General features: G+C 60.2%; 51 protein-coding genes and 1 pseudogene. 21 read left to right on the top strand and 31 right to left on the bottom strand.

Features of this window, described 5'->3' with window-relative positions; translation table 11 throughout:
* Positions 1–326 (bottom strand): carbon starvation CstA family protein (locus FBX99_RS26100; RefSeq protein ID WP_306085256.1); only part of this gene is annotated, 326 nt, incomplete at its 3' end.
* Between the two features lie 159 nt (positions 327–485).
* Here FBX99_RS26100 and FBX99_RS26095 point away from each other — a divergent pair.
* A complete protein-coding gene (locus tag FBX99_RS26095) occupies positions 486–842 on the top strand; it encodes a PilZ domain-containing protein (protein WP_144930686.1) in 357 nt (118 codons plus the stop codon).
* Between the two features lie 96 nt (positions 843–938).
* Here the strand turns inward: FBX99_RS26095 and radA are convergent, their stop codons facing one another.
* The 3 genes from radA to FBX99_RS26080 all read right to left on the bottom strand — a co-directional run bounded on the left by radA (position 939) and on the right by FBX99_RS26080 (position 4,513).
* The gene (gene radA, locus FBX99_RS26090) at positions 939–2,306 is read right to left on the bottom strand and encodes a DNA repair protein RadA (RefSeq protein ID WP_144930684.1); all 1,368 of its coding nucleotides are present in this window, start codon (positions 2,304–2,306) and stop codon (positions 939–941) included.
* A 43-nt stretch (positions 2,307–2,349) separates the two neighbouring features.
* Positions 2,350–2,898, bottom strand: a complete 549-nt coding sequence (locus FBX99_RS26085) for an ankyrin repeat domain-containing protein (RefSeq protein ID WP_145133360.1) — start codon at positions 2,896–2,898, stop codon at positions 2,350–2,352.
* A 73-nt stretch (positions 2,899–2,971) separates the two neighbouring features.
* The gene (locus FBX99_RS26080) at positions 2,972–4,513 is read right to left on the bottom strand and encodes a catalase (RefSeq protein WP_145133358.1); all 1,542 of its coding nucleotides are present in this window, start codon (positions 4,511–4,513) and stop codon (positions 2,972–2,974) included.
* Positions 4,514–4,793: 280 nt separating this feature from the next.
* Here FBX99_RS26080 and mscL point away from each other — a divergent pair, with 280 nt between their 5' ends.
* On the top strand, positions 4,794–5,207 hold the full coding sequence (gene mscL, locus FBX99_RS26075) for a large-conductance mechanosensitive channel protein MscL (protein ID WP_144930678.1): 414 nt from the start codon (positions 4,794–4,796) through the stop codon (positions 5,205–5,207).
* 120 nt (positions 5,208–5,327) lie between these two features.
* On the opposite strand, the gene FBX99_RS26070 is transcribed toward mscL, so the two are convergent.
* The gene (locus tag FBX99_RS26070) at positions 5,328–6,104 is read right to left on the bottom strand and encodes a ferredoxin--NADP reductase (RefSeq protein WP_144930676.1); all 777 of its coding nucleotides are present in this window, start codon (positions 6,102–6,104) and stop codon (positions 5,328–5,330) included.
* A 292-nt stretch (positions 6,105–6,396) separates the two neighbouring features.
* On the opposite strand from FBX99_RS26070, the gene FBX99_RS26065 reads away from it, so the two are divergent.
* The 4 genes from FBX99_RS26065 (at position 6,397) to FBX99_RS26050 (ending at position 9,415) form a co-directional block, all read left to right on the top strand.
* Positions 6,397–7,110, top strand: coding sequence for an autoinducer binding domain-containing protein (locus FBX99_RS26065; RefSeq protein WP_145133356.1), 714 nt, complete (start codon positions 6,397–6,399; stop codon positions 7,108–7,110).
* A gap of 175 nt (positions 7,111–7,285) precedes the next feature.
* The gene (locus FBX99_RS26060; protein WP_145133354.1) at positions 7,286–8,416 is read left to right on the top strand and encodes a class I SAM-dependent methyltransferase; all 1,131 of its coding nucleotides are present in this window, start codon (positions 7,286–7,288) and stop codon (positions 8,414–8,416) included.
* 81 nt (positions 8,417–8,497) lie between these two features.
* Positions 8,498–8,899, top strand: coding sequence for a hypothetical protein (locus FBX99_RS26055; protein WP_144930670.1), 402 nt, complete (start codon positions 8,498–8,500; stop codon positions 8,897–8,899).
* Between the two features lie 144 nt (positions 8,900–9,043).
* Positions 9,044–9,415 (top strand): GNAT family N-acetyltransferase, encoded by a 372-nt coding sequence (locus FBX99_RS26050; RefSeq protein ID WP_256664128.1) that lies wholly within the window; start codon positions 9,044–9,046, stop codon positions 9,413–9,415.
* 51 nt (positions 9,416–9,466) lie between these two features.
* Here FBX99_RS26050 and FBX99_RS26045 read toward each other — a convergent pair whose 3' ends face one another.
* From FBX99_RS26045 to FBX99_RS26035, 3 genes are read right to left on the bottom strand one after another with little or no spacing between them, the layout of a single operon-like run.
* Positions 9,467–9,631 carry a DUF2474 domain-containing protein gene (locus FBX99_RS26045; protein WP_081993294.1) on the bottom strand — a complete coding sequence of 55 codons (165 nt, stop codon included), beginning with the start codon at positions 9,629–9,631 and terminating at the stop codon, positions 9,467–9,469.
* Positions 9,632–9,651: 20 nt separating this feature from the next.
* Positions 9,652–10,659 carry a cytochrome d ubiquinol oxidase subunit II gene (gene cydB, locus FBX99_RS26040; protein WP_144930666.1) on the bottom strand — a complete coding sequence of 336 codons (1,008 nt, stop codon included), beginning with the start codon at positions 10,657–10,659 and terminating at the stop codon, positions 9,652–9,654.
* 3 nt (positions 10,660–10,662) lie between these two features.
* Complete coding sequence (locus FBX99_RS26035; RefSeq protein WP_144930664.1) at positions 10,663–12,102, bottom strand: cytochrome ubiquinol oxidase subunit I; 1,440 nt, start codon at positions 12,100–12,102, stop codon at positions 10,663–10,665.
* Between the two features lie 483 nt (positions 12,103–12,585).
* Here FBX99_RS26035 and FBX99_RS26030 point away from each other — a divergent pair, with 483 nt between their 5' ends.
* Positions 12,586–13,836 carry an MFS transporter gene (locus FBX99_RS26030; protein WP_144930662.1) on the top strand — a complete coding sequence of 417 codons (1,251 nt, stop codon included), beginning with the start codon at positions 12,586–12,588 and terminating at the stop codon, positions 13,834–13,836.
* On the opposite strand, the gene FBX99_RS26025 is transcribed toward FBX99_RS26030, so the two are convergent.
* The 5 genes from FBX99_RS26025 to FBX99_RS26005 all read right to left on the bottom strand — a co-directional run bounded on the left by FBX99_RS26025 (position 13,814) and on the right by FBX99_RS26005 (position 18,731).
* A complete protein-coding gene (locus FBX99_RS26025; protein ID WP_144930660.1) occupies positions 13,814–16,015 on the bottom strand; it encodes a xanthine dehydrogenase family protein molybdopterin-binding subunit in 2,202 nt (733 codons plus the stop codon). The two genes, FBX99_RS26030 and FBX99_RS26025, sit on opposite strands and share 23 nt — an antisense overlap.
* Complete coding sequence (locus FBX99_RS26020; RefSeq protein WP_144930658.1) at positions 16,012–17,001, bottom strand: xanthine dehydrogenase family protein subunit M; 990 nt, start codon at positions 16,999–17,001, stop codon at positions 16,012–16,014. Before FBX99_RS26020 ends, FBX99_RS26025 begins: the two co-directional genes overlap by 4 nt.
* The gene (locus FBX99_RS26015) at positions 16,998–17,522 is read right to left on the bottom strand and encodes a (2Fe-2S)-binding protein (protein ID WP_144930656.1); all 525 of its coding nucleotides are present in this window, start codon (positions 17,520–17,522) and stop codon (positions 16,998–17,000) included. Before FBX99_RS26015 ends, FBX99_RS26020 begins: the two co-directional genes overlap by 4 nt.
* 126 nt (positions 17,523–17,648) lie before the next feature.
* Positions 17,649–18,215 (bottom strand): DJ-1 family glyoxalase III, encoded by a 567-nt coding sequence (locus tag FBX99_RS26010; RefSeq protein ID WP_145133352.1) that lies wholly within the window; start codon positions 18,213–18,215, stop codon positions 17,649–17,651.
* 72 nt (positions 18,216–18,287) lie between these two features.
* The gene (locus FBX99_RS26005; protein WP_144930652.1) at positions 18,288–18,731 is read right to left on the bottom strand and encodes a DUF4879 domain-containing protein; all 444 of its coding nucleotides are present in this window, start codon (positions 18,729–18,731) and stop codon (positions 18,288–18,290) included.
* A 214-nt stretch (positions 18,732–18,945) separates the two neighbouring features.
* On the opposite strand from FBX99_RS26005, the gene FBX99_RS26000 reads away from it, so the two are divergent.
* The 4 genes from FBX99_RS26000 to FBX99_RS25985 all read left to right on the top strand — a co-directional run bounded on the left by FBX99_RS26000 (position 18,946) and on the right by FBX99_RS25985 (position 22,927).
* Entirely contained in the window at positions 18,946–20,241 is a 1,296-nt protein-coding gene (locus FBX99_RS26000) for an NCS2 family permease (RefSeq protein WP_144930650.1), read from the top strand.
* Positions 20,238–21,317 carry a tRNA (uridine(54)-C5)-methyltransferase TrmA gene (trmA, locus tag FBX99_RS25995; RefSeq protein WP_144930648.1) on the top strand — a complete coding sequence of 360 codons (1,080 nt, stop codon included), beginning with the start codon at positions 20,238–20,240 and terminating at the stop codon, positions 21,315–21,317. Before FBX99_RS26000 ends, trmA begins: the two co-directional genes overlap by 4 nt.
* A 312-nt stretch (positions 21,318–21,629) precedes the next feature.
* Complete coding sequence (gene aroQ / locus FBX99_RS25990; RefSeq protein WP_145133349.1) at positions 21,630–22,070, top strand: type II 3-dehydroquinate dehydratase; 441 nt, start codon at positions 21,630–21,632, stop codon at positions 22,068–22,070.
* 5 nt (positions 22,071–22,075) lie between these two features.
* A complete protein-coding gene (locus tag FBX99_RS25985) occupies positions 22,076–22,927 on the top strand; it encodes a shikimate dehydrogenase (RefSeq protein ID WP_145133347.1) in 852 nt (283 codons plus the stop codon).
* 118 nt (positions 22,928–23,045) lie between these two features.
* On the opposite strand, the gene FBX99_RS25980 is transcribed toward FBX99_RS25985, so the two are convergent.
* Entirely contained in the window at positions 23,046–23,723 is a 678-nt protein-coding gene (locus FBX99_RS25980) for a TetR/AcrR family transcriptional regulator (protein WP_145133345.1), read from the bottom strand.
* A 103-nt stretch (positions 23,724–23,826) separates the two neighbouring features.
* Positions 23,827–25,728: a 3-dehydroshikimate dehydratase QuiC gene (quiC, locus tag FBX99_RS25975; protein WP_144930642.1), complete on the bottom strand. Its 1,902-nt coding sequence runs from the start codon at positions 25,726–25,728 to the stop codon at positions 23,827–23,829.
* Between the two features lie 272 nt (positions 25,729–26,000).
* Between quiC and FBX99_RS25970 the strand changes: the two genes are divergently transcribed.
* On the top strand, positions 26,001–27,335 hold the full coding sequence (locus FBX99_RS25970; RefSeq protein ID WP_144930640.1) for an MFS transporter: 1,335 nt from the start codon (positions 26,001–26,003) through the stop codon (positions 27,333–27,335).
* Positions 27,336–27,406: 71 nt separating this feature from the next.
* Here the strand turns inward: FBX99_RS25970 and FBX99_RS25965 are convergent, their stop codons facing one another.
* The gene (locus FBX99_RS25965) at positions 27,407–28,285 is read right to left on the bottom strand and encodes a DMT family transporter (protein ID WP_144930638.1); all 879 of its coding nucleotides are present in this window, start codon (positions 28,283–28,285) and stop codon (positions 27,407–27,409) included.
* 46 nt (positions 28,286–28,331) lie between these two features.
* Positions 28,332–29,108: an IclR family transcriptional regulator gene (locus FBX99_RS25960; RefSeq protein WP_144930636.1), complete on the bottom strand. Its 777-nt coding sequence runs from the start codon at positions 29,106–29,108 to the stop codon at positions 28,332–28,334.
* Positions 29,109–29,293: 185 nt separating this feature from the next.
* Here FBX99_RS25960 and FBX99_RS25955 point away from each other — a divergent pair, with 185 nt between their 5' ends.
* Positions 29,294–30,175 carry a neutral zinc metallopeptidase gene (locus FBX99_RS25955; protein ID WP_144930635.1) on the top strand — a complete coding sequence of 294 codons (882 nt, stop codon included), beginning with the start codon at positions 29,294–29,296 and terminating at the stop codon, positions 30,173–30,175.
* Positions 30,176–31,123: an alpha/beta hydrolase gene (locus FBX99_RS25950; protein WP_144930633.1), complete on the top strand. Its 948-nt coding sequence runs from the start codon at positions 30,176–30,178 to the stop codon at positions 31,121–31,123. It abuts the gene before it with no gap.
* Positions 31,124–31,257: 134 nt separating this feature from the next.
* Here FBX99_RS25950 and FBX99_RS25945 read toward each other — a convergent pair whose 3' ends face one another.
* From FBX99_RS25945 to FBX99_RS25935, 3 genes are all read right to left on the bottom strand, one after another.
* Complete coding sequence (locus FBX99_RS25945; RefSeq protein WP_144930632.1) at positions 31,258–31,851, bottom strand: HAD family hydrolase; 594 nt, start codon at positions 31,849–31,851, stop codon at positions 31,258–31,260.
* The gene (gene tesB / locus FBX99_RS25940; protein ID WP_144930630.1) at positions 31,848–32,717 is read right to left on the bottom strand and encodes an acyl-CoA thioesterase II; all 870 of its coding nucleotides are present in this window, start codon (positions 32,715–32,717) and stop codon (positions 31,848–31,850) included. Before tesB ends, FBX99_RS25945 begins: the two co-directional genes overlap by 4 nt.
* Positions 32,718–32,803: 86 nt before the next feature.
* A complete protein-coding gene (locus FBX99_RS25935; protein WP_145133343.1) occupies positions 32,804–33,373 on the bottom strand; it encodes a GNAT family N-acetyltransferase in 570 nt (189 codons plus the stop codon).
* Positions 33,374–33,446: 73 nt separating this feature from the next.
* Here FBX99_RS25935 and FBX99_RS25930 point away from each other — a divergent pair, with 73 nt between their 5' ends.
* Complete coding sequence (locus tag FBX99_RS25930) at positions 33,447–34,367, top strand: histone deacetylase (RefSeq protein ID WP_145133342.1); 921 nt, start codon at positions 33,447–33,449, stop codon at positions 34,365–34,367.
* Positions 34,368–34,645: 278 nt separating this feature from the next.
* Entirely contained in the window at positions 34,646–35,893 is a 1,248-nt protein-coding gene (locus FBX99_RS25925; RefSeq protein ID WP_144930625.1) for a TIGR03862 family flavoprotein, read from the top strand.
* A gap of 65 nt (positions 35,894–35,958) precedes the next feature.
* On the opposite strand, the gene FBX99_RS25920 is transcribed toward FBX99_RS25925, so the two are convergent.
* On the bottom strand, positions 35,959–37,296 hold the full coding sequence (locus FBX99_RS25920) for a DEAD/DEAH box helicase (RefSeq protein ID WP_144930623.1): 1,338 nt from the start codon (positions 37,294–37,296) through the stop codon (positions 35,959–35,961).
* A gap of 58 nt (positions 37,297–37,354) precedes the next feature.
* Positions 37,355–38,257 carry a drug/metabolite exporter YedA gene (gene yedA, locus FBX99_RS25915; RefSeq protein ID WP_144930621.1) on the bottom strand — a complete coding sequence of 301 codons (903 nt, stop codon included), beginning with the start codon at positions 38,255–38,257 and terminating at the stop codon, positions 37,355–37,357.
* Between the two features lie 161 nt (positions 38,258–38,418).
* Between yedA and FBX99_RS25910 the strand changes: the two genes are divergently transcribed.
* Both FBX99_RS25910 and FBX99_RS29320 read left to right on the top strand, forming a co-directional pair.
* Positions 38,419–38,871: an Lrp/AsnC family transcriptional regulator gene (locus tag FBX99_RS25910; protein ID WP_144930620.1), complete on the top strand. Its 453-nt coding sequence runs from the start codon at positions 38,419–38,421 to the stop codon at positions 38,869–38,871.
* Positions 38,868–38,984, top strand: a pseudogene (locus tag FBX99_RS29320) (metal ABC transporter ATP-binding protein); the annotation flags it as partial. The gene FBX99_RS25910 and the pseudogene FBX99_RS29320, both read left to right, overlap by 4 nt.
* A gap of 16 nt (positions 38,985–39,000) precedes the next feature.
* On the opposite strand, the gene FBX99_RS25905 reads toward FBX99_RS29320, so the two are convergent.
* From FBX99_RS25905 to FBX99_RS25895, 3 genes are all read right to left on the bottom strand, one after another.
* Positions 39,001–39,612 (bottom strand): PolC-type DNA polymerase III, encoded by a 612-nt coding sequence (locus FBX99_RS25905; RefSeq protein ID WP_144930619.1) that lies wholly within the window; start codon positions 39,610–39,612, stop codon positions 39,001–39,003.
* 22 nt (positions 39,613–39,634) lie between these two features.
* On the bottom strand, positions 39,635–40,114 hold the full coding sequence (locus FBX99_RS25900) for an NYN domain-containing protein (protein ID WP_024780298.1): 480 nt from the start codon (positions 40,112–40,114) through the stop codon (positions 39,635–39,637).
* A 158-nt stretch (positions 40,115–40,272) separates the two neighbouring features.
* Entirely contained in the window at positions 40,273–41,043 is a 771-nt protein-coding gene (locus FBX99_RS25895; protein ID WP_144930617.1) for a DUF2076 domain-containing protein, read from the bottom strand.
* Positions 41,044–41,219: 176 nt separating this feature from the next.
* On the opposite strand from FBX99_RS25895, the gene FBX99_RS25890 reads away from it, so the two are divergent.
* Both FBX99_RS25890 and FBX99_RS25885 read left to right on the top strand, forming a co-directional pair.
* Positions 41,220–41,879 (top strand): hypothetical protein, encoded by a 660-nt coding sequence (locus FBX99_RS25890; protein ID WP_144930616.1) that lies wholly within the window; start codon positions 41,220–41,222, stop codon positions 41,877–41,879.
* Positions 41,876–42,955: an endonuclease/exonuclease/phosphatase family protein gene (locus FBX99_RS25885; protein WP_144930615.1), complete on the top strand. Its 1,080-nt coding sequence runs from the start codon at positions 41,876–41,878 to the stop codon at positions 42,953–42,955. The genes FBX99_RS25890 and FBX99_RS25885 overlap by 4 nt, the downstream gene beginning before the upstream one ends.
* A gap of 477 nt (positions 42,956–43,432) precedes the next feature.
* Here FBX99_RS25885 and FBX99_RS25880 read toward each other — a convergent pair whose 3' ends face one another.
* A complete protein-coding gene (locus FBX99_RS25880) occupies positions 43,433–44,008 on the bottom strand; it encodes an ABATE domain-containing protein (RefSeq protein ID WP_144930613.1) in 576 nt (191 codons plus the stop codon).
* Between the two features lie 199 nt (positions 44,009–44,207).
* Here FBX99_RS25880 and FBX99_RS25875 point away from each other — a divergent pair, with 199 nt between their 5' ends.
* Positions 44,208–45,095: an alpha/beta fold hydrolase gene (locus FBX99_RS25875; protein ID WP_144930612.1), complete on the top strand. Its 888-nt coding sequence runs from the start codon at positions 44,208–44,210 to the stop codon at positions 45,093–45,095.
* A 331-nt stretch (positions 45,096–45,426) separates the two neighbouring features.
* Here FBX99_RS25875 and FBX99_RS25870 read toward each other — a convergent pair whose 3' ends face one another.
* The 5 genes from FBX99_RS25870 to FBX99_RS25860 are packed head-to-tail and all read right to left on the bottom strand — an operon-like array spanning position 45,427 to position 48,450.
* Positions 45,427–45,861, bottom strand: coding sequence for a hypothetical protein (locus FBX99_RS25870; RefSeq protein WP_144930610.1), 435 nt, complete (start codon positions 45,859–45,861; stop codon positions 45,427–45,429).
* Entirely contained in the window at positions 45,858–46,286 is a 429-nt protein-coding gene (locus tag FBX99_RS29315; RefSeq protein WP_256662558.1) for a hypothetical protein, read from the bottom strand. Before FBX99_RS29315 ends, FBX99_RS25870 begins: the two co-directional genes overlap by 4 nt.
* Positions 46,287–46,298: 12 nt before the next feature.
* Positions 46,299–47,120: a hypothetical protein gene (locus tag FBX99_RS29310; protein WP_256664129.1), complete on the bottom strand. Its 822-nt coding sequence runs from the start codon at positions 47,118–47,120 to the stop codon at positions 46,299–46,301.
* Complete coding sequence (locus FBX99_RS29305) at positions 47,090–47,908, bottom strand: hypothetical protein (protein WP_256664130.1); 819 nt, start codon at positions 47,906–47,908, stop codon at positions 47,090–47,092. The genes FBX99_RS29310 and FBX99_RS29305 overlap by 31 nt, the downstream gene beginning before the upstream one ends.
* Complete coding sequence (locus tag FBX99_RS25860; RefSeq protein ID WP_178112079.1) at positions 47,905–48,450, bottom strand: hypothetical protein; 546 nt, start codon at positions 48,448–48,450, stop codon at positions 47,905–47,907. The genes FBX99_RS29305 and FBX99_RS25860 overlap by 4 nt, the downstream gene beginning before the upstream one ends.
* Between the last annotated feature and the right edge of the window lie 158 nt (positions 48,451–48,608).

The following is a 48,608-nucleotide window of genomic DNA, read 5'->3' as shown; positions in this document are numbered from 1 at the left end:
ACCGGCCCGACCAGCGGCCCCGCGCCGGCAATGGCGGCGAAGTGGTGACCGAAGAGGATGTGCTTGTTGGTCGGGACGAAGTCCAGGCCATCGTTGTTGAGCACGGCAGGGGTGGCCCGGCGCGCATCGAGTTGCATCACGTTGTTGGCGATGAAGAGGCTGTAGTAGCGATAGGCGACCAGGTAGATGGCCACGGCTGCGACGACGATCCAGAGGGCGTTGATCGCCTCGCCTCGGCGCAAGGCCACTACGCCCAGGGCGCACGCTCCTACAACGGCCAGCAGGAGCCAGGGCAGATGGCGCAGCAGGCTATTATTGTTTTTCATTTTTATATTCCAGCCAGGGGTGGACAAGAAAGACAGCCACCGAAGTTTAGCTCTAACGGCAGCAAAGGCCATACCCGACATTCGTCTGTCATCGGCCAAACGGTGCCAGCGACGCGCCAGTTGGGTCTATAGTCAGTGAATCTTCAGAGGGATTGGGCAATGAGCGAACGCCGCCGCTTCGTACGAATCGAGTTTCATGCCAGGACCGAACTGAGCCAGCCCCCATACACTTGGCCAGTGGAATTGCTGGACCTGTCCCTGAAGGGCCTGTTGATCGAAAAGCCCGAACCCTGGCAGGGCAATCCTGAAAAAACCTTCGTCGCCAACATCCACCTGGGCAATGACGTGAAGTTGAGGATGGAGGTTCGGTTGGCCCACGACGACCACGACCACCTGGGCTTCGTCTGCGAGCATATCGACCTCGACTCCATCGCCCACCTGCGTCGGCTGGTGGAGCTGAACCTGGCCGATCATGATGAGCTGGAGCGGGAATTGGCGGCGTTGATTCAGGTTTAAAATCGACCAGGCCTGTTGAGGGCTGCCATGCAGCCCAGCGGGGATAAATCCCCTTGCCACAAAAAACCCACACAAAGGCCACTGCACAGCCTTTGTTTACTCAAACAACGCATCCAACGCCTGCTCCAACCGCGTCACGGCAATGATCTGCAACCCCTGCGGCGCTTCCTTCGGTGCGTTGCCCTTGGGCACGATAGCGCGCTTGAAGCCATGCTTGGCTGCCTCCTTGAGTCGCTCCTGCCCGCTGGGCACCGGCCGGACTTCGCCCGACAGGCCGACTTCACCGAATACCAGCAGGTCATGGGGCAACGGTCGATTGCGCAGGCTGGACATGACCGCTGCCATCAACGCCAGGTCGGAGGCGGTTTCCAGTACCTTCACGCCGCCCACCACATTGAGAAAAACGTCCTGGTCGTGGGTAGGAATGCCGCCGTGCCGATGCAGTACGGCCAGTAGCATCGCGAGCCGGTTCTGATCCAGCCCCAGGGTGACCCGGCGCGGGTTCGCCAGGTGACTGTCATCCACCAGCGCCTGCACCTCCACCAACATTGGTCGAGTGCCTTCCCAGGTCGCCATGACCACGCTGCCCGGTACTTCTTCCTGGGCACGCGTCAAAAAAATTGCCGAAGGATTGGAGACTTCTTTCAGGCCCCTGTCGGTCATACCGAACACACCCAGCTCATTCACGGCGCCAAAGCGATTCTTCACCGCCCGCAACAACCGCAGACGCCCATCGGACTCGCCCTCGAAATACAACACGGTATCGACCATATGCTCCAGCACCCGCGGCCCCGCCAGCGCGCCTTCCTTGGTGACATGACCCACCAGGAAAATCGCCGTGCCGCTCTGCTTGGCGTAACGCACCAACAACGCCGCGCTTTCACGCACCTGGGACACACCGCCCGGCGCCGATTGCAACTGTTCGGTGAAAATCGTCTGGATCGAGTCGATCACCATCACCTTGGGCTTTTCCAGGCGCGCCGTGGCGATGATGGTTTCGATGCAGGTTTCGGTCATGACCCGCAACTGATCCTGGGGCAGCCCCAGGCGCCGGGCACGCATGGCGACTTGCTGCTGAGACTCTTCGCCAGTGACGTACAGCGCCGGCATGCGCGTGGCGATGTTGCACAAGGTTTGCAGCAGGATGGTGGATTTGCCAATCCCTGGGTCGCCGCCGATCAAGACCACCGAGCCGTCCACCAGACCGCCACCCAACACACGGTCCAGTTCACCGGACGCGGTGGAAAATCGCGGGATCTCCTCGACGCTGACTTCGGCCAGGGTCTTGATCTGCGCCTGCTGGCCGGCCCACCCGGTGCGTCCGGTGGGCGCCGCGGCAGCGCCACTTTCCACCATGGTTTCGGTCAAGGTGTTCCAGGCGCCGCACTCACCGCACTGGCCGGCCCATTTGGGAAAGGTCGAGCCGCACTCGGTGCAGCCGTACATGCGCTTTGCCTTGGCCATCTGAACTCCGGGAGAAAAACCGCGATGATAGCCCAGGCGAGGGTCAGCGCGGGGCCGGCATTCTGATTTCACCGCTGACCAGATTCGCCGCCGTATTGCCCAACGGGTCCGCAGCGTCCATGTCGGCGCCCTTGGCCTTCAAGGCATCGAGCAGCTCGACACGGTTGAACAGGCCGGCATACATGGCGGCGGTCTGCCCGGCGCCGTTGCGCTGATCCGGGCTGCAATCGGTGGATAACAGGCGCCGCGCGATCTGCACTTCCCCCTTGAAAATGGCCCCCATCAACGCCGTGTTGCCGCGCTTGTCCTGGACACAGGCATCGGCCCCCGCGGCCAGCAGCCGCTCCACCGCAGGGCCGTGACCGTGGTAAGCCGCCAGGATCAGGGCGGTGTAGCCCTTTTCGTCCTGGGTATTGAGCGAGTAATGAGCGTCGATAAAGGCATCGAGCATGGACACATCACCCCGACGGGCGGCATCGAAGTAATAGGTTTGCAGCTCTTCTTGTACAACTGCCGGATCGGTCGGCAGGGACTGATCGGCCAACGCGGCCAATGACCAGGTGGCAAGCAACGAACACAGGAAATAACGCATCACGGTGCCTCCTTTTGACACAGGACTGTGGGAGCAGACCTTGCTCCCACAGGGCATGTACCTGACCTATGGATCAGTCGGTCAGTTTTTCCGCCAGCGCCTTGACGCGGGCCAGGTCACCCTTGGCGACACGGGCCACGCCAGTGCCATATTCCGGGTCGGCCTTGTAGAGGAACGACAGGATGATGTGCTTGCTATCGTCATCGGTGGTGGCCAATGAGCCGCCGAAGCTTTCGATCAGGTCATTGCGCTCCTTCTGGCTGAACGAGCGGTACAGGTCGCCGGCCTGCTTGAAGTTCTGCTCGCGCTGGATCTTCGCCTGCTGGGTACTGCCGCTCAACGCGGTCTGGCTGTAGCGCGCCGATTGCAGCTCCTCGCGGGGCATCAGGCGGCTCGGCTGGTAATTCACCCCGGTGCTGGTGCTCCCCGGGTTCATCGCGCCGTCCTGGTTACCGGTGTTCACCGCCACCTTGGGGGCGTTGATCGGCAATTGCAGGGCATTGGCGCCTATCCGGTACATTTGCGTATCGGCATAGGAAAACACCCGGCCCTGCAACAGACGATCTTCCGAAGGCTCGATACCGGGAACCAGATTGGCCGGGGCCATCGCCACCTGTTCGGTTTCCTGGAAGACATTGGCCGGATTGCGGTTCAAGACCATTTGCCCGACTTTACGCTCAGGCACGCCCGGCCAGATCTTGGTGGCATCCAGCGGGTCGAAATCGAACTTGGACAAGTCCTGCGGGTTCAGGACCTGGACATACAAGTCCCACTTCGGAAAGTCACCCTTATTGATATGGCTGACCAAGTCGTTGGTCATGTGGCTGTAATCCTGCCCTTGAACCTTCACAACTTCTTTCGGATCGAGATTCTTCAGGCCCTGCAGACTTTTCCAATGGAACTTGACGTAATGAACTTCGCCCTTGGCATTCACCAACTTGTAGGCATGCACGCCATTACCGTCCATTTCACGGTAACTCGCCGGAGTACCGGAGTTTGAGTACAACTCGGTCAGTGTCCGAGTTGCTTCTGGTACATGGGAGAAGAAGTCGAAACGACGTGAATCGTCGTCCAGGTTGGTCCGTGGATCGGGTTTGAAGGCATGGACCATGTCCGGAAACTTGATGGCGTCGCGAATGAAGAAGGTCGGGAAGTTGTTCCCAACCAGGTCCCAGTTACCGTCGGCCGTGTAGAACTTGGTGGCAAAACCACGGGGGTCACGCAGGGTTTCCGGCGAATGATTGCCATGCACCACGGCAGAAAAACGCACGAATACGGGAGTGACCTGCCCTGCCGCAAAGACCTTCGCCTTGGTCAGATCACTGAGGTCGTTGGACACGGTAAAGGTGCCATGGGCACCGGTGCCACGGGCATGCACCACGCGCTCGGGAATGCGCTCACGATCGAAACGCTGGAGTTTCTGGATCAGCTGCACGTCCTGCAGCAAAGTCGGCCCATTGGGGCCTGCCGTCTGCGAGTTCTGGTTGTCGCCGACAGCGGCCCCGTTATCGCGGGTCAGGGTGGCAGCGTTGACGGAAAAAGACAGCAGGCCAGCGGTCAGCACAAAAAGGGCGCGACGTTGGGGAAGAGTCCCGCCGCCAAGGGAAGTGTTCATAGAATTTCCTCTGATGTTATAGAGCGCATCCATGTGCGCTTGTCAGAGGCTAGTGCTCGAAAAAGCAAAACCTAAATAGAAATGCCATACCGCACTGATAGAGAAAACCTTATAGGGAGCCCACTTGAAACCGGGTATCACGCGCGATTGATAGCACTTTGTAAACCTTTAGCGGGAAGCCAGGTCGATAGCTGGGGAGCTTTGTAAGTAGACGTGTCGAGCGAGGTGCGTTTGACTGGATTACACTGCCACTCAACTCATTTGTCACAAGGAACCATTCATGGGCATGTTAAGCGAGTTCAAGGCCTTCGCGGTCAAAGGCAATGTCGTCGACATGGCCGTCGGGATCATCATCGGCGCCGCTTTCGGCAAAATCGTTTCGTCATTTGTTGGCGACGTGGTCATGCCGCCAATCGGCCTGCTGATTGGCGGGGTGGACTTCAGTGACCTGGCCATCACCCTCAAGGCTGCCCAAGGTGACACACCGGCGGTGGTGCTGGCCTACGGCAAATTCATCCAGAGCACCATCGATTTCATCATCGTTGCGTTCGCCATCTTCATGGGCGTCAAGGCAATCAACCGTCTCAAGCGTGAAGAGGCCGTTGCCCCGAGTGCGCCACCAGTTCCCAGCAAGGAAGAACTGTTGCTGAGTGAGATTCGCGACCTGCTCAAGGCCCAGAACGAAAGGTCCTGAGCGCTATTTGCTGAGGTGGTTCGTCAATTGAACACTGTCTATCAGCAGCCCTGACTTGGGGCTGCTGCGCAGCCCGGCGGGAGCAAGCTCCCTCGCCACAAGCTTCCTGCTGGCACTGGCCTACCAATAGTTTTCCACCGCCACCTGGCCCGGCCGCCGGGAAAGGCTCAGTTGCAGGCCCCTGGCCTTGAGCAGCTTGCGCGTGTCATCGATCATCTGCGGATTGCCGCACAACATGACCCGCGAATGCTCCGGCGTCAGCGTGACCCCCGCCGCTCGCTCCAACTCGCCATTTTCCAGCAGCGTCGTGATACGTCCGTTCAATGCCCCGGGATGCTGCTCCCGGGTCACGGTTGCGATAAAACGAAACTTGTGGGCGTGCTCGGCCAGGTAATCGCGCTGGCCCAACCCATCAATAAGTGCCTGATACGCCAGCTCCTTGGCCTCGCGAACACTGTACACGAGGGTAATCCGCTCGAATCTTTCCCATACCTCGAAATCCTGGAGAATCGAAAGAAACGGCGCCACTCCCGTCCCGGTGGACAGTAGCCATAAATCCCGTCCATCAACGAAGCGGTCAAGCGTCAGGTAACCAAATGCCTGGCGATCTACCAACAGGCTGTCATCCGGTTTCAAACGGCTGAGTTCACTGGTGAACTCGCCATCCGGAACGACGATGGAAAAAAATTCGAGAAACTCGTCGAACGGCGAAGACACCATGGAATAGGCCCTCCAGACAGTATTACCGTCCGCCTTGGCCACCCCCAAACGGGCGAACTGCCCCGCCCGGAAACGAAAGCCACGATCCCGGGTGGTGCGCAAGGTAAACAAATGGGAGGTCAATGGTTGCACGTCCATCAGGGTCTGACGGGTGAACTTCTCTGCGCTGTCGGTCATGAGCCACTCCAAAGGGACGAGGATCACAGTGTCCCGCAAAGTGCGCGCATTAACCACCGACAAAGAGTAGTGGCATTTTAATTACTACTGTTCTATTCACTGTTTGAAACATCTACCAAAGCTATACAAACATGAGAACCTTGTAACAGGACCAACTCTACGCGGTATTTTCGTAAGTACCATCCGTAATCTGTGAAATTAAAAATTCTAACTACCGCGTAGGAAAAGTCCTACACTGTCCTTTCGCAGCATATTGGATCCACGCCGCTGAACGTCAATCCAGGAGAAGACGATGGACAAGTGGAAGGACTTACAGTTAAGGAAGTTATCTTGCGAAAAAGACCTGCAGACAGCCTATCGCCTGGTCCTGAATTTCTTTAATAATCAAGGCTTTGAATTCTGCGCATTTGCGTCTTATCTCGGCAGTCCGGATAAACATGCCAGCAAGGTGAACCTGAATAACTACCCCTATGGCTGGGACAGGTTATATGAACAGAATGGTTATGCCTCCTGCGACCCGGTAGTAGCACACTGCAATCAATCGCCTCTTCCCATTCTTTGGGATGAGAGCCTTTTTGCCCAGGCTCCGAAGTTATGGCTCGAACTGAATCGACAAGGTCTGCGGTATGGTTGGACACAGGCCGTTCATGACGAACACGGGGGTTATTGCAGCCTGTTCAGCCTCGCTCGGACTCATAGCCCTATCGATATCGAGGAGCATTATGGGAACCTGGGTTACGCCATCTTCGCCAGTCAAAGGCTGCATGCGCTGGCGAGCAAGAAAATGGCAGACACCACTACGACCACGCAGAAATACCATTTGTCACCGAGGGAAATCGAAGTCCTGAGATGGTCAGCCGAAGGGAAGACCGCGTCGGAAGTCGGCAGGATACTGTGTCTATCCGAACGTACGGTGAACTTTCATGTCTGCAGTTGCATGCGAAAGCTGAACGTCAACAATAAGATTTCAGCCGTGGCCAAGGCAGCTCACATCCACGTGATCTGATACGGATCGGCCTCCTCGACTTGAAAACCCTTGGGTATTGCACAGCAAAAAAAAGTACCATCACGGCCCCACTTGAATGATGTCGTCCTCAGCACGATGCAGTTCATTCAAGCGGCCCCGCTGAAACACCTGCCTCAGGGCAGCGGGACATTCGTCGATTGCCAGAGTCCCCACCATGCCTTTGCTTGCCAGCCCCTTCGCTCAACTCGATCTGATCCGCCAACCCGAACAACCGAACGAACCGCTGCAAGCTTTCGATGCAGCCGATGAGTACCTGCTCGCCCATCTGGCCGAACAGCGACCGGCTGCAAATACTCGGGTCCTGGTGCTCAATGACGGTTTCGGTGCCCTCGCCGCCAGCCTGGCCGGCCAGGTTGAAGTAATCAGCAGCAGCGACTCGTTCCTGGCCTTGCAAGCATTGCAGAAAAATCTGGTCCGTAACGGACGCCCCTTCGATGCGGTGCCGACACTCCCGGCCAGTGAACCGTTGACCGGGCCCTTCGACCGCGTCCTGATCAAAGTGCCAAAGACCCTGGCCCTGCTGGAAGAACAACTGATTCGCCTGCAAGGCCAACTGGCCCCCGGCGCCCAAGTGGTGGCGGGCGCGATGATCAAGCACCTGCCACGGGCGGCCGGCGACCTGTTGGAGCGTTACATCGGTCCGGTGCAGGCCTCGCTGGCGGTCAAGAAGGCTCGCCTGTTGATCGCCACGCCGCAAGCCGCCTCGTCAGCCCCGCAGGTATCGCCCTACCCCACCCGCTACTGGCTGGACGAGCCGAAGATTGAATTGCTCAACCACGCCAATGTGTTCTGCCGCGAAGGACTGGACATCGGCACCCGGGCGTTTTTGCCGCATCTGCCCACAAACCTGGGGACAGCCCGGGTCGCTGACCTGGGCTGCGGCAACGGCGTGCTGGCCATTGCCAGCGCCCTGCGCAACCCCGAAGCCCATTACACGTTGGTGGACGAGTCCTTCATGGCCGTGCAATCGGCCGCGCAGAACTGGCGAGCGGCCCTGGGCGAGCGCGAGGTCACCGTACGGGCCGGCGACGGCCTGTCCGGGCAACAAGCACAGTCGCTGGACGTGGTGCTGTGCAATCCACCGTTCCATCAACAGCAGGTGGTGGGCGACTTCCTGGCCTGGCGGATGTTCCAGCAGGCTCGTGAAGCGCTGGTGGTCGGCGGTGCGCTGTACATCGTCGGCAACCGGCACCTGGGCTATCACAGCAAACTGGCGCGGCTATTCCGCAGCGTCGAGCAAGTGGCCGCCACGCCGAAGTTCGTGATTCTCAAGGCTCGGAAATAATTTGCCATTGTTGTTTGAAGGCAAGGAATTAAGCCTCAAGCGAAATATGCTAGAGTCCAGAGCATATTTAGAGGGTACAGCGTGAACAAGCCAGCTCAACGGAAAACTACGCGGCTTGCAGCGGGCAAAAAGACCTCGATTACCATCCGAGACAAGGACGGTCGGGTAACGGCTTTCCTGTCAAATGCTGATGCCGTGGTTGAGCGGCATGCCACGCAAAGCCTCGCTGGTCGAATATTGGGGCATGGGATACCTAAGGGGCGCTCAGTACGTGCGCTTCACTTGTCGGACGTTGAGCGCGAGCTGGCAGAACTCAAGAGGGTAGTTGCTGCATTGGCCGTCCGCTCTGTCGCGCATGAAGAAAAGGCTCTTGATTTTGATGTCGAGGGGATGACCCGGCTTGATGCCGACACTGCATATCAATTGCTCGACAACCCTCCAGAGCCCACTGAGGCTCTTCGCAATCTGCTTACCTTGCGGTGAGGGCTTTCAATGGATTTCATCACCGTCGATTTCGACAGGTCGATTGATCGCTCTGCGTTTGACTGCGAAGTACACCCCGCTTTAAACACATATATCGCCTAACATGCTGGGCAAGACGAGAAACGCAATATCTCACGCACATTCATGTACGTCGAAGACAGAGTATTGCGAGGCTACTATAGCTTGGCGAATACCTCTGTGGCCCTCAGTGAACTCAACGAAGAGCAAAGAAAGAAGGTGCCTCGGTATCCCATGCCGGCGGTGCTGCTGAGTCGCCTGGCTGTTGACAAGAGTATGAGGAGAAAAGGGCTTGGCCAGCGGCTGATGTCTGATTTCTTCCGACGCGTGTATGCGGTTTCCAAGCAATCAGGTGTGGCGTTTATCGTTGTCGACGCCAAAGACTTGGATGCCGCCGATTACTATCAGAACAAGCTTGGTTTCGTACCATCGACAAATAGCCCGCTGCGACTGCTGCTTTCCACCGCAACTCTGATTCAGGCATTCAAGCAGGGCTAACTTCAGTCCAGACACTCAATCGGCAACGCCATTGCGCACACGACTACCTTCTCAGTGAGTCGTCAGCCCCGCAGCATTCATGAACATCCGCATCAGGCTGGCGACGATGAACAGCGCCAGCACGCTCCCCATCCAGATTCCCGCCAGCCAACCGAGACGCTGCCAGAGCGGCTTGCGTTCGGCGGCTTCGATGTCCTTCAAGTCCGGCTTGGCCATTTCAATACCTCGCAGCTCGATCAATGGTAGCCGTCGTCATGGGTCACCTTGCCGCGGAACACGTAGTAGCTCCAGAAGGTGTACACCAGGATCAACGGAATGATGAACAGCGTACCCACCAACATGAACCCCTGGCTCTGGGGCGGCGAGGCGGCGTCCCAGATTGAGATGGATGGTGGCACGATGTTCGGCCACAGGCTGATGCCCAGGCCACTGTAGCCGAGGAATATCAGCACCAGCGTCAGGATGAACGGCGTGTAGTGCGCGTTGCGGGCGACCGCGCGGAATAACCCGTACATGGTCACCAGTACCAGGATCGGCACCGGCAGGAACCAGAACAGGTTCGGCAGGGTGAACCAGCGCGCGGCGATATCGGCGTGGGCCAGCGGTGTCCAGAGGCTGACGATGCCGATCACCGCCAGCACCACGAACGCCAGCGGCCTGGCGAGGTCGTGCATCTGCTCCTGCAGTTTGCCCTCGGTCTTCATGATCAGCCAGGTACACCCGAGCAAGGCATAGGCTGCGATCAACGCCAGGCCGCAGAACATGGTGAACGGCGTGAGCCAGTCCAGGGACCCGCCGGCGAACTGGCGATTGACCACCTGGAATCCATCGATGAACGCGCCCAGCGCCACGCCCTGGAAGAAAGTGGCCGTCAACGAACCACCAATGAACGCCTTGTCCCAGAGATGTCGCTTTTCAGCCTTGGCCTTGAAGCGGAACTCGAAGGCGACACCACGAAAAATCAGGCCGATGAGCATCAGGATCAGCGGCAGATACAGCGCCGACAGCACCACCGAGTAGGCCAGTGGAAACGCCCCGAACAGGCCGGCACCGCCGAGCACCAGCCAGGTTTCATTACCGTCCCAGACCGGTGCCACGGTATTCATCATCACGTCGCGGTCGCGCTCGCCCCTGATGAAGGGGAAGAGAATGCCGATTCCCAGGTCGAAACCGTCCATGATCACGTACATCATGATGCCGAAGATGATGACCACGGCCCAGATCAGCGGAAGATCAATACCCATGACTCAATTCCCCTTGTTCGAGCGGTCGTTGTGGTCCATCTCTTCGTCGCCCTCGTTGGCGGCCGACAGTGGCCGCGCCGGGGTACGTTTCTGGCCCGGGCCGCCATCGGTCGGCTCGGCCTCGTGGGCCACCGGCCCCTTGCGCACCAGGCGCATCATGTAGCTCAGGCCGGCACCGAACAGCGCGAAATAGACCACGACGAACAACACCAGGGTGATACTCATCTGAGTGAAGCTATGCCCCGACGACGCATCGGCCGTACGCATCAGGCCGTAGACCACCCACGGTTGGCGACCGATCTCGGTGGTGAACCAGCCGGCCAGGATCGCGACCAGACCGGACGGGCCCATCCATAGCACCAGGTGGAGAAACGGCCGCGATTGATAGAGCCGGTCGTTGCGGCGCAACCAGAGGCTGCACAGGCCGGTGAAAATCATCAGCAGGCCCAGGCCCACCATGACCCGGAACGACCAGAACACGATGGTCGAATTCGGTCGGTCCTCGGGCGGGAATTCCTTGAGGGCCGGCACCTGCTTGTCCAGGCTATGGGTCAGGATCAGGCTGCCCAGGTAAGGAATTTCCACGGCGAAGCGGGTCTTCTCCGCCTTCATGTCCGGCAGTCCGAACAGGATCAGCGGCGTGGGCTCGTTGCCGACGTTTTCCCAATGGCCTTCGATGGCCGCGATCTTCGCTGGTTGATGCTTGAGGGTATTGAGGCCATGGAAGTCGCCGATCACTGCCTGTACCGGCGCTACCAGCAATGCCATCCACATCGCCATCGACAGCATCCGGCGGATGGCCGGGGTATCGCGCCCGCGCAACAAATGCCAGGCGGCCGATGAGCCGACGAAGAACGCCGTGGCGACAAACGCCGCGATGGACATATGCAACAGGCGGTAAGGAAACGAAGGGTTGAAGACCACCGCCAGCCAGTCCACCGGTATGACCCGGCCATCGACGATTTCATAGCCCTGGGGCGTCTGCATCCAGCTGTTGGAAGACAGGATCCAGAATGTCGAGATCAATGTGCCTATCGCCACCATGACCGTGGAAAAGAAGTGCAGGCCTCGGCCGACCCGACTCCAACCGAACAACATCACGCCGAGAAAACCCGCTTCGAGGAAGAACGCCGTGAGTACTTCGTAGGTCAGCAGCGGTCCGGTGACGGCGCCGGCGAAGTCCGAGAAACGGCTCCAGTTGGTGCCGAACTGATAGGCCATCACCAATCCGGACACCACCCCCATGCCGAAGTTGACGGCAAATATCTTCGACCAGAAGTGGTACAGATCGCGGTAGGTATCGTCGCGGGTCTTGAGCCACAGGCCTTCGAGTACCGCCAGGTAACTCGCCAGGCCGATGGTGATAGCCGGAAACAGGATGTGGAACGAGATCGTGAATGCGAACTGGATCCGGGCGAGATCGAGCGCCTCCAAACCGAACATAAGTCTTCCTCTGTCAGGTAAAACCGGCTGCGGGCGGGGCCTGCATCGCTGCCCCCTCGGATATGGAGTGCGATGCCTTTCAAATCGTTCTTTTTAAAACCGTCACGACGCAGGTATCTGGCCGAATGGCCGCCAGGCCAACGCCTCGGACGGCATTGATCTGGGTCAAGCAATGTTCAAAGAGTAGTCGCATTCTGGCCGATGAACGGCGTGGTCTTTTGTCGCGTGACAGGTTGACTCAGTGGCTGGCAACGCTGTTGCAGCTTGGCTGTGCTCAAATCTGTGGAAGCATGGCTTGCCCGCGATGCAGACACCTAGGTCTCAGGGATACTTCGAACAGCATCGCGAGCAAGCTTTGCTCCCAAAAGAAATTCGGTGTTCTACCCATAGGTCGATGTCTGGCTAACTATTTTTTCGCTGGTCGCAACTTCCAGTTACAGCTCGGTGATAATCTCGCTGCCTTCATCAGTGGATCCGTCATCGATGCCCAGCCAAGCGCCCACGCTGCTCCGTCACCACCGCCCCTTCATCGCCTTCTGGCTGGCCCGGATCTTCACCGCCAGCGGCTTTCAGATGCTCACCGTCGCCATCGGCTGGAACCTCTATCAACTGACCGGCAATGTCCTGGACCTGGGCCTCGTCGGGCTGGTGGAGTTCGCGCCGCGGGTGCTGTTCATGTTGCACACCGGGCATGTAGCGGACCGCTATGACCGGCGCAAGGTCGCGGCCCTCTGCCAGTCTTTGCAGGCGATGATCGCCCTGGCGCTGGTGATCGGTAGCGCCACCGACAACGTCACGCGGGAGATGATCTTCATCCTCGCCTTCCTGCTGGGCGCCGCCCGCTCCTTCGAAATGCCGACCACCCAGGCACTGTTGCCGAGCATTGTGCCAGCCGCCCTGTTTCCCCGTGCCGTGGCCGCCGCGCAATCGGCCCAGCAATCGGCGACCATCGTCGCCCCGGCCCTCGGCGGCCTGCTGTATGCCTTCGGCAGCGTCTGGGTTTATGGGCCGACCGTGGTGCTCTACCTCATCGCCTGCTGCCTGATGCTCAACCTGCCCGCTCGTCAGACGCCGCTGAACAAAGGCAAGGCGACCCTGGATTCGTTGCTGGCCGGGATTCGTTTCATCCGCAGCCGTCCGGACATTCTCGGCGCCATTTCCCTGGATCTGTTCGCGGTCCTGCTGGGCGGCGCGACGGCGCTGCTGCCGGTGTTCGCCAAGGACATCCTGCTCACCGGCCCCTGGGGCCTGGGCCTGCTGCGCTCGGCCCCGGCGGTGGGTGCCCTGCTGATGTCGCTGTGGTTGGCACGGTTCGCCGTGGAACGCCAGGTGGGCCGGGTGATGTTCACCGCCGTGGGCGTGTTCGGCGTCGCCACCATTGCGTTCGGCCTCTCCACGTCGTTCTGGTTTTCCCTGGCGGTGCTGGTGGTGCTGGGCGCGGCGGACATGATCAGCATGGTGATCCGCGCGTCCTTCGTGCAGTTGGAAACACCGGATGAGATGCGCGGCCGGGTCAGCGCGGTGAACGGGTTGTTCATCGGCGCGTCGAACCAGCTGGGTGAATTCGAATCCGGCCTGACCGCCCACTGGTTCGGCACAGTGCCGGCGGTGGTCATGGGCGGTGTCGGTACGCTGTTGGTGACCGGGGCCTGGATCAAACTGTTCCCGACCCTGGCCAACCGCGACCGGATGCATGAGCCGGTGGACGACGCTAAAGCAGCTTATCCAGGGTGATGGGAAAGTCCCGGACCCGCTTGCCGGTGGCGTGATAAATCGCATTGGCCACCGCTGCCGCCACGCCGACGATACCGATTTCACCGACGCCCTTGGAACCCAGAGCGTTCACGATGTCGTCCGGCTCTTCGACGAAAACCACATCGATGTCACCGATATCGGCATTCACCGGCACGTGGTATTCGGCAAGGTTGTGATTCATGTGGCGCCCCAGGCCATGGTCGGTCAGGGTCTCTTCGTGCAACGCCATGCCGACGCCCCAGACCACACCGCCCAGGATCTGGCTGCGGGACGTTTTCGGGTTGATCACCCGTCCCGCCGCAATGGCACTGACCACCCGATTGACCTTCACCGTCCCCAAGTCCTCGTCCACCCACACTTCGACGAATACCGCGGAGTGCGTGGCCGTGGCATAGGCTTGGCGTTTCTTGTCCGGCTCGGCGGTCACCTGGGCCTGCAACGGTGTCTCGCCACTGTTTCGAGCCAACTCGGCCAACGACACGCAGGCATCGCCCAAGCGCAACTGACCGTCGGCAAATGTCACTTGCTCAAGGGTCGCACCGCTGAAGGCCGGACAAGTCTGTCGGGCCACGGCCAGCAGTTTTTCCTTCAGGGCTTCACACGCCTGTTGCACCGCCGTGCCCACCGACGAGACGGTGAACGAGCCACCTTGCAACGGTGCGGTAGGCAGCGATGAATCGCCGAGGATGAACCGGACATCGTCCAGGGCAACCCCTGACGCCTCGGCGGCGATCTGAGTCATGACGGTGTAGGTGCCGGTGCCGATGTCCGTGGTGGCACTGCTGACGGTCAGCTTGCCATCCGCCTCCAGCGAAGCCTGGGCACTGGCCTTCTGCTGCATGGCTTCCCAGACACCGCCCGCCATGCCCCAGCCCACCAGTTGCCGGCCCGTGCGCATGCTGCGCGGCTCCGGGTTGCGCTTGTCCCAGCCGAAGCGCCGGGCACCTTCGGCATAGCATTCGCGCAACGCCTTGCTGGAATACGGCTTGCCTTCGTTCTCGTTACGCTCGGCATAGTTGATCAACCGCAACTGGAGCGGATCGATCGCCAAGGCACAGGCCAGCTCGTCCATGGCACACTCCAGGCCGATCAACCCGAGAGCTGCGCCAGGCGCACGCATGTCCAGCGGCGTATAGACATCCAGCGGCACCAGTTTGTAGGTCAACTCCACGTTGTCGCAGTGATAGAGCATGCCGCTCCACTCCACCACGTGCTCGGTGAAATCTTCAAAGCGCGACGTCTGGCCGATGGCGGTGTGGGCCACGGCCAGCAACCGTCCATTGGCCGCGGCGCCCAGTTGCAGGCGCTGGAAGGTCCGCGGCCGATAACCGAAGGTGAACATTTGCTGGCGCGTCAGGCTGACCCGTATCGAGCGCTTGAGCGCCAGCGCGGCCATCACCGCCAGGGGCAGTTGGTATTGCGGCCTCAGCCCGGAGCCGAAGGCACCGCCGACAAACGCGGCGAATACGCGCACCTGTTCTTTCTCGAGCCCGAACACTTTTTGCACGTAGGCCTGGCAGTTTTGCGTGCCCTGGGTCTTGTCATGGATGTGCAGGCTGCCATCAGGTCGATACAGCACCGTACTGGCGTGAGGCTCCATCGGGTTGTGATGTTCCACAGGGGTGCTGTAGGAGACATCCAGGCTGATCGCAGAACTGGCGTACTCACCCTGAAAATTCCCACGGGGCTTGGGCAGTTCGGCCGGCGCCGGATGGGCTTCGTTTTGCAAAATGGTCAGATCGGTCTGATGATCTTGGGCTTCATATTCGATTTCAATGAGTGAACCGGCGTAATGGGCCAGTTCGAGATTGTCCGCAACCACCAAGGCCAGCGGCTGACCACTGTAGAGCACCTGGTCGTTGTACAACGGCCGGAACGGCGAACCGTCCGCCGCGTCGGCATCCTGGTAGGGTTCGTCATAGCTGGCGATCCTGGGCCGGTTGGTGTGATCGATCACCGCGACCACGCCGGGCAGCGCCAGGGCTCGGGAGGCATCGATGCGCACCACGCGGCCACGAGCGACAGTACCGGACACGACGCTGCCGTGCAGCAAGCCTTCCTCAGGGTATTCGCCCGCATAACGGGCCCGGCCCGTCACCTTGAGCAGGCCATCGACCCGGTCCAGCGGCTGCCCCATGGGTTTGTTCGGTGCATTCATCTGGCTTCTCCTCCCAGTGCGGCATCGCTCAAGGCGCGAACGATCGCCCGGCGCGCCAGCCTGACCTTGAAGCCGTTGTGTGCCAACGGCTCGGCGTTTTGCAGCAGGGCATCGGCGGCGGTCGTGAAGGTTTCGCGGCTGACGGTCTGGCCCACCAGCCAACTCTCCACGGCCCGGTCGCGCCAGGGTTTGTGGGCCACGCCCCCCAGGGCCAGGCGCGCCTGGCGGATGACCGGCCCATCCAGCTCCAGCGCCGCCGCCACGGAAACCAGCGCAAACGCGTAGGAAGCCCGGTCCCGAATCTTCAGGTAATGGCTGTGTTCGGCAAAACCGGCGGCAGGCAATTCGATGGCGGTGATCAGCTCATCATCGGCCAATTGATTGTCCCGCTCCGGTGCATCGCCGGGCAGGCGGTGGAAGTCGGCGAACTCGATGGTCCGCGCCCCGCCCCGGCCAAGGACATGGACCACCGCCTCGAGGGCGGCCAGTGCGACACACATGTCGGAAGGGTGAGTCGCAACGCAATGATCGCTCGCGCCGAAAATCGCATGGATCCGGTTCAGTCCATCCCGCGCCGGACAGCCACTGCCGGGCCTGCGCTTGTTGCAGGGCACGTTGGCGTCATAGAAGTAATAACAGCGGGTCCGTTGCAGCAGGTTGCCGCCGGTACTGGCCATGTTGCGCAGCTGCGGCGAGGCGCCCGCCAGGATCGCCTGGGACAACAGCGGATAACGACGCTCGATCCACGGATGCCAGGCCAGGTCGGCATTGCTCACCAAGGCACCTATCATCACGCCGCCGGAAGGGGTTTCACTGAGGTCCGCCAGGGGCAGGCCGGTAATGTCAATCAGGTGTCCGGGGCGGGTGAGGTTTTCTTTCATCAGGTCCAGCAGGTTGGTGCCCCCGGCGATGAAGCGCGAAGTGGGACTCGACAAATCAATGGCCGCCTGCACGGTGTCGGGCTTGCTGTAGTGGAAGGGGTTCATTGGTTATCCCCTTGTTGCTGGCACTGCGGGAGCGCCTCTTCGATGGCGTCACGGATATTGTTGTAGGCGCCGCATCGGCAAAGATTGCCACTCATCAGCTCGCTGATGTGGGCGCTCGTCTGCGCCCTCCCCTCGTTGACCAGCCCCACCGCCGAACAGATCTGCCCAGGCGTGCAGTATCCACACTGGAAGGCGTCGTGCTTGATGAAAGCCTGCTGCAAAGGGTGCAATCGATCGCCATCGGCCAAGCCTTCAATGGTGGTCAGCTCAACGCCGTCGCACATCACGGCCAGGGTCAGGCACGCGTTGATACGCTTGCCATCGCGCAGCACGGTACACGCACCGCATTGGCCATGGTCACAGCCTTTCTTGCTGCCCACCAGATCCAACTGCTCGCGCAACAGGTCCAGCAATGTGGTCCAGGGCAACACCTGCAACTCATGCACTTGCCCATTGAGTGTCAGACGGATCGGATGGCGGACAAAGGACGCCGGCGTCGCTTCGGACAGGGTCGCGCTCATGGAACACCTCACGGTTGGTCGTACACGCGGCGTTTTGAAAAACCGCCGTCATAAGGGGTACGACTTCGGGGTGAGGTGAGTGTTCAAGGTAATTGCGCAGGTCTGAAAGACAGTGCCCGATGTCAGTCAGGCCAGCAACTCCGCCGCCACCACGGCGCGCACACCTTTGCCACTGAGCTGTTCCACCAGCGTCAAGGCAAACGCCAGGGCGGCCGCCGAGCCCTGGGCGGTGATGCAGTTGCCATCCACCACCACGGGTTGATCGACGAAACTGCAACCGGACAGTTGCTGGCTGACGGCGGGCAGGCAGGTCATACGCCGCTGGCGCAGCACGCCAAACGCCTGCAGCGCCAACGCCGGCGCTTCGGCGATGGCGGCGAAGAAACGTCCGGCGGCGGCCTGGTCCTTGACCAACTGTTGCAGGGGCTGATGGGCCGCCAGGTGCTGGGCACCGACGATGCCGCCCGGCAGGACGATCAGGTCAAAGTCCTGCACCAGCATGTCCACCAACATGCCATCGGCCGTCAGGCGTGTACCGCGGGCACAGGTCAGCATCCGTCGCCCTTCGATACTCGCCACGACGACTTCGACCTGGGCCCGGCGCAGCACATCGATCAGGGTGACGGCCTGCAAATCGTCGACCCCTTCGGCGACGGCGATCAGGGCCCTGGGGATCTTGGTTCCAGGAATCATGGCGACTCTCCGTTGAGTGATTACTGGAAGCCTAGTCAGGTTTGCCGGATTGCGTGCCAAGCATCGTGTGGGCTATTTGATGTACAGCTGGGTCGACATGCGATTGCCCGGGGCGTTGATCGAGGTATTGCTGAAGCTGAAGGAGCCTTCCTGTTTGCCCTTCAGATCGAAGACATACAGATAGCCGACCACTTGGGTCCGGGTGGAACAATCGGTGAGATTGCCATTGCTGAACGCACACACCGGCGAACGGGTGCCGTCGACTTCGAAACCGTCCAGCGTGACATGGGGCTGGTGGCCGTAGCCAACCTCCAGCACATAGACCTTGATATTCGATCCACCGTGATCACAGCGGGTCTGGGCCTGCCCTTCGGCGATGTCTTCGAAGCCACAGGCCGGCGACTCGACCTTGAGCACCTTGACCTGGCTCAAGGGCGGAGCCGATGCGGCGTTGACGACCTGACCGGGCAACCACAGGCTCACTGCGCATGCCACTGCCAGCAGATTTCTTCTCATTGGACACCTATCGAACCTTCGGGAAACGCGCGCAGTATGGCCCTCTTTTTGCTTCGGTAAAACGTCGACGACGATCGCAGTCACATCGCCACGCTGCTGGTATGATGCGCGGCTTTTTCCGATCCGCAGAAAACTCACCGACGCCATCGGCCGTCTGTGCTTTGCTGTTGAGGTCGATACATTCACGGCGCCCGGCGCGCCACGGGGAGCAGACATGCTGGAAAGGCTGTTTCAACTCAAGGCACACAACACCAACGTGCGGACCGAGATCCTGGCGGGCGTCACGACATTCCTGGCCATGGCCTATATTCTGTTCGTCAACCCGAGCATCCTCGGCGAAACCGGCATGGACAAGGGCGCGGTGTTCGTCGCCACCTGCCTGGCGGCGGCCATCGGTTCCACGGTCATGGGCCTGATCGCCAACTACCCGATCGCCCTCGCTCCGGGCATGGGTCTGAACGCCTTCTTCACCTACACCGTGGTCCTGCACATGGGCCATACCTGGCAAGTGGCGCTGGGTGCGGTGTTCGTCTCCGCCGTGTTGTTCTTCCTGCTGTCGATCTTTCGCATCCGCGAATGGATCATCAACAGCATCCCCTTGCCCCTGCGCTCGGCCATTGCCGCCGGCATCGGCCTGTTCCTGGCGCTGATCGCCCTGGGCAATGCCGGCATCGTGGTGAAGAACCCGGCCACCATGGTCGGCCTTGGCGACTTGAAGCAACCGGCGCCGATTCTCGCCACGCTCGGCTTCATCCTGATCGTCGCCCTCGAAGCACTGAAAGTGCGCGGGGCCGTACTGATCGGCATTCTCGCGGTCACCATCGTCGCGATCCTGATGGGCTTCACCCCGTTCGGCGGCGTGATGTCGATGCCGCCATCCCTGGCCCCGACCTTCCTGCAACTGGACATCAAGGGCGCCCTGGACATCGGTCTGGTCAGCGTGATCTTCGCCTTCCTCTTCGTCGACCTGTTCGACAACTCCGGCACCCTGATCGGCGTCGCCAAGCGTGCCGGGCTGATGGGCAAGGACGGCCACATGCCGAAGATGGGCCGTGCGCTGATCGCCGACAGCACCGCCGCCATGGCCGGTTCGCTGCTGGGCACCTCCACCACCACCAGCTACATCGAATCGGCGGCCGGCGTCAGCGCCGGCGGCCGCACCGGCCTGACCGCCATCGTCGTGGCGATCCTGTTCCTGCTGGCGCTGTTCTTCTCGCCACTGGCCGCCAGCGTGCCAGCCTTTGCCACCGCCCCGGCCTTGTTGTTCGTGGCCGTGCTGATGACATCGGGCCTGGCGGAAATCGACTGGGACGACATCACCGTCGCCGCCCCGGTGGTGATCACTGCCCTGGCGATGCCATTCACCTATTCCATCGCCAACGGCATCGCCTTCGGTTTCATTGCCTGGACCGCCATCAAACTGGTGTCTGGCCGTGGCCGTGAGCTGAACCCGGCGCTGGTCATTCTGTCGATTCTGTTCGTGATCAAGTTGGGTTGGTTCAACGCATGACTTTTGATACCCAGGCCTACACCGCTCAGCTCCAAGACAAGGTCGCCCGCCTGCGCGACCTGCTGGCCCCGTTCAATGCACCGGAGCCGGCCGTGTTTGACTCGCCGCTGCAGAACTTCCGTTTGCGCGCCGAGTTCCGCCTCTGGCGCGAAGCCGGCGAACGGCATTACGCGATGTTCTCCCAGGAGGACAAGCGCACGCCGATCCTCATCGAAGAGTTCCCGATCGCCAGCCTGCGCATCAACCAGCTGATGCCGCAACTCAAGGCAGCCTGGCAGGCCAGCACGCCCCTGAGCCACAAGCTGTTCCAGGTGGAATTCCTGACCACCCTGGCGGGCGATGCGATGATCACCCTGTGTTATCACCGTCCCCTGGATGAGCACTGGCACGCAGCGGCCTCCAAGCTGGCGAGCGACCTGGGCGTCAGCATCATTGGTCGCTCCAAGGGCAAGCGGGAAGTGATCGGCCATGACTACGTGGTAGAAAAACTGGACGTGGGCGGTCGCACCTTCAGCTATCGCCAGCCCGAAGGCGCCTTCACTCAGCCCAACGGCACCGTGAACCAGAAAATGCTCAACTGGGCCTATGAAGCCCTGGGCGATCGCAACGACGACCTGCTGGAGTTGTACTGTGGCAACGGCAACTTCACTCTGCCCCTGGCGACCCGGGTGCGCAACGTGCTGGCCACTGAAATCAGCAAGACTTCGGTGAACGCGGCGCTGAGCAACCTCAGTGAAAACGCGGTGGATAACGTGACGCTGGTGCGCCTGTCGGCCGAAGAACTGACCGAAGCCTTGAACGAAGTCCGACCGTTCCGCCGCCTGCAGGGCATCGACCTGAAAAGCTACGCATTCGGCAGCGTCTTCGTCGACCCGCCCCGTGCCGGCATGGACCCGGACACGTGCGAGCTGACCCGACGTTTCGACAACATCCTGTACATCTCCTGCAACCCGGAAACCCTCGCCGCGAACATCGCACAACTGCACGACACCCACCGCATTACGCGCTGCGCGTTATTTGACCAGTTTCCATGGACCCACCACATGGAATCCGGGGTGTTGCTGACCCGGCGGTAAGCCCTTCCTTTTGAGGTGGAGGATTCCCTGTGGCGAGGGGATTTAGCGAAACGTCGCACCGCCCCGCTGGGCTGCGAAGCAGCCCCAAGCTCTTCAATCCTGCAAAAGCTTGCGAGCGCTGCGCTCGAGCGGGGATAAATCCCCTCGCCACAATGCTCCCCCTTTAACCTCGGCAAGCCCATTGTTCGATCATCGAACACTTATTGCCCGACGTCATCGGCTTTGCTTTGACCAAATTAACCATCTAGTACAATTTATCTCCACCGGTTGAAACCCGACCGAAGCCAACAATAAAAAAGTGGAGAAACTGCAATGCCTCCAATCCTTCTGGTGCTCAACGGCCCGAACCTTAACCTGCTCGGCACCCGTGAGCCTGCAACCTACGGCCATGAGACCCTGGCGGATATCTCGGCGCTGTGCGGCCGTGCCGCTGAAGAATTCGGCCTGGCGGTGGAATTTCGCCAGACCAACCAGGAAAGCGAGCTGCTGGACTGGATTCACGGCGCCCGTGGCCGGTGCGCCGGTATCGTCATCAACCCAGCGGCCTGGACCCACACGTCGGTGGCGATCCGCGATGCGCTGGTCGCCAGCGAAGTACCGGTGATCGAAGTCCACCTGTCCAACGTCCACGCCCGGGAAACGTTCCGTCACCACTCCTTCGTTTCATCCGTCGCCATCGGTGTGATGTGCGGCTTTGGCAGCCATGGCTATCGCCTGGCCCTGGAACATTTCAGTCAGCGGTTGAAAGGTTGAAACGCATGTTGAATAGCACCGTACTGGCCGGCCTGATCGGCGCGGGCATCCAGGCATCTCGCACCCCCGCGCTCCACGAGCATGAAGGCGATGCCCAAGGCATACGCTATCTCTATCGACTGATCGACCTCGACGCGTTGAAACTCGACAGCAGTGCCCTGCCCGATCTGCTGACCGCTGCCGAACGCATGAGCTTCACCGGACTGAACATCACCTTCCCCTGCAAGCAGGCGATCATCCCGCTGCTCGATGAGCTCTCGGCCGAGGCGCGCGGCATTGGCGCGGTGAACACCGTGGTGCTCAAGGACGGCAAGCGCATCGGCCACAACACCGACTGCCTCGGCTTTGCCGAGGGTTTTCGCCGCGGCCTCGGTGATGTCTTGCGTCGATCCGTGGTGCAGATGGGCGCCGGAGGTGCCGGCGCGGCCGTTGCCCATGCGCTGCTGGCGGAAGGTGTCCAGACCCTGAGTATCTTTGATGTCGAATTCAGCCGCGCCGAAGCCCTGGCCAACAACCTGAACCAGCACTTCGGCGCTGGCCGCGCCCGTGCCGGACACGATTTGCCCACGGCCATGGCCGAGGCGAACGGCCTGGTCAACACCACCCCGATGGGCATGGCGAAGCTGCCTGGCATGCCGGTGCCGGTCGAGTTGTTGCGAGGCGAATTGTGGGTCGCCGAGATCGTCTATTTTCCGCTGGAAACCGAACTGCTGCGCAGCGCCCGGGCCCTGGGGTGCCGCACGCTGGATGGCGGCACTATGGCGGTGTTCCAGGCCGTGAAAGCGTTCGAACTGTTCAGCGGCATCGCCCCGGATGCGCAGCGGATGCTGGAGCATTTCCACAGCATGAATCACTGAAGGCCGGGTGACAGGCTCTGTGGGAGCGGGCTTGCTCGCGAAAACGCTTTGAAGGTCACCTCTATAGTGACTGTTCAACCCCATTCGCGAGCAAGCCCGCTCCCACAAGCGCTTGCATTCAGGCTTGCAAATACCGCAACACGGACTCGCAAATCATCTGGCGATGACGTTGCTTGATCGCTTCATCCGCCAGATCGATCTGGAAAATCTCACCGAAGGTGTGACGGTTGGACACGCGGTGAAAACAGAACGAACTGATCAGCAGATGCACATCCCGGGGTTCGAGGCCGGTACGGAATACGCCCTCTTCGGCGCCCCGGCGCAGGATCAGATCCAGGGCGTTGAGGATGCTGCTGTTCATCGCCTTGATCACGCCTGATTGCTTGACGTATTCGGCGTTGTGGATGTTCTCGATAGAGACGATGCGCACGAAATCCACATTGCGGTCGTGGTGGTCGAAGGTAAACTCCACCAGGCGCCGGATCGCGTCGACCGGTGTCAGCTCCGTCAGGTGCAAGCGGCTCTCGGTGCTGCGGATATCACCGTAGAGTTTTTCCAGCACCTCGATGTACAACTGTTCCTTGCTGTTGAAGTAGTAGTAGATCATCCGCTTGGACGTGTGGATACGCTCAGCGATGGCATCGACCCGGGCACCGGCCAGGCCCTGCTGGACAAACTCGACGATGGCTTCCTGAAGAATGTTTTCCCGGGTCTTTTCCGGGTTGTTCTTGCGCCCCTTGCGCGGCGCGGCGAGAGGCTCGTCGAGGGCATCGGACAGTTCTGGATTCATAGTCATTGCGGGCTCACGGCCATCACTGCACAAGCTGGCGATTATGGGCTGCACCGTGCAGTGAAGGAAGGCACAGGATTGCCGTTTTGCTGCCGCGTTTACGATTTCCCTACAACTTGGCGTGCCGCAGGCCACCGCTGCGGGACTTGGCCATGGCCGCCAGCCGCACCGCGACGTTGGCCGCGCCATAGCCTGCATAACCGTTCTTGCGCTGGATGATTTCAAAGAAGAATCGCCCCTCGAACGGTTCGGTATAGACATGGAACAGTTCACCGCCCTGAGCGTCGCGGTCGTACAACACATTGAAATACGCCAGCTCGCTGAGAAACTCATCGTCGAAATCGAAACGTGCCGCCAGGTCGTCGTAATAGTTGAGCGGAATATCCAGCAACGGCACGCCGGCCTCCTTGGCGCGGCTGACCTGGGCGAAGATGTCGTCACAGTCGAAGGCGATGTGATGCACGCCGGAACCGCGATAGCTCGACAGCGCATGCGAGATCGCGGTATTGCGGTTTTCGGAAATGTTCAGGGGCAAGCGGATCGAACTGCAGCGACTGCGCAGAGCCCTGCTCTTCACCAGGCCATAAGGGTCAGGCAACACCACTTCGTCATCGGCTTCGAAATCCAGCAGGCTCTTGTAGAACAGCACCCAACTGTCGAGGCTGTCGGCCGGCAGCGCCATCGCCATGTGGTCGATGCGCTTGAGCCCGGCCCCGATGACCGCGCCCGGTTGCAGGTTGAAATCCGTTCCATAGACGTCCGCCTCCTGGTCCACCAGGTAAATCAGGCTGCCGTCCGGTGCACGCACCGCCGCCAGTTCCAACTCATTGGGCCCCACCAGGCCGCGATAGGGCTGCCCCTTGTAATCCACGGCCCGCTTCAGGGCGCTGGCGCTGTCTTTTAGCCGCACGGCGGTGGCGCACAGCGACGGCCCGTGGGCTTCAAAGAAACTGTGGGCAAAGGAGTACGGCTCGCAGTTGAGGATCAGGTTGATATCGCCCTGGCGCAGCAGGCTCACATTCTTGGAGCGATGCTGGCCGGCCTTGACGAACCCCAACCGCTCCAGCCAATGAGACAGCTTGGCGCCAAGGTTATCGTCCACGGCGAATTCAAGAAACTCGATGCCGTCGTATTCACTGGCCGGTGGCGGGGCAAACAGTGTATCGAGGCTGTCCAGCGGCGCGGCCTCCGCGGCCAGACGCTGGCGGGTCTTCTCCTCCAGGTACAGCAACGAACGCAAGCCATCGGCGGCATTGGCCCGTGGCGGCGCGGCGCGGAAACCGTCGTTGAAGATCTCCAGCGACAGTGGCCCGGCATAGCCGCTCTTGATAATCGGTGCCAGGAACCCCGGTAGGTCGAATTCGCCCTGCCCCGGGAAGCAACGGAAATGCCGGCTCCACTCCAGCACATCCATCGCCAGGATCGGCGCGTCGGCCATCTGCACGAAAAAAATCTTCTCGCCAGGGATCTCGGCGATGGCACTCGGGTCGCCCTTGAGGGACAAGGTGTGGAAACTGTCGAGCAGGACGCCCAGGCTGGGGTGGTCGGCCCGGCGCACAATGTTCCAGACCTGTTGATAAGTGTTCACGTGCCGCCCCCAGGCCAGCGCCTCGTAACCGATGCGCAACCCCCGCGCACTGGCTCGCTCGGCCAGCAGTCGCAAGTCATCCACCAGCATCCGCTCGTCCCCCAGGCTGTCGGCCGAGGCGTTGCTGCACACCAGCACCAGGTCGGTGCCGAGTTCTTGCATCAGGTCGAATTTGCGCTCGGCGCGCTCCAGGTTGCGGGCCAGACGATCGCGGCGACAACCTTCGAAGTCACGAAACGGCTGGAACAGCGTGATCGCGATGCCCAGGTCGGCGCACATCTGCCGGATTTCCCGAGGGCTGCCGTCGTAATAGAGCAGGTCGTTCTCGAAGATCTCCACTCCGTCGAAACCGGCGGCGGCAATGGCTTCGAGCTTTTCCGGCAGAGTACCGCTCAAGGATACGGTGGCAATGGAACGCTGCATGGGTTCGGCTCCCGGGACAGGCATCGGCTACAGAAGGTTCGCCGCTTTTGAAAGAGTGGACAGATTATTGAGGCGCCAATGCCTTTCAGCAATTTAATATGTACCACCCAGTTAGTTTTATGGGCGATTATCGAACAAAATGCCCTGTGGCGAATTGACGACTTTTCGTCCACTGCCCACCATCAGCTCCACATCGATGCAGGCCCGGAACGCCGACATCAATGGATGAAACTCAGACCACCCCATAAGAATTTCAAAAACGGGTACACCCTATGAATCCTTCCCAAAGTTCTCCCCTGAGCCCAGGCATGGGCGTCACGACCGGCGGCATCGGCGACAAGATCCGCGGCGCCCTGGCCGTGGGCAAGACCCGTTGGGGCATGCTCGCGCTGGTGTTTTTCGCCACTACGCTGAACTACATCGACCGCGCCGCCCTGGGCGTGATGCAGCCCATCCTTGCCAAGGAAATGAGCTGGACGGCGATGGATTACGCCAACATCAACTTCTGGTTCCAGGTCGGCTATGCGGTCGGCTTCATATTGCAGGGCCGGTTGATCGACCGGATCGGCGTCAAGCGCGTGTTCTTCTTCGCCGTGCTGCTCTGGAGCCTGGCGACCGGCGCCCATGGCCTGGCGACTTCCGCGGCGGGTTTCATGGTCTGCCGTTTCATCCTGGGCCTCACCGAAGCCGCCAATTACCCGGCCTGTGTGAAAACCACCCGGCTGTGGTTCCCGGCGGGCGAACGGGCCGTGGCCACCGGCATCTTCAACGCCGGGACCAACGTCGGCGCCATGTTCACGCCTATGCTGCTGCCATTGATCCTGCAGGTGTGGGGCTGGCAGGCGGCTTTCCTGTGCATGGCGGCATTGGGTGGGATCTGGCTGCTGTTCTGGGGCCTGAAATACTTCAATCCGGAAGACCACCCCAGCGTCAAACAGTCGGAACTGGACTACATCCAACGTGAGAGTGAACCGGAACTGGCCCGCGTGCCCTTCTCCCGCATCCTGCGCATGCGCGGCACCTGGGCGTTCGCCCTGGCCTACTCGATCACGGCGCCGGTGTTCTGGTTCTATCTCTATTGGCTGCCACCGTTCCTGAACCAGCAATACAACCTGGGCATCAACGTGACCCAGATGGGCATCCCGCTGATCATCATCTACCTCACCGCCGACTTCGGCAGCGTGGGTGGCGGCATCCTCTCTTCGTTCCTGATCGGCCGCGGGTTGAATCCGATCAAGGCACGATTGGTCTCCATGCTGCTGTTCGCCTGCTGCATCGTCGGCGTGATCATGGCCGCCGGCGCCAGCAACCTGTGGATGGCGGTGTTCGCCATTTCCCTGGCCATCGGCGCGCACCAGGCCTGGACCGCCAACATCTGGAGCCTGGTGATGGACTACACGCCCAAACACATGATGAGCACCGTGTTCGGCTTCGGCGGCATGTGCGCGGCCATCGGCGGGATGTTCATGACCCAACTGGTGGGCCATATCCTGACGGTGACCCATAACAACTACACCGTGTTGTTCACCCTGATTCCGGCGATGTACTTCACGGCCCTGATCTGGCTGTACTTCATGGCACCGCGCAAGATTCCGACGCTGGATTGATACCGGTCAGTTAGAACAGACACCAGCTTTTGTGGCGAGGGGATTTATCCCCTCGCCACAGGTGGTCCGTGTCATTTGCGCCGCTGCTGCCACGCCGCAGCCAATCCGCTGAGACAGATCAGCACGATACCCAGCACCGTGGTCAACGTCGGCGTGTGGCTGAACAGCAGCCAACCCAACAGACCGGCAAACACGATCTGGCAATAGCTGAAGGGCGCCAGCAGCGCCGGGGCGGCAACGCGGAAGGCCTGGGTCAGCATCAGATGCGCCGTCATCCCACAAGCCCCCAACGCCAGCATCATCGCCCCATGCAACAGGCTCGGCACCTGCCAGAAGAACGGTACCAGTGCACTCATCACCAATGTGTTGCACAAACCGGCGAAGAAATTACTGGTGGTCGGGCTGTCGACTTCGCTGAGCTTGCGCGTGAGCAACTGATAGAAACAGAAGAACAATGCCGAGCAGAACGGCAACAGCACGGCCGGAGTGAACAGGTCCCCGCCCGGATGGACGATGATCAGCACCCCGATGAAGCCGAAGATCACCGCCACCCATTGACCGCGTGTCACCCGCTCGCCCAGCAGCGGCACCGACAACGCCGTGACCAATACCGGGGCCAGGAAGTTGACCGCCGTCGCTTCGGCCAACGGGATGTACAGCAGCGACGTGGTGAAGAAGAGACTGGTGCCCAGCAGGCACAACGCCCGCGCCGACTGCCACAACGGGCGCTTCGTACGCAGCACCCGCAACCCAGAGCGCGGCAGGAAGATGCCCGCCATCAGCAGGGTATGCACCACATAACGGGCCCACACCACCATGATGATCGGATAGAAACCCGAGAGGTATTTCGACAGGGCGTCATGGCTGGAAAACAGGAACGTCGCGAAGACAATCAGCAGGATGCCCTTGAAGGCCTGATTGACACCGGAAAGCGGGGTGCTGACGGTCATGGGGTGATCCTGGGTGACATAATTTAGGGGCCAATCTCTGCTTGTATCAGCTGAATAACTCCGACGCCTGGCTCGCTTGCGACAATTCCTCGGCAAACGCCAGCAAGGTTGGGGCCAATTCATGCAACCGTACCCGCGTCATCCGTGCGCTGGGCCCGGCAACGCTGAGTACGCCGACGACCCGGTCGTCCTGCGGATGACGCACCACGGCGGCAACGGCCGAAGTGCCAATCGCCGAACTCTCTTCGACACAGGCATACCCCTGTTCGCGGGCCGCACGAAGGTATTCCAACAGTTCATGGGTGCTATGGGGCGCGTTTGGCCCCACATCCACCGGTACCTGGGCAGCCTGGCGCTCGACCAACGCCAACGCCTCGGCATCGCTCATGCACGCCAGCCAGGCATGACCCGACGCCGTATAGAACAGCGGCGTCTCGCGGCCCATGTCCGGGTCGTAGCGCAAACCGGACCGCGCCCCTTGAGACTTGGCGATCCAGGTCTGGCGATCCCCTTCGATGACCCCCAGGCGCACCAGTTCACCGGTTTCCCGGGCCAGACGGTCCAGCACCGGCTGCACGATGTCGGCGCCGCTGCGCGAGAGATAGCGAAACCCCAGGGCGACCAGCCGGGTGGACATGTGATAACGCAGGTTCTCGGGGTTCTGGCGCACGTAGCCCAGGCGCATCAGCTCGGCGAGCAAGCGGTGGGTGGCACTCTTGGGGATCTGCAGTTGTTCGGCCAGCCCTTGAAGTGGCCAGCCGCGAGGTTCGCCGGCGAGACTTTCCAGCACATCGAAAACCCGCTCAATCTGACTTCCAGCCATGGGACCCCGATGCAATGTTATCAATTCCAGAATTTTTAAAGTCTAATGCAAATTCTGGAACCAAGTACACTTTCATCGGCTGATGCTGTCTCTTGGGGGAGCTTATGTCACAAATCTGTTAGTAAACTGGCGTCATTCCCACTCAACGGCAACACTGTCCACACGGTCAATCAGAGGACTCCCACATGCTATGGAAAAAAGGTCGCCGCAGTGACAACGTGGTGGACGCCCGTGGCGATGGTGACGGCGGCGGGATGCGCTTTGGTGGGGGCAAGGGGCTGAGCCTGACGGCCATTCTGTTGATCGTTGGCATCGGCTGGATCACCGGCCAGGATCCGATGCAGATCCTCGGGCAACTGGCCGGGCAGATGGATCAGTCCGCACCGACCTCCTCTCAAACCCGCCAGGCGCCACCGGCCAACGATGAACAGGCCGAGTTCGTGCGTTCGATCCTCGGTGATACCGAAGACACCTGGGGCCAGGTCTTCCAGCAGGCCGGACGCCAATACCAGCAGCCCAAACTGGTGCTGTTCAGCGGTCGGGTCAACTCGGCGTGCGGCCTCGCCTCATCGGCAACCGGGCCGTTCTATTGCCCGGCGGATCGGCAGGTCTACCTGGACATGAGCTTCTTCAAGGAGATGTCCCAGCGCTTCTCCGCCGCCGGAGACTTCGCCCAAGCCTATGTCATCGCCCATGAAGTCGGCCACCATGTGCAGACGTTGCTCGGTGTGTCGGCGAAAATCCAGGAAGCTCGCCAACAAGGCCGGCAGATGGAAGGCGACGGCGGCTTGCTGGTGCGTCAGGAATTGCAGGCCGATTGCCTGGCCGGCGTCTGGGCCAATCATGCGCAGAAGCGCCTGAACTGGCTGGAGCCCGGAGACGTCGAAGAAGCTTTGAACGCCGCCAACGCCATCGGTGACGACCGCTTGCAGCAACAAGGCCAGGGCCGCGTGGTGCCGGACTCCTTTACCCACGGCACGTCGGCGCAACGGGTGCGCTGGTTCAAGGCCGGGTTCGCCCAGGGCCTGGTCAGCCAATGCGACACTTTTGCGGCGAAAAACCTGTAGATGAAATGGGCCGCATCGATCGCACTGGTGCTGTGCAGCCTCTTCGCCCAGGCTGACGAACACGCTGTGAACACGGTGGCGCAGGGGCGGCTGCAGCTCAAGGGCGGCAGCATGGTGGTCGGGGTGAGCCCGCCCCCAACGTCTATCCAACGTGTGCTGATCATCCTGCATGGGCGGCTGCGCAACGCCGACACCTACCTGCACAGCGCCGAGAAAGCCGCCGGCCAGGCCGGACAACTGGCCACCACGTTGATCATCGCCCCGCAGTTCCTCAATGAGCAGGACGTCGCCCGTCATCAACTCCCCAATGAGTTGTTGCGCTGGCAAGGCAACGACTGGATGGCCGGCGGTTTATCCACAGGGCCGAGTCCGGTCAGTTCCTACCAGGTTCTCGACGACATCGTTGCACGGGTCAGCGACCGGCAGCAGTTTCCCGACGTGAAGGAAATCGTCGTTGCCGGTCATTCCGGCGGCGCCCAGGTGGTTCAGCGCTACGCCCTGCTCGCCCATGGGCAGTACCGGATCGCCCCGCGTTTCGTCATCGCCAACCCGTCCTCCTATGCCTACTTCGATGCACAGCGGCCCATGGCGTTCGACCCAGGCGGTTGCCCCGGTTTCAATCGCTGGAAATACGGCCTGCACAACCTGCCCGCCTATGCCGCCGGGCAGACAGCCGCCCAACTGGAGGAGAACTACATCAAGCGTGACATCACCTACCTGCTCGGACAACAGGACGTCGATCCGGAGCACCCGGCGCTGGATAAAAGCTGCGAGGCGCAGACCCAGGGGCCGTATCGGTTGTTGCGCGGGCATTTCTACTTCGACTACCTGACCCGGCGCCACGCCGAGGGGCTGAACCAGCGGCTGATCGAAGTGCCGGGGGTGGGGCATGATGGGGATGGGATGTTCAATTCAGCCGAGGGGCTGAAGGCGTTGTTCGGGCAGTAAGTCTTCTGCCAACTGACAGGCCCCCTTCGCGGGCAAGCCCGCTCCCACAGTTTGACCGAGTTACTTCAGATAAAATGCGATCGAATGTGGGAGCGAGCCTGCTCGCGATAGCGATTGACCTGTCGATCTGTCTCTCAAGCCAAAAGCATCCGCCGCAATTCGCCACAATCCCGGGCATGCCAATCCGCTAGCTCCGGCCACGGATTGTCCGGCAGGTTCACCAGCACGGTCCGCGCCCCCGCCGCACGACCACAGTCCAGGTCGAAGCGATAATCGCCGACCATGACCATGTCCGCAGGCGCCACGCGCCAGGCTTCGGCCAGTTTCAACAGGCCACCCGGGTGCGGCTTGGGCGGTGCTTCGTCACGACCCAGCACGTCCTCCACAGCGAAACAATCGGCCAGGCCGATGGCCTCGAGTGTCACATGGGCCAGTTCCCGGGCGTTGCGGGTCAGGATCCCCAGGCGATAGCCACGCCCGGCCAGGTCACGTACCAACTCGACCGCACCCGGCGCCGGTCTGGAGCCCAGCGCCAGGTCCCGCTCGTGCTCCAGCAGCCAGGCATGCTTGGCCGCGGCTTCATCCGCCGGCAAGGCCGCCAGGTGGGTCAGGATGTCGTCTTCGGCCGGAATCGCCAGGGCCACCCGGATGGCCGCGAAATCATGCACGGCAATGGTCAGCGTGCCATCCATGTCGAAGACCCAGTGCCGTACGTCCGCCAGGCTCATGCCCAGTCCTTGCGATGGCGGATCAGGCCTTCCTGGGTCACCGAGGCTACCAGTTGGCCGGCGCGATTGAACACGCTGCCGCGGGAAAATCCGCGGGAATTGCCGGCCCAAGGGCTGTCCATGGCGTAGAGCAACCAGTCGTCGGCACGCAGGTCGGCGTGGAACCACAAAGCGTGGTCGAGACTGGCGACCTGCATGTCCTTCTGCCAGACCGATTTGCCATGGGGCAGCATCGACGTGGTCAGCAGGCCGAAGTCCGAAGCGTAGGCCAGCAGGTATTTGTGCAACGCCGGCGAATCCGCCAGGGCGCCATCGGCGCGGAACCACACGTATTTGATCGGGTCGGCCGGCTGCGGGTTATACGGGTCCTTTTCCGTGACCGGGCGTACCTCGATCGGCTTGGGGCACAGCAGTTTTTCCCGCATGTGCTCGGGCAACAGGTGCGCCCGCTGCTGGGTCAGCTCCAGCTCGGAGGGCAGGTTTTCCGGCCCGACGACCTGGGGCATGGTGCTCTGGTGCTCGAAACCCTGTTCGTCGTACTGGAACGATGCACTGCAGGTGAAAATCGGATTACCTTTCTGGATCGCCGTGACCCGGCGGGTGCTGAAGCTGCCGCCATCGCGTACCCGGTCCACCTGGTAGACCACCGGCAACGCCGCGTCGCCCGGACGCAGGAAATAGCCATGCATCGAATGCACATGGCGCGCCTCCTCCACCGTCTGGCTGGCCGCCGACAACGACTGGCCCAGCACCTGGCCGCCGAACAACTGGCGGAACCCGAGGTCCTGGCTGCGACCGCGGAACAGATTCTCTTCGATCGGTTCCAGGGTCAGCAGGTCGACCAGATCTTCCAACACATGGCTCATTCAGACTTCCTCACACAGCACACCGCGCAGTCTGAGCTGCGACGGTGGATCAATTGTTGGCCCACTAATGTAGACGTCCGTGTCGGTTAACCGTGCAGGGTCTGCAGCCACTGCTCGCGGTTGATGCGGTAGAGCACATGGTGACGCAATGGATGACCGACCGCGAGTTTTGGATGTTCGAAATCGTCAACCGGATCATGGTGCATGCCGATCGCCTGCATGACCTTTTGCGATGGCAGGTTATCGGTCGAGGTGAATGCCACTACCTCGTCCAGCCCCAGGCGGTCAAACCCACAGCGCAACGCCGTCCAGGCAGCCTCGCTGGCATACCCCAGGCCCCAGTGCTCCCGGGCCAGGCGCCAGCCGATCTCGATGGCCGGCGTGAAATGCGCGTCGAACCCCACCACACCCAGCCCGGTAAAACCGATGAAGGCACCGGTGTCCTTGCGCTCCAGCGCCCACAGGCCAAAACCATGTTCGGCAAAATGCCCGCGCACGCGCCCGATCAGCGCGGCACTTTCAAGGCGGCTCAGGGGCGCGGGGAAATAACGCATCACCTGCGGATCGGCACACATGGCCGCAAACGCCGGCAGATCCTCATCGTGCCACTGCCGCATGAGCAGCCGCGCACTTTCCAGTTCCAGTATCGGCTCCATCTCTACTCCCCTTCCATGCCCCAAAGTCTACATCGCTGGTAGGATCCGTCATTCAATCATCGCTGAAAACACCATGCCGCTGCCGCTTATCTATCACGAAGACTACAGTCCCGAGTTCCCGGCGGAACACCGTTTCCCCATGGACAAATTCCGCTTGCTGCGCGACCACCTGGTTGACAGCCGGCTGACCCGCGACGCGGACCTGTTGCGCCCGTCGCTGTGCCCGCCCGAGATCCTCGCCCTGGCCCATGATCGCGTCTATATCGAACGCTACATGAGTGGCGAGTTGTCCCGCGAAGACCAACGGCGGCTCGGCCTGCCCTGGAGCGAAGCCCTGGCCCGGCGAACGGTACGGGCCGTGGGCGGTTCGTTGCTGGCGGCCGAGCAGGCCCTCGAACACGGGCTGGCCTGTCACCTGGCCGGAGGCACCCACCATGCCCACTACGACCACCCTGCAGGATTTTGCATTTTCAACGACCTGGCGGTGATCAGCCGCTATTTTCTCGCCAGTGGCCGCGTCTCGCGGGTGTTGATTTTCGACTGCGACGTGCATCAGGGCGACGGTACCGCCCGGATACTCCATGACACCCCGGACGCCGTGACAGTTTCCTTGCATTGCGAAAAGAATTTTCCCGCACGCAAGGCTCAGAGCGATTGGGACATTCCATTGCCGATGGGCATGGAAGATTCGGCCTACCTGCAGGTGGTGGACGACGCCCTCAACTATCTGCTGCCGCTCTACCAGCCGGACCTGGTGTTGTATGACGCGGGGGTCGATGTACACAAGGACGACGCCCTCGGTTACCTGAAGCTGACAGACGAAGGGCTCGCCGCCCGGGACGAGAGCGTCATGCGTCATTGTCTCGGGCGCGACATCCCGGTGGTCGGGGTGATCGGCGGCGGCTACAGCAAGGACCGCAGGGCTCTGGCCCGGCGTCACGGGATCCTGCATCACAGCGCACAAAAAGTCTGGTCGTCATCAGGGTGTCATTGAAATCTGGGTGCGTTACCCACAATGCCTGTGGAGCGGCCTGTGGATACCCTGAGCGAAACGGCCTACAGGCTATATTAGGTATAGCTTGCAGAGGTCTGGTTGTTTTTTAACCACAGACTCAAGAACACCTCCATCCCTGTGGGAGCGGGCTTGCTCGCGAAAGCGGTATTTCAGTCGACATCTTCGTTAACTGACACACCGCTTTCGCGAGCAAGCCCGCTCCCACAGAATCTGTGCTGATAGAATGCCGCGCTTATCCCCTCCCTGCAGTTCACGCCATGACCTCGACCGCCCCATCCAACACTCCAACCATCGCGATCATCGGCGGCGGCCCTGCCGGTCTCATGGCAGCGGAGGTTTTGAGCCAGGCCGGCATCCAGGTCGACCTGTACGACGGCATGCCCTCGGTGGGCAGGAAGTTTCTGCTGGCCGGTGTCGGCGGCATGAATATCACCCACTCGGAAGCCTTCCCGGCATTCCTGTCCCGCTACGCCGAACGGGCCGCAGATATCGCCCCGTTGCTGCGGGCCTTCGGCGCGGATGAGCTGTGCACCTGGATTCACGGTCTGGGCATCGACACCTTTGTCGGCAGTTCCGGGCGAGTGTTTCCCACCGACATGAAAGCCGCCCCGCTGCTGCGTGCCTGGCTCAAGCGCCTGCGCGACGCCGGGGTGAAGATCCACACCCGCCATCGCTGGCTCGGCTGGAACCCCGACAACAGCCTGCGAATAGCCAGCCAGGAAGGTGAAAAAACCCTCCAGCCCGTCGCCACGCTGCTTGCGCTGGGCGGCGGCAGTTGGTCACGCCTGGGCTCCGACGGGGCCTGGATGTTGGCGTTGGAACAGCGCGGTGTTGCCCTTGCTCCGTTGCAACCGAGCAACTGCGGCTTCGACGTGCAGGCCTGGAGCGAGCTGATGGTCAGCAAATTCGCCGGCGCCCCGCTGAAAAACATCGCCATCGGCTTGAACGACGACGTTCCCCGTCTCGGCGAATGCGTCATCACCGCCACCGGTATCGAAGGCAGCCTGATCTACGCCTTGTCGGCACCGATTCGAGAAGCCATCAATCGCCACGGCAGTGCGACGATCCATCTGGATCTGTTGCCGGGCCGGCCTATGGATAAAGTGCTCCAGGCCTTGAGCAAACCGCGCGGTTCACGCTCGATGGCCAAGCACCTGCACAGCCAGTTGGGGATCGATGGGGTCAAGGCGGCGTTGTTACGCGAACAGACGTCTGCCGACTGTTTCGCAGACCCGACGCAGCTGGCCCGGGCGATCAAAGCATTACCGATCACCCTGGTAAAAACCCGCCCCCTGGACGAAGCCATCAGCAGCGCCGGTGGCGTGACATTCGACGCCGTGGATGAAAACCTGATGCTCAAGCGGATACCCGGCGTGTTCTGTGCGGGGGAAATGCTCGACTGGGAAGCACCGACCGGGGGGTATCTGCTGACGGCGTGCTTTGCCAGCGGGCGGGCGGCGGGGTTGGGGATGTTGGAGTTTCTGCGAAACAGCGGCAAGCCATAAGCTGCAAGTCGAACGCGTACTGCTTTTAACTTGCAGCTTGAAGCTTGCGGCTTCCCGCTGCTCCGCTACGGCTTGCGTTTACGCGGCCCGGTATTGAACACCGGCACTTTGCGCACCGGCTTGACCGAAGGCTCCACCGGCGCCGAGTCCCCGCTGTCCACCCATTTGCCGAGGTTGCGCTTGCCGCCACCGCCCGACGTCTTTGGCTTCTTCGGCTTTTTCGGCTTCTTGATCACCTGGCCACTGGCGTCGGTATCCGGTACCCGATGTTCAGGCTCGAAGTCCTGCTCCATCTGGCGAGTCAACGTCTGGCGGGTCAACATCTCGATGGCTGACAGCAGGTTCACTTCATCGGCACACACCAGGGAAATCGCTTGCCCCGTGGCGCCCGCCCGGCCAGTACGGCCGATGCGATGAATGTAGTCTTCGGCGACGATCGGCAAATCGAAATTCACCACCAGAGGCAGGTCTTCGATATCCAGACCACGGGCGGCGACATCGGTGGCCACCAGAATCTGGATGTCACCGAGCTTGAAACGGTCCAGTGCGCGCTGGCGGGTGGCCTGGGGTTTGTCGCCGTGGATGCCGTCAGCATTGACGCCCAGTCCCTGGAGTTTTTCCACCAATGCATCGACACCGTTGCGGGTCTTGGCGAACACCAGTACCTGCTTCCACTTGTTCTTGCGCATCAGGTGCACGAACAATTCCGGCTTGCGCTTTTTGTCCACCGTCACCACCCATTGCTTGACGGTGCTGGCGGCGACGTTGCGCGGGCTCACTTCAATGCTCAGCGGATCGTTGAGCATCTGCCCGGCCAGCAAACGGATGGCGTCGGAAAAGGTCGCCGAGAACAGCAGCGTCTGGCGTTTCTTCGGCAGCGCCTTGTAGATATTCGCCAGTTCCTCGGAGAAGCCCAGGTCAAGCATGCGGTCGGCTTCGTCCAGCACCAGGGTCTGCAACTGGTTGAACTTCAGCGCGTTCTGCCGGAACAGATCGAGCAAGCGCCCCGGCGTGGCGACCAGCAGGTCGACGCCTTTGCGCAGTTTCATCATCTGCGGGTTGATGCTGACGCCACCGTAAACGGCGTAGGTGCTCAACGGCAGGTTCTGCGCGTATTGGCGCACGCTTTCATGGACCTGCTCGGCCAATTCGCGGGTCGGTACCAGGATCAGCGCCCGCACCGAGTTGGCGGCCACTTTCGGCCCTTCGGTGGTCAGCAACTGCAACAGCGGCACGGCGAAACCGGCGGTCTTGCCGGTGCCGGTCTGGGCCGCGGCCATCAGGTCGCGACCGGCCAGCACCGCCGGCATGGCCTGAGCCTGCACCGGGGTCGGGGTCTGGTAGCCGAGCGTCTCGAGGGCGCGCAACAAAGGTTCGATCAGGCCAAGGGTGGCGAAAGTCATGGAAGTACCGTCGGAAAAATCAGCGCAGGGTGTGCAATGCGCGGCAGTTTACCTTAATTCAGGATTCAACCGGCGCAGGCTTGGGCTTGCGCCACTGAGGCAGCCCGATCAACACCACGGCACTGATGATCACCAGCATCGCCAGGGACTCTTCGACGCCGATACTTTCGCCGGCAAACACGATCCCCAGCAGCACCGCTACCGCCGGGTTGACGTAGGCATAACTGGTGGCCGCCGCCGGCCGTACATGCTTGAGCAGATACATGTAGGCGTTGAAGGCAATGATCGAACCGAAGAACGTCAGGTAGGCCAGCGCGAACCAGCCCTCGAACGGCGGGATGCGCTCCAGGTGTTCGCCACTGGCGAAGCTGCCGATCAACAGCACCACGCCGCCCACCAGCATTTCCACGGCACTGGCCATCGCCCCCGCCGGCAAAGGCAGATGTTTGCTCAGCACCGAGCCGAAGGCCCACGACGCCGCCGCGAACACCAGCAAGGTTGCCCCCAACGGACTGGATTGCAGGTTGGAGCCCAGGTTGAGCATGGCGATGCCGATCAGCCCCAGCACAATACCCGCCCATTCAAGGCGTGTATTACGTGCGCCCCAGAAATACCCGCAAAGCAGGGTAAACAAAGGCACCGTCGCCACGGCCAACGCCGCGACCCCGGAAGCCACGCCGGTGTGCTCGGCGACACTGACCGCGCCGTTGCCGAAACTGAGCAGCAACACGCCGATGATGGCTCCGGCCTTCCACTGCGCCCAGGTCGGCGCCGGTGCCCCGCGCCAGCGCAGGAAGCCATACATGAGCGAGCCGGCCAGCACGAAGCGAATCCCGGCCAGCAACAACGGCGGCCAATGCTCCACGCCGATGCGAATCACCAGATAAGTCGATCCCCAGATGACATACAGGGCGAAGAAGGCAGCGATCAGCGGCAGTGGAAAACGGCGTGGGCCAGGCATGGTCAGCTCGAAGTCAGGACAATGAGAGACGCTATTCTAGAAAGGCGATGAACGGAAAATAAGCTACAAAACCTGTTTATCTGGCCCATACACTTTTCAAAACACGGAGATTGGCGCTATAAACCAGCCTTTCGAAAGCCACCCGATCTGGAACCTGAACTGTGGATAAATACGACCGCATGCTGCTCAGCGCCCTGTTGGAAAACGGTCGTGCGTCCTACGCCGAACTGGCCCGCAAAGTGAACCTCTCGGCCCCGGCCGTGGCCGAACGCGTCAGCAAACTGGAAACCAGCGGGATCATTACCGGCTACCAGGCCAAGGTCGACATGGCCAAGATCGGCCTGCCGGTGCAGTGCGTGATCGAATTGCGGATGAACCAGCACGGCAACCAGAAGGCCTACGACGACTTGTGCAAGATTCCCCAACTGACCGAATGCCACCGGGTGACCGGCGACCCCTGCGTGATCATGCAAGCGGCGGTCGGCTCGATGCCGGAGCTGGAAGAGCTGATCAACCGGATCGCCAAGTTCGGCTTCAGCAAGACCTCGATCGTGCTGTCCAGTGCCATTGAAAAGCGGGTGCCGCTGGGGCAATTGGAAGGCAACGGAAAATAATCGGTTCAAGACAAATCAAAACTGTGGGAGCGGGCTTGCTCGCGAAGGCGGTGTATCAGTCGACATCTTCATTAACTGACGCACCGCATTCGCGAGCAAGCCCGCTCCCACAGGGGTTTTGTGGTGTATTTAGCAGTCGCGATAACGCTTGAGATGCTCATTGATCTTCGCCGCCGGCACTTTCTGCAAGCTGCACAGCAAATCATGGGACAACTCCCGCAGCCCATGCGTCTGCCGCAGTTCCGAAGCCAGATGCGCGGTGAGGTTGGCGGCCATTTCAGCGTCGGCCATGGCCCGGTGAGCTTGGCCGGTATGGGGCAGGCCGGCGAAGGCGTTGAGGGTGCCGAGCTTGTGGTTCGGCGCGGCCGGCATCAGGCGTCGGGCGAGCAGCAGCGAACAGGCAAAATTCTGCAGGCGGGTACGCTTGATCCGCCCCAGTTCGAAGTCCCAGAACTTCTGGTCGAACGCGGCGTTATGCGCCAGCAGCGGCGTGGTGCCGACGAACTCGTTGACCTCGTTCATCACCCGCTCGGCCGGCGGCGCGCTGCGCAGCATGGCATTGCTGATGCCAGTCAGTTGCTCGATGAAAGCCGGCACCCGCACGCCGGCATTCATCAGGCTCTGGTAGCGGTCGACGATCCGGCCTTGCTCAAGCATTACCACGGCGATTTCCGTGGCTCGGCAACTGCTGCTCGGGGTGATTCCGGTGGTCTCAAAGTCGATGACTGCGATGCGTTCCAAACCTGTCTGAACTCCGTAACGATCAATTCTTGAGCAGCAGCGCGCCTTCGATGGGCACGTAGCGACTGGCGGCACGGATCAGCGAGTTGGCCGTCAACCCCGGCACGCCGTACGCCACCGCCTGCACACCGTGCTTGCTGATGATGCGTTCGAGCAGCATGTCGAAGTCGCCGTCACCCGAGGCCAGCACGACCTCGTCGACATGGTCGGCGGCGTCCATGATGTCCAGCGTGATGCCCACGTCCCAATCGCCCTTGGCCGAGCCGTCGCTGCGCTGGATGTAGGGCTTGAGCTTCACGGTGAAACCCAGGTTGCGCAGGATCTGCTGGAATTGCTGCTGCTTGCTGTCGCCGCGATCGATCGCATAGGCGTAGGCCTCGACGATCTGCCCTTGTTTGCTGATGTCGGCCCACAGGGCGGCGTAGTTGAAGTGACAACCATAGGCCTGGCGCACGGTGTAATAGAGGTTCTGAACATCGGCGAACACTGCGATTTTCTTCACCGCGGTTCCTCTTGAATGCACAAGCGCACAGGCTCTGGGTCAGGCATCAGTGGCCGATGTGGCCACCAAGCCCGAAAAGGCGCCCAGTATGCCAGCCCGAAGGAGGGTTCCGCGAATAATCGGTCCGAGGCGCGTGGGCACCCCGGACGAATGGCAGGTCAGACGAAGGAATCGTCGTCGCCAAAGAAGGAAGAGTCGTCGCTGTAGTCCGCGTCGCTGAAGCCGCCCTGGTCGTTGCCGTAGTTATCGTTGTCGGCCATGCGCTGGTCGTCGCCCCAACCGTTGTCCCCGCTGTTACCCACGTCGCTGGCCGGTTGGGCCGGCTCTTGCTTGATGATCTCGACGATTTCCTGGGGCTGCTGGCCGCTGTGGAACAGACTGCTGATACCTTGCGCCAACATCACACCACCGGCCACGCCGGCCGCGGTTTTCAGGGCGCCACCCAGGAAGCTGCTCGCTGCCGGGGCTTGTTGTTGTGCAGCGCCATAGCCCGCTGGCGGCGCACCGAAGCCCTGCTGAGCCGGGGCGTTGTTGAACGACGGCCGCGCCGGCTCGCGCCAGCCGCCACCGCCGGTTGCCGGAGCGCTTGGGACGGGGGCCGGTCGCGAATCGCGGCTGCTGCCACCAAAAATACTCGAGAGGAAACCACCGCCACCGCTGGGTGCCGAGGCCTGGCTGCGAGCGTTCTGCAGGTCCGTCTGCAGTTGCTGGACTTGCTCGGTCAGTTGCCTGTTCTGCTCGTCGAGGCGTTTGATTGCCGCCTCCTGCACAAGAATCGCCTGGGCCATGAAATAACCGGCCGCGGGCTGGCTGGCCAAGTGCTCCTTGATCCGCGCCTCGGCCTGGGCGTCGCGCGGGCCTGAATCCTTTTCGGCCTGTTGCAGCCGTGAAAACAGTCCATCGATCAGGGTTTGTTCTTCGCTGTTCATGGCGACCTCATCAGATTGCCGGGTAGAAAACCAAGCCGGTTCCGCAGAACCGGTGCTCATCAGTAATGGGGCTTGCCACGAAGGTTTCAATGGTCTTTACCTGATGTTTACGTTTGCTTGTGCGGGTGCCTGATCGGTTAAAGTGTCGGACCGCTTCTGGACCTGCGATCCGACTCATGAATCCGTTTGACGTGCTGCGCGACTCTTTGTATTTCTTCAAGCGCCATCTGGGCCGGATCGCCCAGCTGTGCCTGCCACTGGTGATACTCGAGGCCGTGCTGCAACAAGCCGTCGACAGCGCTCTCGGCCCTGATGGTTTTCCGGGCTACAGCGTGATCGTCGGGCTGCTGGTATATCCGGTGTACACCGCTGCACTGATCCTGTTTCTCGACGCCCGCAGCCGAGGCGAATCGCCGCACATTCGCGACCTCCTAGCCGCGGCCCTGATCCTCTGGCCGCGCTTCGCGTTGCTGACCGCCCTCAACACGCTGCTGATCCTGCTGGGTATTTCGTTGTACATCCTGCCGGGCCTGTGGCTGATGGTGACCCTGGCGTTCAGCGAGTACCTGCTGGTGCTCCGAGGCCTGGCGCCGCTGGCCGCGATGAAGGAAAGCCTGCGCATGAGCCGCGGCCGGTTCTGGCGGATCCTGTTGTGCATCATGGGCGTGATGGGGCCGCTGTGGCTGCTCAAGGGCGCCAGCGTCTCGGTGTATCCGCCGCCCCAGAACCCCTGGCTCGGCCTGTTGATCGACAGCATTCACAGCTTCCTGCAACTGTTCACCAGCGTGGTGCTGTTCCGGATATTCATGCTGATCGGGGAAAAAACCGAGCCATGACCCGTTTACTGCGCTACACATTGCTGAGCTTGTTGCTGATCGTCTGCCTCGCTGCACTGGCGATCTACGGCCTGACCTGGCGCCCACAAGCCCGGGAAACACTACCGGTCAATTGCACCGCGGGCGCCGCGCCGCTGATGCCCGGCCAAGCGGTAAAGGTGATGACCTGGAACGTCCAGTTCCTGGCCGGCAAACGCTACGTGTTCTGGCACGACCTGGCCCAGGGCGACGATGAAAGCCCAACCCCGGAAGACATGGCATTCAGCCTCGACGAAGTGGCACGGGTCATCCGTGACGAGCAACCCGGCATCGTCCTGCTGCAGGAATTGGACAACGGCGCCAAGGCCAGCGACTACCAGGACCAACTCAAGTTGTTGCAGGAGCGGCTCGCCGACCTTTACTCCTGCAGCACCAGCGCCTTCGACTGGAAGGCCGATTTCATACCCAGCCCCCATATCTTCGGCAGCGTCGGTCGACAACTGGCAACGCTGAGCCGCTACCGCATCGATCACGCCGAACGGGTGCAACTGCCAGTGGCCGAGACCAACTTCATCAGCCGCCAGTTCCAACCGAAAAATGCCCTGCTGGTGAGCTACATACCGCTGAGCGATGGCAGTCAAATGGCGGTGCTCAACACGCATCTGGAGCGGGCCACACAGCCGGACGAAACCCTGCCCAAGCAAGTCACTGCCGTATCCAAGGCCCTGGACAAGTTCGAATCCCGAGGCATGCCTTGGCTGATCGGCGGTGACTTCAATCTATTGCCCCTGGGGCAGTACCTGCGCCTGCCGCCCGAACAGCGCACCCCCTACTCCGTTGACAGTCCGCTACACCTGCTGTGGGACAAGTACCCGATGATTCCCACCAACAACGAGGCCAGTGGCATCGACCGTGCGCACTGGCTGACCCACTACCCGAACGACCCCGGCCTCAACGGCCCGGACCGCACCGTCGATTATCTGTTCTACAGCCCGCGCATCAAACGGGTCGAGGCCCAGGTGCGACAGGACGACACGTTGCGCATCTCCGATCACTTGCCGGTGATTGCACGGTTCCTGCTGCCCGTTACGCCATAGCCGGACAGCTGTGGGAGCCTGCTCGCGATAGCGTCGGGTCAGTCAATTCTGGGCTAGTTGATACACCGCCATCGCGAGCAGGCTCGTTCCCACAGGGTTCAGCTTCCCTGCGGATTACTCTTTGCTCACTTACGCGGCTTGACCCGCGCCGTCGCCTCCGCCACCAACGGATCATCCGGCCAGTAATGCGCTCTATCAAGTACCCGGCGCACCTTTGACACCTGTCAAAGCCCGTATTTCCAAGGTTTTTAGCCAATTCCCCGAAAACGCATTGACAGTCAATCCTGATGAGTAGTTTGACTGAAAAATGGCGCGTAGTGGTTCTGTGTTTGACTGCGAAATTGCACTCTATTATCCCACCCGCTTGCATTCGACCTCGTCAGAAAACGGCCAATAGGAGACCATCAGGGCCAAAACTTCGGCGTTACCTCGGCATGACCACCACCAAGCGCCGTTGGCCAGCACCTGACTAATCGGTTACTTCTGATACTGACGTTTGCGATGCTCGGCGACCTTATGCCGGTTGCCGCAGAGTGCCATGGCACACCAGCGACGTCGGTGCGACTTGGTGCGATCGTAGAACCAGAGCGTGCAGTCCGAATGTTCACACTGGCGGACCAGAGTGAAATCGCCATGGCATAGCAAGTCTGCCGCCCGTTCCGACAGGGGGGCCAGCCATTGCTCCGGCGATTGGCGCTCGGCAATCCGCAGTAGACGCGGCTCGGCGGAATGCTCCCAGACCAGTTGCGAATGGCTGGCCGCTTCGCACAAGAAACGGTTGAGCGTCGTTGGATCGCCGTACACTCCGGCCTTGCGTTGCTCGACCAGGACACGTACGGCTTCGCGCAAGGCTTTCGCCGCCTCGAGCACAGCCCCTTTGGCAAAGCGTGGCACAGGAGCCTCCCTTAACCCGGTGCGTTTCATCCAGGTGTGCACATCGGCATCGCTCTGCCAGAAATCGGTAGCGACGCCATCGCGAGTGGCAATGGTGTTGAGCATATCCAGCGCCGGATGATCGGCGATTACGAAGGGCTCGGTGACAGGGGTGGCCATGGCATTTCTCGCGGAAGATCGTTGCCGTCATGGTAACCGTTGTACTAGACGATTCAAGTTACATATCCGCCAGAACTGCCAGTCGTCGGTCATGACCATAACCTCTAAAATAATCATTGACTGGTTACCGTGTGCGTGCGAGATTGACCCTCGTAGTAACCCACCGCCTTATTTTCGCTGGTTACAGAGGGCTCATCCGATGAACACCATCTGCCGCTCCGCCCATTCAGTCCGCCACCAGTTCGTCGAAGCCGACGGGGTTCGTGTCTTCTACCGTGAAGCCGGCAAGCCGGATGCCCCGGTGCTGCTGCTGTTGCATGGTTTTCCCAGCTCATCGCATCAGTTCCGCAACCTGATCCCGCTGCTCGCCGACCGCTTCCGCCTGATCGCACCAGACCTTCCCGGTTTCGGCTTTACCGAAGTGCCAAGTGAACGCAACTATAACTACAGCTTCGACGCCCTGGCCCATACCCTCGGCGCCTTCGTCGACGCGCTCGGGCTGACGCGCTACGCCATGTACGTGTTCGACTATGGCGCACCGACCGGCCTGCGCCTGGCCGTCGCGCATCCCGAACGGGTGAGCGGCTTCATCTCGCAGAACGGCAACGCCTATCTGGAAGGGCTCGGCGATGCCTGGGCACCGGTACGTGCTTACTGGGCTGATCCGTCCGCCGCCAACAGGCAGGTCGTCCACGATGCCATGCTACATCTGGAGGGGACCCGCTGGCAGTACCTGCATGGCGTCGCCGACCCGACGCAGGTCGCCCCCGAGTCCTACACCCTCGATGCGCTGCTACTGGAACGTCCGGGCAACAAGGATATCCAGCTGGACCTAATTCTCGACTATGCCACCAACCTCGAGCGCTACCCGGAGTTCCAGGCGTTTTTGCGCAACTCCCAAGTGCCAGCGCTGATCATCTGGGGTCGACACGACCCGTTCTTCATCCCGCCAGGCGCCGAAGCTTTCAGGAAGGACAAGCCGAACGCCGTGGTCGAGCTGCTCGACACGGGCCACTTCGCCCTGGAAACCCATGTGGAGCACATCGCCGCACGGATCCGCGAGGTAATAGGCAGCGCGGCTGCCTGATCACTGGAGTGCCGAATGGAGCGTGTACTCTTCGGCCACCGTTGAATCCAAGGCCGTATCGCCATGGCGTCACTATCAAAGATTGAATGGAAATATTCGAATTCCGATACTTCAGCGAGGTAGCCTGGGCGGCCACTCATGGAAAACGCCACGAGGCGTTCCACGGGTTGGCCATTCGCCCTACGCGAATTCGGGAGCTGTGTAGGGTGGACAACGTTTAGTTGTCCACCCCCTTCTGCGATTGGCCGCAAAGGGTCGTTCTCTGCCGGTCATGTCCACAAAATGTGGTGGTTAACCCCCTCTTCCTCGTGGTCCAGGTTTGGACAATTGATCAATGCGGACGTCTGAACTGCTTGACGTTAGCAGTGCCCGTATTTTTCAACGAATATTCCAAATCACGTACCCGATCCCATAATTTCATATTCTGAGCAAAAACCTTATCGCGCTGAATTTGGGCCGTTAACAGCTCTTTTTCTAGCGAAGCTAACTGACTTTCCAACTGTCGGATTCGACGACCATTTGACGAAGTCCCTTTGCCGGCCCCTGCCCGAACAGACTCAATCTTTGCGAGTAGCTGTAAGTGCGACTTACGAGATTTCTTTAAGTACCCACGGTCAAACCCCGCCTCCAGACTAACAATGCTCGCAGTGAGCTTCGAAAGGTCTAGGCCTACATGCTCAGCGACAACGGGATTGCCATCTAGGAGTCGCTGGAAAGCGTTCTCACATGCACTCAGGCCGCTACTATCAACCAGGCCACTCTTCATAGCGATAACTCCACGGTATCAATCAACCGAGCTTTGTAAGCCGTCAAACGCTCAATATCACCCCTCACAATCTGATATTCGCCAGAGTTTTCCGGGTAATTACACAATTCTTCCGTCGCGTCCTCGATAGCCGCATCTAGGTTCGAGCGTTTTATAATGGCCCCCTCACAAGTCAAGCACTCAGTGTAATCACCCAACAGAAACGAATCGCAACGACCTACCTTGGTACAACCACCGAGAAGCGTTGGCCTGTAACTGATTGCACCATTTTTAACCCGCTGTTCAGTGTCAGCACGGACATCTTCAATTCGAACCTCACCCGCCTGAAGCCGTTTTTTCTGCTTCTCCATATACGAACCAGTGCCGCCAAATAACGGCTCCTCACTGAATAGAAGATCAGCAATCAGTTGATTGGCTACAGCCATGGGCATAGCCATCTAATATTCGAAGGCAAAGTGATTGCGTGGCAGCAAAAATTCATTTCTGCTCTCATCGTAATAGCCAAATATCGTTCGCAAATTCTCGTAGTTATTAGCGTAATATCGAGCCATCTGGATGGTCATGTGTTTAAACTGTGTTCGAAGCGTTGGCAGCGAGAGAAAGCCGCTGCTACTACCATAAAACGCCAGCGAACGTCGGAACTGATGCGTGGTCAGCGGCCAGGGCTGGCCGACTGCGAATTCCGGATCGTTGTGAAAATCACGAGAAGGGTCGCTTTGACATAGTTCTTTAACATCCTCGTCCTTAATCAAAATCAATCGTAAGGTAGACTCTTGAGTAGACCTTAAAGAAAAGCTCGTAACACCAACCTCTGCTTTACCTCTCGTAAAACTCAATATCGATGGATTGAGAAAAAGCGGACAGCGATCATCTAGCTCGACCTTATATAGCTTAGCGAGACCACGGCAAATCGCTTTAGCAATCTCGATAGCCTTGACGACTTCATCTGGGGCGAACCAAGTACTTTCTTTCTTGTAGCCCGAAAATTTCGTGGTGGTCGATAGAATATTTACCGACTGTGACTTATCTCGGAGTATACCTTCATCATCAAGAACCGCTTCCTGGGCAATTTTATCGGATAAACAGATATAGGACATTCGCATGACCTCTTGATCGCGCATGCCGGTATAAAGGTGGACTACGGTTGCCAGCGTATACTGCATCTTGAGCAAGACGGTCTGTAAATGTCTCTTATGAGCGCACGCAAACTCTCCGGAGAACACCGCGCTCAGATCGTGGTCCTTGAGTGCCTGAGGCATGTCAGGGTGAAAGCTCGCGTTGTAGCCCAGATCTTTTTTTGCCTTATGCGCGTACGGCCATAGTGCTCATTGGCGAAACACTCTATAAATGACTCGAATCTGTTTAAACCGGGGTGTAGCTGATCGATGAGGTCACCAGTTACATTGATCAGGCTCAAATAGATACGCGTAGGAATAACGGGATGTTGTTTGAAATCTGGAGCTTTAAGATCAAATGCACTTGGGTTGAGCACGGCGTACCCCAGTCGATTACCGCCTACGCTAACCAAGGCCCGCAATATTCCAGTCAGAACCTTGCCAACAGGTTTTTGCTCACGAATAAACGCCGCAAGATATACCGGCACTGTGAACAACTGTTCCAAAGAAAGCACGCCGACCAAACGCTTCTGCTTCTGCTCGTAACAAAACTTCATGGCCATGCGCAAAACCATCCAGTACTGACTCAACGTGGATACACTGAGCGTACCGCGTCGTCCACCGCCTGCAAAATAGATCAGACAGTACAGCAAATACTTGACATCATCGATCAATACTGACTGCTCTTCCCCTTCATCATCAAAAACTGTATCAAAGGATATTCGATTAACTTTTTTTGCACTCAACCTGTATGGATTGAAGTCCCAAGAAGCACCGTTATATATCGCCGTTGCTATGCCATTCTCATCGCGACATAGCACAAAATTTGGACTAGGCTTCCCATATAAATGAAAGGCATTATCTGGCTCGGAAGTACCAGCGAAGTGACCGCTAGCAAAGAGACTGCCTATGGACTGAACAACATCACTCAAAATGTCACCCCCAACCGTTCATAACGGCTCAATCGGCTTTCCCAAAACGCAGTAATTTCACCATACTCAAACACTTTTATTTTGACCGCTTCGACAGTCTGCCTCGTTGAATCAGAGCGTTTGCAAAGCGCTTCGATGATAAACTCAATTCGGATAGAGAGATCTTTGTATAGTGCCTCAGCGTGCGCCACGTCAGGAACCGTTTTACGCACGGAATTGATTACGTACTGCAAACTCAACAATTTATGTAGATCCTCTTCGTCACTGTGGCAGATATAGTGCTCGCAATATAAACACCCGTACTGTGTGCGGCAGTTCAGCTCGACAAATTTCCCCACACCCGCTACGGGCGTCGGATGGTTGAAGCCATCGCAGTGACCCGCTGCTGTTCCGATCACGCCATTGCTGTGAACCTGGCTGCGCTCACGTATGACTTGGGCTGCATGGCGCATGGATTGCCAAAATTGGCCGAATTCGGCGTCTTGCTGCTCAGGTGTCGCATCAGCGTAAGTCGATATGTTCACTGCCTCAGTGTGGTTCAACGATACCGCTATCGTAGAGGGCGAAATGCGAGCAGAGTCTGAGGGATCCCCACAAATCTATTCCAATGCCTGCGCCTCTTGATGTACCTCTGCTCGCAACGCGTGCTCAAGTCTCTCCAAAGTTTTTCGAGAGTTTGAGCCGCGTCCACTACGCCAGT

It is taken from the genome of Pseudomonas sp. SJZ074, from assembly GCF_007828215.1.
Classification (GTDB): domain Bacteria; phylum Pseudomonadota; class Gammaproteobacteria; order Pseudomonadales; family Pseudomonadaceae; genus Aquipseudomonas.
This window is presented reverse-complemented; position numbering and strand designations above follow the sequence as displayed.

Bases quoted from the DNA above. Each gene is read 5' to 3' on its own strand.
- FBX99_RS26095 (WP_144930686.1), top strand. From the start codon at position 486: ATGAGCGAACGCCGCCGCTTCGTACGAATCGAGTTTCATGCCAGGACC.
- radA (WP_144930684.1), bottom strand. From the start codon at position 2,306: ATGGCCAAGGCAAAGCGCATGTACGGCTGCACCGAGTGCGGCTCGACC.
- FBX99_RS26085 (WP_145133360.1), bottom strand. From the start codon at position 2,898: ATGCGTTATTTCCTGTGTTCGTTGCTTGCCACCTGGTCATTGGCCGCG.
- FBX99_RS26080 (WP_145133358.1), bottom strand. From the start codon at position 4,513: ATGAACACTTCCCTTGGCGGCGGGACTCTTCCCCAACGTCGCGCCCTT.
- mscL (WP_144930678.1), top strand. From the start codon at position 4,794: ATGGGCATGTTAAGCGAGTTCAAGGCCTTCGCGGTCAAAGGCAATGTC.
- FBX99_RS26070 (WP_144930676.1), bottom strand. From the start codon at position 6,104: ATGACCGACAGCGCAGAGAAGTTCACCCGTCAGACCCTGATGGACGTG.
- FBX99_RS26065 (WP_145133356.1), top strand. From the start codon at position 6,397: ATGGACAAGTGGAAGGACTTACAGTTAAGGAAGTTATCTTGCGAAAAA.
- FBX99_RS26060 (WP_145133354.1), top strand. From the start codon at position 7,286: ATGCCTTTGCTTGCCAGCCCCTTCGCTCAACTCGATCTGATCCGCCAA.
- FBX99_RS26050 (WP_256664128.1), top strand. From the start codon at position 9,044: ATGTACGTCGAAGACAGAGTATTGCGAGGCTACTATAGCTTGGCGAAT.
- FBX99_RS26045 (WP_081993294.1), bottom strand. From the start codon at position 9,631: ATGGCCAAGCCGGACTTGAAGGACATCGAAGCCGCCGAACGCAAGCCG.
- cydB (WP_144930666.1), bottom strand. From the start codon at position 10,659: ATGGGTATTGATCTTCCGCTGATCTGGGCCGTGGTCATCATCTTCGGC.
- FBX99_RS26035 (WP_144930664.1), bottom strand. From the start codon at position 12,102: ATGTTCGGTTTGGAGGCGCTCGATCTCGCCCGGATCCAGTTCGCATTC.
- FBX99_RS26030 (WP_144930662.1), top strand. From the start codon at position 12,586: ATGCCCAGCCAAGCGCCCACGCTGCTCCGTCACCACCGCCCCTTCATC.
- FBX99_RS26025 (WP_144930660.1), bottom strand. From the start codon at position 16,015: ATGAATGCACCGAACAAACCCATGGGGCAGCCGCTGGACCGGGTCGAT.
- FBX99_RS26020 (WP_144930658.1), bottom strand. From the start codon at position 17,001: ATGAACCCCTTCCACTACAGCAAGCCCGACACCGTGCAGGCGGCCATT.
- FBX99_RS26015 (WP_144930656.1), bottom strand. From the start codon at position 17,522: ATGAGCGCGACCCTGTCCGAAGCGACGCCGGCGTCCTTTGTCCGCCAT.
- FBX99_RS26010 (WP_145133352.1), bottom strand. From the start codon at position 18,215: ATGATTCCTGGAACCAAGATCCCCAGGGCCCTGATCGCCGTCGCCGAA.
- FBX99_RS26005 (WP_144930652.1), bottom strand. From the start codon at position 18,731: ATGAGAAGAAATCTGCTGGCAGTGGCATGCGCAGTGAGCCTGTGGTTG.
- FBX99_RS26000 (WP_144930650.1), top strand. From the start codon at position 18,946: ATGCTGGAAAGGCTGTTTCAACTCAAGGCACACAACACCAACGTGCGG.
- trmA (WP_144930648.1), top strand. From the start codon at position 20,238: ATGACTTTTGATACCCAGGCCTACACCGCTCAGCTCCAAGACAAGGTC.
- aroQ (WP_145133349.1), top strand. From the start codon at position 21,630: ATGCCTCCAATCCTTCTGGTGCTCAACGGCCCGAACCTTAACCTGCTC.
- FBX99_RS25985 (WP_145133347.1), top strand. From the start codon at position 22,076: ATGTTGAATAGCACCGTACTGGCCGGCCTGATCGGCGCGGGCATCCAG.
- FBX99_RS25980 (WP_145133345.1), bottom strand. From the start codon at position 23,723: ATGACTATGAATCCAGAACTGTCCGATGCCCTCGACGAGCCTCTCGCC.
- quiC (WP_144930642.1), bottom strand. From the start codon at position 25,728: ATGCAGCGTTCCATTGCCACCGTATCCTTGAGCGGTACTCTGCCGGAA.
- FBX99_RS25970 (WP_144930640.1), top strand. From the start codon at position 26,001: ATGAATCCTTCCCAAAGTTCTCCCCTGAGCCCAGGCATGGGCGTCACG.
- FBX99_RS25965 (WP_144930638.1), bottom strand. From the start codon at position 28,285: ATGACCGTCAGCACCCCGCTTTCCGGTGTCAATCAGGCCTTCAAGGGC.
- FBX99_RS25960 (WP_144930636.1), bottom strand. From the start codon at position 29,108: ATGGCTGGAAGTCAGATTGAGCGGGTTTTCGATGTGCTGGAAAGTCTC.
- FBX99_RS25955 (WP_144930635.1), top strand. From the start codon at position 29,294: ATGCTATGGAAAAAAGGTCGCCGCAGTGACAACGTGGTGGACGCCCGT.
- FBX99_RS25950 (WP_144930633.1), top strand. From the start codon at position 30,176: ATGAAATGGGCCGCATCGATCGCACTGGTGCTGTGCAGCCTCTTCGCC.
- FBX99_RS25945 (WP_144930632.1), bottom strand. From the start codon at position 31,851: ATGAGCCTGGCGGACGTACGGCACTGGGTCTTCGACATGGATGGCACG.
- tesB (WP_144930630.1), bottom strand. From the start codon at position 32,717: ATGAGCCATGTGTTGGAAGATCTGGTCGACCTGCTGACCCTGGAACCG.
- FBX99_RS25935 (WP_145133343.1), bottom strand. From the start codon at position 33,373: ATGGAGCCGATACTGGAACTGGAAAGTGCGCGGCTGCTCATGCGGCAG.
- FBX99_RS25930 (WP_145133342.1), top strand. From the start codon at position 33,447: ATGCCGCTGCCGCTTATCTATCACGAAGACTACAGTCCCGAGTTCCCG.
- FBX99_RS25925 (WP_144930625.1), top strand. From the start codon at position 34,646: ATGACCTCGACCGCCCCATCCAACACTCCAACCATCGCGATCATCGGC.
- FBX99_RS25920 (WP_144930623.1), bottom strand. From the start codon at position 37,296: ATGACTTTCGCCACCCTTGGCCTGATCGAACCTTTGTTGCGCGCCCTC.
- yedA (WP_144930621.1), bottom strand. From the start codon at position 38,257: ATGCCTGGCCCACGCCGTTTTCCACTGCCGCTGATCGCTGCCTTCTTC.
- FBX99_RS25895 (WP_144930617.1), bottom strand. From the start codon at position 41,043: ATGAACAGCGAAGAACAAACCCTGATCGATGGACTGTTTTCACGGCTG.
- FBX99_RS25890 (WP_144930616.1), top strand. From the start codon at position 41,220: ATGAATCCGTTTGACGTGCTGCGCGACTCTTTGTATTTCTTCAAGCGC.
- FBX99_RS25885 (WP_144930615.1), top strand. From the start codon at position 41,876: ATGACCCGTTTACTGCGCTACACATTGCTGAGCTTGTTGCTGATCGTC.
- FBX99_RS25880 (WP_144930613.1), bottom strand. From the start codon at position 44,008: ATGGCCACCCCTGTCACCGAGCCCTTCGTAATCGCCGATCATCCGGCG.
- FBX99_RS25875 (WP_144930612.1), top strand. From the start codon at position 44,208: ATGAACACCATCTGCCGCTCCGCCCATTCAGTCCGCCACCAGTTCGTC.
- FBX99_RS25870 (WP_144930610.1), bottom strand. From the start codon at position 45,861: ATGAAGAGTGGCCTGGTTGATAGTAGCGGCCTGAGTGCATGTGAGAAC.
- FBX99_RS29315 (WP_256662558.1), bottom strand. From the start codon at position 46,286: ATGGCTGTAGCCAATCAACTGATTGCTGATCTTCTATTCAGTGAGGAG.
- FBX99_RS29310 (WP_256664129.1), bottom strand. From the start codon at position 47,120: ATGCCTCAGGCACTCAAGGACCACGATCTGAGCGCGGTGTTCTCCGGA.